Here is a 44124-nt window from a genome sequence, read left to right as displayed (position 1 = left end):
CAGACTCGCCCGCTACTGAAAGGGGGGTGGGGGAGAGGCTTGTCACTTCAGGACAAGGGGAGTTCCGGTCCGCGCCGGCTCCCGACGCGACCGTACCCACCGCTGCCGTACCCGCCGATGGCGTCCTCGGCGGCGCAGCGTCACCAGCGTGACGATCGCGCCCGCCAGCACAGAGCACGCCGCCAGCCGCAGCCCGATGTCGTACCCCTCCAGGAACGCGCTGCGCGGATCCGTGCCCGCCCGCAACTCGGAGCGCTCGCGCCGGGTGAGGACGACACCGACCAGTACCACCCCGAACACGCCCGAGACCTCGCGCGCCGCACTCACCAGACCGGTCGCCATGCCCGTACGGGCGTCCGGGACCCGGGCGAGGCAGCGCACCGTCAGCGGAGTGGTGAGCGCCGAACCCGCGCCGATCATCAGCAGCCCCGGCTGAAGATCCCAGTAGCCGGCGTTCGCGCCCGTCCCCGAGACGTACAGCAGACCGGCCGCCACCACGCCGAGCCCCGCCGCGATCGACACATGGGCGCCCAGCACGCGAGCGGCCCGCTCGGCCAGCGGTGTGCAGAGCAGCAGCGCGCCCGCCAGCGGCAGGAAGGCCAGCCCCGCCTTGGTCGGTGAGAAGCCGAGCACCCGCTGGAGATAGAGGGCGGTGAAGAAGAAGACGCCGTTCACGCCGATGCCCCACAGCACCTGCGCGATCACCCCGCCCGTGAGGAACCGGTCGCGCAGCAGCCCGAGTTCGAGGAGGGGGCGACTGGTCCGGGCCTCCGCGAGGAGGAACGCACAGGTGGCGACGGCTGACACACCCAGACACAGCGGTACGGGCGCGGCGCCGAACCCGTGCTCTGTGCCCCGCACCAGCCCGTACGTCAGCAGATAGAGCGCGAGGACGGAGAACAGCACCCCCGGCAGATCGAGCCCGCCGCGCCGGGACGCAGACCCGGCCCCAGACCCAGACTCTTTCGGTCTGGCGGGCACCGCGGGCATCAGCAGCAGAGCGACGATCCCGAAGGGCACGTTCAGCGCGAACACCCAGCCCCAGCTCCACTGTTGGGTGACGAAGCCGCCGACCACAGGCCCCATCGCCAGCGCGACCGCGAGCGCCGCCGTCCACAGGCCGATGGCCATCGACTGCCGTCGCGCGGGCAGATCGGCGGCGACCAGGGCCAGCGACGCCGGGATGATCAGCGCGGCCCCGACCCCCTGCACCGTACGGGCCGCGATCAGTGTGCCACCGCTGTCCGCGACGGCCGCAGCCGCAGACGCCGCCGTGAAGACCACGACCCCCACCGTCAGTACGGACCGGCGCCCGAAGAGATCGGTCAGCCGTCCGCCGGGCAGCAGCAGCGCGCCGAAACTGAGTACGTAACTGCTGGCCACCCACTCCAAGTCCGTGACGCTCAGCCCCAGTTCGCGCTGCACGGTCGGCAGGGCCACGTTGATGACCGTGTTGTCGAGGGTCGTGATGAACCCGGTCAGCGTGATCAGGGAAAGCAGCGCGAACAGCCGTGCACGTCCCACGAATCGGCTCCTTCCGCCGTCACCGGATTGTCGGCGGCGCGGCCTCGCACTGGCTCTGGCCCATGGCATGGAATCGGCGGCCGACTTTGTCAGCGAACTGACAGAACGCGGCAGACGAACTGTCAGTACGTCCCCTAACCCCTCAGCCCGCAGAGGCGGAACCTGGTGCACCGCCTCAACTCGCGCAGCATCAACTCGCGCCGTTCCCCTCACAGTTGGAGTCGCCATGCCGCCCGCCCAGCCAACTGTCGAAGCAACCGAAGCCACCCTTATGACGGACCATCTGCGGCACTGGGCAAGGCACCGGCCGCAGCAACGCGCCCTCAGCCACGTCGACTTCCCCGACACCGCTCCCACGGGACGCCACCGCTCCCTCGGCTGGCGCGCCCTCGACGCCCGGGCCAGAGCCGTCGCCGACCACCTCGTCACGATCGCCTCGCCCGGCGAACGCGCCGCCCTCGTCCTGCCCCAGGGGCTCGACTACGCGGCCGCCTTCCTCGGCTGCCTGTACGCCCGCGTGATCGCCGTACCCCTCTTCGGTCCCGGGATCCCGGGGCACGAAGGAAGACTGGCGGGAGTCCTCGCCGACTGCGAACCCGCCTGCCTGCTCACCGACTCCGCCACGGCATCCTCCGTACGCGCCTTCGTACGGGACCGCGAACTGCCGGACGTGCCGGTCGTCCCTGTCGATCAACTGCCCAGCCGGCGCACCGGATCCGGCCCTGAGGACGAGCCGGGAGCGAGGCCCGAGCCCGGCGACATCGCCTACCTCCAGTACACCTCCGGCTCCACCCGCAGCCCGTCCGGCGTGATGATCAGCCACGCCAATGTCGTCGCCAACGCCCGCCAGGCGATCGACGCGTTCATCGCCGATCCGCGGACCACCACGACGGTCGGCTGGCTGCCGCTCTTCCACGACATGGGCCTGGTCCTCAGCATCGCCGCCCCCGTGGTCGGCGGCTTCCCGTCCGTCCTCATGGACCCCGCCGACTTCCTCCGGGACCCCTCCCGCTGGCTGCGCCTCCTCGGCTCGTACGAGGGGACCGTCAGCGCCGCCCCGAACTTCGCCTACGACTACTGCGTGGCGCGTACGGATCCGGCGCTGGCCGACGAACTGGACCTGGACCGCGTACGCGTGCTCATCAACGGCAGTGAGCCGGTGCGCGCGGGGACGGTGGACCGCTTCCGCGCCAGGTTCGCGCCCGCCGGACTCCACCCGGCCGCGCACTGCCCGGCGTACGGACTGGCGGAGGCCACGGTGTTCGTGACCGCGGACGCTTCGGACGCCGCGCCCTCGACCGTGGCCTGTGATGCCGACGCGCTCGCGGAAGGGCGCGTGGAGGAGGCGCCGGACGCGGCGACGGCGGCTGTGCTCGTCTCGTGCGGGACGCCCGTCGGGCAGGAGGTGCGGATCGTCGGCGCGGACGGTGCGCTGCTCCCGGAAGGGCGGGTCGGCGAGATCCAGGTACGCGGGCCGAACGTCGGGCTCGGCTACTGGAAGCGCGCCGAACTCTCCGCCGAGACCTTCGGCTTCGGCGCGACGGGCGACTGGCTGCGCACCGGCGATCTCGGCTCCCTGCATGAGGGGCAACTCCTCGTCACGGGGCGGCACAAGGACGTGATCATCGTGGACGGGCGCAACCACTACCCCCAGGACATCGAGCAGACCGTACAGACGGCCGTCTCCCTGGTCCGCCGCGACCGGCTCGCCGCGTTCGGGGTCACCCGGCCGGACCGCACGGGCGAGGAACTCGTCGTGATCGCCGAACACCGCCGCGACACCGAACCGACGGCCGAGGACGCCTGGGCAGCTGAACGCACCGCACGCGCCACCGTCTCCACCCGCCACGGCCTGCGCCTGGGCACCCTCCTCCTCGTCCCGCCCGGCTCCGTGCCCCGCACCAGCAGCGGCAAGGTCTCACGCACGGCGACCCGAGCACGGTTCCTGGAGGGAGGGTTCGGCACCCGATGACCGCGTCACGTACGGCGATCCGCGCTCTGGTGACGGAACGGCTCCACACCTGGTACGGCCTCGCCCCCTCCGAACTCCCCGACGACCTGCCCCTCGCCGAAACCGGCCTCACCTCCCGGGACGCGGTAGCACTCACGGCCGCCCTGAGCGAACTGTCCGGCCGCCGCCTCCCGAACACGTTCCTGTGGGACGCGCCGACGATCGACGCGATGGTGATGCGCCTGGCCAAGGAAGCGGGACCGCCGGCCGGTGCCGCCGAGGCGCAAGCCGCGCCCCCGCCGGCGCAGGGCGGCCCGACGCCAGGCGACATGCGGCTCGCGCCGGCCGGCGGCTGGGCGGCGGACGCAGCGACAGCGGACGGTCGCGTGCCCGAGGGCCCAACCACCCGCCACACGCCCGGCGTTGGCGCTCATGCCCCGCACGCCGCGGACCGTGGCAGGGCCCCGACCCCCGTCGCCGTCATCGGCCTCGGCTGTCGCTTCCCCGGCGGGGTCCGCTCGCCCGAGGCGTACTGGCGGCTTCTCTCCGAGGGGCGGGACGCGGTCGGCACGGTTCCGGACGGGCGGTGGGAGCCCTTCGTGCGCGATCCGGCGCGGTTGCCGGACGACGTGAGCCCGCACGGCGCCTTCCTCGGTGGCCTCGACGAGATCGCCGGGTTCGACGCCGAGTTCTTCGGTATCGCCGGGCACGAGGCCGTCGCCATGGACCCCCAGCACCGCATGCTCCTCGAAGTCGCCCGTGAGGCTCTCGACCACGCGGCCCTGCCGGCGCCCGCGCTCGCCGGTACCCGTACCGGTGTCTTCGTCGGCATCAGCGGCAACGAGTACGCCCACCTCACCACCGCCGACCCCGGCGCCGTGGACGCCTGGACGGCCACCGGCGCCTCCCTGAGCATCGCCGCGGGCCGTCTGTCGTACGCCCTCGACCTGCGCGGGCCCAGCATGTCCGTCGACACCGCGTGCTCGTCGTCCCTGGTCGCGGTGCACCATGCGGTACGGAGCCTGGCCAGCGGCGAGAGCGACACGGCGCTCGCCGCCGGGGTGAACCTGCTGCTGAGCCCCGCCGTGACCCTCGGCCTCCAGCGCGCGGGCGCCCTCGCCCCGGACGGCCGGTGCAAGGCGTTCGACGCGGAGGCCGACGGGATCGTACGCGGCGAGGGCTGCGGCGTGGTCGTACTGAAACGCCTCGCCGACGCCGAACGCGACGGCGACCGCGTCCTGGCCGTCATCCACGCGACAGCCGTCAACTCCGACGGCCGCTCCAACGGGCTGACCGCCCCCAACGCCGAAGCCCAACGCGCCCTCCTCGCCGAGGCGCACCAAGCGCACCACGCCCCCACGACCGTCGACTACGTCGAGGCACACGGCACCGGCACCGCCCTCGGTGACCCCATCGAAGCGGGCGCCCTCGGCGCCGTACTCGGCAGGGGCCGCCCCGCCGACCAGCCCCTGCTGATCGGCTCCGCCAAGACGAACCTCGGACACCTGGAAGCCGCGGCGGGCATCGCGGGCCTGATCAAGACCGTCCTTGCGCTGCACCACGGCGAGATCCCCGGCCAGCTCCACTTCACCTGCCAGGGCCCGCACGCCGACCTCGACGCACTCGGCCTGCGCGTGGTCACCGCTCCGGAACCGTGGCCCCGCTACTCGGGCACGGCGACCGCGGGCGTCTCGGCCTTCGGCTTCGGCGGGACGAACGCCCATGTCGTCCTCGCCGAGCCCGAACACAGACCGGCCCGTCGGGCGAGCAGCGCGCCGGAGCGTCCCCGGCTGCTGCTGCTCGACGGGTCAACCAAAGAAAGGGTGCGCGCGTACGCGGCTGAGCTCGCCGCCTGGCTGAACACCCCCGGCAGCCGACGCGTACGCGACGCCGACCTCGCCCGCACCCTCGCCGGCCGCACCGGACGCGGCCGGCACCGCGCGGCCCTCGTCACCCGCGACCGCGCGGAGACCGTCACCGCGCTCACCCGCCTGGCCACCGGCGCCCCGTCCCCGCACCTGATCACGGGGGAGGGGACGCCGGGCGGCACCGGCCCGGTCTGGGTGTTCTCCGGCTACGGCTCCCAGTGGCCCGGCATGGGCAGCCAACTCCTCGCCACGGAAGGGAAGTTCGCCGCCGCCGTCGACCGCCTGGAACCACTGCTCCTTGAACACGCGGGCGTCTCCCTGCGCGCCGGACTCCACCCCGACGCCGTCCTGTCGAGCCCCGCCACCGTCATGCCCGTCCTGTACGGCATCCAGGTCGCCCTCGCCGAACTCTGGCGCTCGTACGGCCTCGAACCCGCCGCCGTCATCGGCCACTCCCTGGGCGAGATCGCCGCGGCGGTCGTCTCCGGAGCTCTCGACGAGGCCACCGGTGCCCGCGTCGTCGCCGTACGCTCCCGGCTGCTGGACCGGCTCACCGGCGGATCCATGGCCGTCGTGGACCTCCCGGCTGCCGAAATACCCGTACTGGCAAGGGAGTTGCGCACACTCGACGTCGCCGTGCACGCCTCGCCGGTGCAGTGCGTGGTCACCGGCTCGGCCGAGGACGTCGCCGCACTGGTCGCCCGGGTGAACGGCGACGGCGGCTTCGCCCGTGCGCTGGGCGTGTCCGCAGCTGGTCACTCGCGCGAAGTCGAGCCGCTGCTGGGTGAGTTCACCCGCGAGCTGGGCGAGATCCGGCCCTCCGCGCAGGCCCCCCGCTGCCGCCGCTACTCCACCGTGCTCGACGACCCCCGCGAGGCCGCGCCCGCCGACACGGCGTACTGGGCGGCCAATCTACGCAACCCCGTCCGCTTCACCCAGGCCGTGCGTGCAGCGGCCGAGGACGGACACCGCGTCTTCGTCGAAGTGTCCCCGCACGCAACGCAGTTGCACCCCCTGACGGAAACCCTGCGCGCGGCCGGCGCAGAGGACTCGCTGGTCACCCCCACCCTGCGCCGCGACACCGACGACGCACTCACCTTCCGCACCTCGCTCGCCACCCTTCTCGTGCACGGCGTACGGACGGCCCGGCCGCGAGAGGTCCTGCACCCCGAGGGCCGCATCGTGGACGTACCGCCGCCGCGCTGGCGGCACCGCCGGTTCTGGGTGGGGGAGGAGACGGCGGTGGATCCGGCCGAGCCCCAGGCCGGGTCCACCGACCGCGCCATGAGCCCCGTCGAACGGCTGCGGCTGTGCGTGGCCGGAGTGATGGGGTACAGCCCCGAACACATCGACCCCGACACGCCGTTGACGAACCTCGGCCTGGACTCGCTCACGGCCGTGCGCATCCGGGCCGTCGTACAGCGGGAGTTCGATGTCGAGGTCGAGCCCGGAGTGCTGCTGAAACAGGGGACTCTGCGGAGGGTCGCCCAACTGCTCGGGGGCGACGTGGACTTGAGGCACCCGGCCCTCCCCGTGCAGGCGCGACCCGTCGCCTCCGATCACCTCCGTGCCTTCCCCGCCACCGGCCCGCACACCCCCCTCTTCCTGGCCCACGCCGCCGGCGGATCCGCCGACGTCTACGCCCGGCTGGCCGCACGCCTCGACGGCGACCGCCCGGTCCACGGCTTCGACCGGCAGCCGGACCCCGACGATGTGCCGGGCCGGGCCGCCGAGTTCGCCCGGCGCATACGGGAGGTCATCCCCAACGGGCCCTGGGTGGTGGGAGGTTGGTCGTACGGCGGTCTCGTCGCCCAGGAAACGGCCCGGCTCCTGCCCCCACACGGCACCGTCTCCGCCCTGGTCCTGCTCGACTCGGTGCTGCCGCTGCCGACCGGGCTCACCGCCACCGAGCGGGCCCTGCGCCACTTCCAGGACTTCGCCGCGTATGTGGAACGCACCTACGGCACCCGCCTCGACCTGCCGTACGACGAACTCGCCGGACTCGACGACACGGGCCGCATCGACCTCGTCCTCAAGGTGCTGGGCGACACCGTCGAACTGCCGGACTCCGTACTGGAGCACCAGCGCACCTCGTATCTGGACCTCCGCAGCGGCGAACGCCACACGCCCGGGCCCCACACCGGCCGCACCCTCCTCTACCGGGCGAGCGAGCCCGCCCCGCACACGGTCCGCGACCCCCGCTACGAGCGCGACGACCAGGCGCTCGGCTGGGACGCCCACTGCACCGACCTCACCGTCGTCCCGCTGCCCGGCCACCACCTGTCACTGCTCGACCCACCGGTCGTCGACGTACTCGCCGGACTGCTGACACGCGATCTGCGGGACTCCTGAAGGAATCCTGAAGGGACTACACCTATGCCGCGTCCGATACCGCGCCTGCAGCGTCGCTGCGCTCTCGCCCTCGCGCTCACAACCTCCCTGCTCGGCACGGGAGTTGTGCTCGCCCCGCAGTCGTCCGCGGCACCCACGGCGGCGACCGCGGCAGACGCGGACGGCGCCGCCATCGTGGGGGAGAACTGGCTGGACGCCCGCACCGTGGACCTCATGGTCGACTCCCCGGCGGTCGGCGCCACCCTGCCCGTACGCGTGATCCTGCCGACGCGTTACGCCGCGCAGCCGAACCGCACCTGGCCCGTCCTCTACCTCCTCCAGGGCGCCCACGACGACTACACCTCCTGGACCCGCGAGACGGACGTCGCCGCCTTCACGGCGGACAAGGACGTCCTCACCGTGATGCCCTCCTCGGGCCCCACCGGCATCCCCACCGACTGGTGGAACAACGGCAGCGCCGACGCACCGGACTACGAGACGTTCCAAGTCGACGAGCTGATGGGGCTGTTGGCGCAGAGATTCAGGGCCGGCACGAAGCGTGCCGTCGCCGGAGTCTCCACCGGCGGCTACGGAGCCCTCGCCTTCGCCGCGCGGCACCCCGGCACCTTCGGGGCGGCGGCCTCGTACAGCGGGATCCTCGACACCACCGCCTTCGGCATGCCCACCGTCCTCAACGCGATCGTCGCCCGCGAACAGTTGCCGCCCCAGACGCTGTGGGGCAGCCCGCTGTTCCAGCGTGACAACTGGACCCGGCACAACCCCTACGCCCAGGCACGGCACCTCAAGGGCACCAAGCTGTATGTCTCCCAGGGCAGCGGACTGCCCAGTGACGATCTCGGCAACATCGAAGGTGCGGTGCTCGAAGGCGTGCTGTGGTCCCAAGCGCACCGATTCGCAAGGCAGTTGGAGGCTCTGAACATCCCGGCGCAGGTGCACTTCTACAACGGCGGAGTGCACAACTGGCCGAACTGGCGGCAGGAGTTCAAGGCCTCGTGGCCGACGCTCGCAGCGGGCCTAGGCCTGCGCTGAACCCTTCAAGGCCCCTCAACACCCGTTCAAGGCCCACAAGGAGGAACCCCCATGGACGCCCTGGCCCATGCCGTGGTGGCGGGAGCCACCCGTGCCGAACTGGAACAGCTTCCCCTGCCCGGTCACTACACCGCCGCCCATCTGAGGGCGGAGGACATCGACAGCTTCACCGGAGTCGCGGACAAGGACGTCCGCAAGTCCATCCACCTCGGCTCCGTACCGATGCCCGAACTCGCCCCGAACGAGGTGCTGGTGGCCGTCATGGCCAGCGGCATCAACTACAACACCGTCTGGTCGGCGATGTTCGAGCCCATCCCGACCTTCACCTTCCTGAAGCACTTCGGCCGCCAGGACCGCTGGGCGGCCCGGCACGACCAGCCGTTCCATGTGATCGGCTCGGACGCGTCCGGGGTCGTCGTGCGCACCGGCTCTGGCGTGCGCAGGTGGCGGGTCGGCGACCAGGTCGTGGTGAGCCCGGTGTACGTCGACGAGGAGGACCCGGCGACCCACGCCGACGGCATGCTCGGCTCGGGCATGCTGGCCTGGGGCTTCGAGACCAACTACGGCGCACTGGCCCACTACTGCGTCGCGCGCACCAGCCAACTCCTGCCCAAGCCAGCCCACTTGACGTGGGAGGAGGCGGCCTCGAACCCGCTGTGCGCGGGCACGGCGTACCGCATGCTCGTCAGCGACCGGGGCGCCCGGATGACGCAGGGCGATGTGGTGCTGATCTGGGGAGCGGCCGGCGGGCTCGGGGCGTACGCCGTCCAACTCGTCCGTAACGGCGGTGGGATCGCCGTCGGCGTCGTCAGCAATGAGCGGAAGGCGGAGTACGCCCGCAGTCTGGGCTGTCACGTGGTCATCAACCGGGAGGAGATCGGTCTCACCAGCAGTGAGGCGCCCGCCGATCCCACGGTGATCGGCAAGCGGCTCGGCAAGCTGATCCGGGCCGCGACGGGCGAGGATCCGCACATCGTCTTCGAGCACGTGGGCCGGGCCACCTTCGGGGTCTCCGTGTTCGTCGTACGGCGTGGTGGCGCGGTCGTGACCTGCGGCTCCAGCACCGGCTACCAGCACGAGTTCGACAACCGCTACCTGTGGATGCGGCTCAAGCGCGTCATCGGCAGCCACGGCTCCAACCTGCAGGAACAGGCCGCCGTCGGCCGCCTCCTGGACCTCGGCCACATCGCCCCCGCGCTCACCGAGACCTACCCTCTCACCGCCACGGCGGAGGCCGCCCGGCTGGTCCAGAACAACGAGCACCTCGGCAAGGTCGGCGTCCTCTCCCTGGCGCCCGCCCCCGGCCTCGGAGTCGGTGACCCCGAGCGCCGGGAACGCCTCATGACTCAGGCGTGAGCGCGTCATACACGCGATACCCGCGCCATCAGACGGGTTGCTCCGCCTTCTCCTCCGTCGTCTTTGGCACCCTCAGCTGCGGTGTCATCGAGAGCTTGTCCGGCTTGACCGTGACGATGGCCTGCGGGCGTGGGGGAGCCGAGGTCAGGGTCAGGCGCCAGCGCTGGACGACGGTGGCCAGGACGATGAGGAGCTCGGTCCAGGCGAACTCCTCGCCGATGCACTTGCGGCGGCCGTCGCCGAAGGCGAGGAACGAGGTGCGGTCGATGCTCTTGGCGCGCTCCGGCTCCCAGCGGTCCGGGTCGAAGGTTTTGGGGTCGGCGTAGACGTCGGGGTCGTGCTGGTGGACGTACGGGCTGTAGACGACGTCCGCGCCCTCGGGGATCGGGTGTCCGTCGAGGACGACCGGGCGCGTGGTGGTGCGCGTGACGAGCCAGGCGGGGCCGTACATGCGCATCGCTTCCTTGAGGACGCTGCGCATGTACGGCAGCGAGCCCACGTCCTCCTGGCGCAGTGGCCGGTCGCCGCACACGGCGTCGAGCTCGTCGTGCAGCCGCCGCTCGATCTCCGCGTTCCGGCTGATCTCGTACAGGGTCCAGGCGAGTGTCGTCCCCGTGGTCTCGATGGCGCCGGTGAGAAGCGTGATCGCCTCGTCCTGGAGCTGCTGGCGTGAGAAAGGGCCCGTCTCGGGGTCGTCGGCGGTGAGGAGGGTGGAGAAGAGGCCGCCCTCGGACGAATTGCCCGTCGAGCCGCCTGTCGAGTCGCCCGTCGAGCTGTCTGTCGGTCCGTCCGTCGAGCTGCCCGCGTGCGCGGGGCAGCCGGCGGGTGGCCCGGCCGACGTGTCCGGCGCCGCGGCCAGTTGGGCGCGGTGATGGTCGATGGCCTGGTCGATGAGCGCCCGCAGGCGCGCGACCCGCTGCTCGTGCGCACGGTTCGCGGGCAGCGGCAGCTTCGTCACCCAGCCAGGCAGGATGGTCTGCCGGATCGTGCCGCGCATGATCGCCGGCATGAGGCTCTGGAACTCCCCCTCGACGTGATCCGGCAGTCCCGAACCGAAGAGCGCCACGAGGAAGGTCGACAGCGTCAGATCGTTCATGTCCTCGTACGTGTCCCGCGCGACCCCCTCCGCCCACGCCTCGGTCGCGGTCCGTACGTGGCTGATCATGACGTCGCCCCGGGTGGCGATGTGTGCCTTGTTGAACATGGGCTGCATCAGCCGCCGGTGCTTCAGGTGCAGGTCCCCGTCGGCGATCGTGGCGAGCCCGTCGCCGAAGAACACCCGCAGCGCATCGATGATCTTGCCGCCCTTGGCGAACGCGTCGACCTCAGTCACCAGCACCCGGCGGGTGACGGCCGGATCGGTGACCACATAGGCGGCGGTAGGTCCTATCAGGATCTTGACGACGCTGCCCTGACTGCGCAGCGAGTCCATGAACTCCAGGGGACGTCTGGCCAGTTGGTGCCCGTGCCCGATCAGGGGCAGGCGACCGGGCGCGGTGGGAGCCGCCGCGGAAGTGCCTGATATGCCGCTCATTGGTACATCTCCTCAAGGTCAACCCGGGGCAGGAGGGGCGATCTTGGAATGCATGCCCGTGTGTCCCATGGCGTATCCGCGCGCTTGTGTCACACCGTCATGAAGGGTCGGGGAGACGGGTAAAGGGATTTGTCGACTCGAACGTCCCAGGTAGGAGCGTGGTGAAAGCCGTATGGATGTGGGCCGGGAGGTTGATAGTCAGGAGATCAGACCCGATAAGGTTCCTTGTGGCGCGGCGAGTTGGCGCGGTAGCACTCCGTTGTCGGCTCGCTGTCCACGCTGCCCGCCGCGCGGTTGACCGCCGCGTGTCGAGTGCGTCCCCGAGCTTCTCCACCCCCCCTGTTCAACCGTGTTGCTTCGAAGGATGCAGATGGAACTTGCCACTCCGCCACCGGCGGCGCGGGCTCCGGTCTCCTGGTACGGCTGGTGGCTGCTGCCCCTGAGCCTGGGCGCCGGGACCGTGGTCGCCGCTTTCGCGGAATCCGATCAGACCCGAATAGCCGCGATCGTCGCCGGGGCTCTGACGACGACGGCAAGTGCCTTCTGCGTACGTTTACTCGTTCGCTCCCAGCACCAACTGCGCCGAAGCGCGGGCGAGTTCAGGACCGCGCAGGCCGAGCACGCCCAGCAGTGGCAGCAGCATGTGGCCGGTCTTGAGCGGAAGTACGCCGCCGACCGCGCGGCCCGCGACGCCCAACTGGGCGAGCAGGCCCAGGCGTACGAGGCGCGGATCGCCGAACAGGCCCAGGCCTGGCAGGTGCAGCTGGACCGCCAGCAGGCCGCCGTGGCGCTGCTCGCCGACACCCAGCTGCCGGACGCGCTGAAGCGGCTGCGCAGCGGTGAGGCCATCGACGACGTGCTGCCCACCGTCAACCAGTACGCGGAGGTCAGCGCCGACCTGCGGGCCGAGTTGCGCAAGGTGCTCAGGACCGCGCTGATCGGCGTGGAGGAGGAGTTCAACCGCTCCACCTCGGCCGAACAGGCCGTCATCAGCATGGGCAGCCGTATCCACGTGCTGACCAGCAAGCTGCGCGGCCGCCTGCACGAGATGCAGGGCGAGCACGGCAGGCTGCCCGCCGTGGCCCAGGGCCTGATGGAACTCGACCAGGAGATCGGCCCCGCCGACTGTCTGGCCGCGAGCATCGGCGTGCTCGGCGGCTCGGACCGGCCCGGCCGGCAGTGGCAGGAGCCGCAGCGGCTGCTCAGCGTGGTCCGCGGCGGCATCGGCCGGATCAAGGACTTCGACCGGGTCCAGGTCCGCCATCTGCCCGAACTCGGCGTCGACGGCGGTCTGGTGGACCACCTCACGCTGATCTTCGCCCACCTTCTCGACAACGGCGCGCGCTACTCGCCGCCCACCGAGCCCGTGGTCGTCTCCGGCAAGGAGGTGCCGAACGGCGTCGGCATCGAGATCCAGGACTCCGGCAAGGGCCTGAACGAGGAGAAGAAGCAGGAGGCGCTCGCGGCGCTCGCGGGCGAAGCGACGGGACCCGGTCTCGGCGGTGTGTCCGAGGACGCCCACCTCGGCCTGCGCGTGGTGGGCGCACTGGCCCGCCGCTACGGCATCAGGGTCACGTTCGCGGACTCGCCCTGGCTCGGCACCTCGGTCGTCGTGGTCGTACCGCACAAGTACTTCAGCCCGCTGCCCACCGCCGTCACGACCCCGGCTCCGGCCGCACAGGTCTCCGCCATGTCCGCGGCGCCGAGCACTGAGGCCGCCGAGGCCGAGCCCGCTCACGCCTCGGCCGAGGAGACCGGGGACGGCTGGGCTGCCGGGGACACCACACCCGGCGGTCTGCCCAGGCGCCGCAGGCGCACGGAGCCGGGAACGGAACCGGGACGGCCGAAGCCGGTCGTACGCGACGAGGCGGCCGCGACATCTGTGAACACGGCCTCGCACGCCGTGCCACCGGACGCGTCCTTCGCCGGCCTGGCCGCCTTCGCCACGGCCGGACGCGAGCCGACCGACGGACCCGGGTCCACCGCGGGACATGAGTCCGACGCGGGACGCGAGTCCACCGAGCACCGCACTGAAGAGAGCGACTAGTCCACATGACGCAACAGGGAACCGATGTGAGCTGGGCGCTCCGCGACCTGGTCGAGAGCATCAAGGAGATCCGCTTCGCCCTGGTGGCCTCCAGCGACGGAAAGGCCATCACCTCCTACGGCGCCGACGACCCCGACGACGTGGACCGGTTCGCCGCCGTGGTGGCGGGACTGCAGGCGCTGGCACAGCCGGTCGCCGGGCAGTTCCCCGCCTACGCCGGGCAGCTGCGCCTCGCGATGATCGAGGTCGACGGCGGCCACCTCTTCGTGGTGCGGGCCGGCGTGGAGACGTACCTCGGAGTCCTCGCCAGGGAGGGCCTCGACCAGGGCCTGCTCGGCCATCAGATGAGGGACCTGGCCCGCAGAATGGGTGAGCTCCTCGGGACCACTCCGCGCCTGGAGGAGCACTCTGGATGAGTGGTCCCAGTCGACCCCTGAACCCGTCCGGTCTGGAGCGCTACTACGTCCTCACAGGCGGCCGCAGCGGACCGGGCGGTTCGGCGTCGAGCCTCGATGTGGCGACCCTCATCATCTCCCGTGCCGCCGCCGTCCCCGGCATGCAGCACGAGCACGAGGAGATCCTCCGGCGCTGCCGCGATCCGCTGTCGGTCGCCGAACTCGGCGCCCACCTCGGATTGCCGTTCAACATTCTCGCGGTGCTCCTGACCGATCTGCTGGCCGCAGGCCGTATCGAAGCCCGTGATCCCATCCCGGCGTCCGGCGCCGGTCGCGGGCCCGACCTCGCGCTCCTTGAGGAGGTACTCAGTGGACTTGAAAGGCTTTGACCATCCCGACCGGCACGCGGCCGACGGCACCCTGCCGGCCGGTGCCCGCTCGGTGAAGGTGATGATCGCCGGCGGATTCGGCACCGGAAAGACCACCATGGTCCGCTCGGTCAGCGACATCAAGCCGCTCACCACGGAGGAGACGCTGACCCAGGCAAGCGCCGGCGTCGACAACCTGATAGGGGTGGCCGACAAGCAGGAGACCACCGTCAGCCTCGACTTCGGCAAGATCGGCATCAACGAGCAGCTGGTGCTGTACCTGTTCGGGACGCCGGGGCAGGAGCGGTTCTGGTTCCTGTGGAACGGCCTGTTCAAGGGCGCGCTCGGCGCCGTCGTCCTGGTCGACACCCGTCGGCTGGCCTCCAGCTTCCGGGCCATCGAGGAGATGGAGCGGCAGAACGTCCCCTTCGTCATCGCCCTCAACGTCTTCCCCGACTCCAAGGACCACCCGGTCGAGGAGATCCGGGACGCCCTGGACATCTCCCCGCACACCCCGATCGTGGCCTGCGACGCCCGCGACCGGGAATCAAGTCGCGACGTACTCATCGCCCTGATACGTCATCTCAAGGAACGCTCTGCCGTCGCTCTGGAGACCCGATGACCGATCAGCCCTCGAACGGTTCGGACGCCCCGCGCGGCTGCCCCGTCGCGCACGGTGGGGGAGACGACTTCACCCGCCTCTACGGGCCCGAGGCGGCGAGCGACCCGCACGGCATCTACGCCAGGCTGCGCAAGGAACACGGGCCGGTCGCACCCGTACTCCTTGAGGGCGACATCCCCGCCTGGCTGGTGCTCGGCTACCGGGAGAACCGACGGGTCCTCGACAACCCCCGTCAGTTCAGCCGCGACGCGCGGATCTGGCGGGACTGGAAGGAGGGCCGCGTCGAGAGCACCTCACCGCTGATCCCGATGCTGGGCTGGCGACCGGACTGCGTGTCCCAGGACGGCGAACCGCACCGCAGGCTGCGCGGCGCCGTCACCGACAACCTGCAGGCCGTGACGGGCCGCGGTATACGTCGCCATGTCACGCACTTCGCGAACAAGCAGATCGACGCCTTCGCGGGCACGGGCAGCGCCGACCTCGTGGCCGAGTACGCCGAGTACCTGCCGATGCTCGTACTCACCAGGATCTACGGACTCCCGGAGGGGGAGGGGCGGCGGCTGGCCGAATCCTCCGCGCAGGTACTCAAGGGCGGCGAGGACGCCGTCCTGCACAACGACCGCATCATGCAGATCCTCGGCGAACTCACCGAGCGCAAGCGCCTGGAACCCGGCTCCGACTTCACCACCGGGCTGCTCGAGCACCACGCCGGCCTCGACGACGACGAGGTCCTCAGCCACCTGCGACTGGTGCTGATCACCGCGCACATCACCACCAGCAACCTCCTCGCCAGGGTGCTGCAACTGGTGCTCACCGACACCACCCGGCTCGCCGGTCTTGTCAGCGGGCAGCTGAACATCTCCGCGGTCGTCGAGGAGGTGATGTGGAACACCCCGCCGCTGGCCGTCCTGCCGGGCCGGTTCGCCGCCGCCGACCTCGAACTCGGCGGACACCAGCTCCAGGAGGGCGACCTGCTGGTGCTCGGCCTGACCGCGGGCAACGTCGACCCGGAGGTCCGGCCCGACGTCGGTATCTCCGTGCACGGCAACCAGTCGCATCTCGCCTTCAGCGGCGGCCCGCACGAGTGCCCGGGGCAGAACATCGGCCAGGCCATCATCGAGACGGCCGTCGACGTCCTGCTGCATCGCCTGCCGGGTCTGCGCCTCGCGGTGGCGCCCGAGGAACTCACGTCGACGGCTTCCACGTGGGAGGCGCGACTGGATCGGCTGCCGGTGGAGTTCACCGCGTAGAAGTCCGTACGGCGGCTTGAGAGTCCGTTCGGCCGGTCACCAACGAGGGTGGCCGGCCGAACCGTTCCCACGTGCCTGTAAGCGCCGTACGTCTCAGACCGCGAGCAAGTCGTCCAGCGACCCCCGGCCCGCCAACTCGGCGGCAGCCGCCGGGCTTTCCTTGTCCGCGGCGTACCGGCCCGAGGTCAGGGCCCACTCGTAGTTGCCGTTGATCCAGTGCTGGATGGCCTCGACGCCCATCCGCACTTCGACCCGCTGATCCTCGTCCAGGCCGAGCTCGTCGCACATCTTCGGTACCTGGGCCTCCAGTTCGAGGTACCCCTCGAGGCAGTCCGTGGTCATCCGGAACGCCTCGTCGGCCGCCTCCTGCCAGCTGCACCGGCGCTCCCGGTGCAGCACGGCTATCAGGTTGTGTCCGTCTCCTCGGCGCTTCTCGCGCTCGAAGGAGTGGATGTCGTTCATGAAGCCGATGGTGTCCGCGGCCAGGTCCCGCATCCCGATCATCAGCGGATGGGCCTGCACCTGCGCCGGAACCTCGAAGCCGCGGCTGCGTTCACCGGCATCGATGCTGTGGTGAATGCCGACCGTACGGCGGCGGAACTCGGCGTACTCCTCAAGACCGAGCGTGCCCTCCAGGCCGCGGGCCGCCAGGTCGACCTCCTCGGTGTGAGCCACGAGGAACCGGCCCCAGGAGGCCGCGAATCGCGTACGCCACGTCAGCGACATGCCCTCCGAAAGGTGCGCCCAGACCTCCGCCCAGGCCACCGTGATCGGGCAGTCCACCCGGGGCGTGCTCCCCGCGGGACGCAGTGGCGTGACGATGAGCTCGCGCGCCACGTCCGCTATCCGGTCGGCGCGGTCCGGCCTGCCGGCGTCGAACTGGTCGTCGAAAAGGAAGGCCAGCGAGAACCAGTTCATGAGGACGACCATGTCCTCGGCCGAGGCGTGCGGATACGTTCGGGCAGCGGCCTGGGGCAGATCCCAGGACCGGTACTCCTCGAAACCCTCTTTGCTGCGGACCAGACGACGGTCCCAGACCCAGCGCAGATGACGCGCCCGGGCGTACTCGAGATGCTCGCTGATGGGGGTGGTGAAGGGGAGGTCGAATTTGACGTCCTGCGGCATTCGCATCCTCTCTTGAAGACGAATCACAGGGCCCCCCACCCTGCGAGCGAGAGATCGGAACCGATCCCCGCTGACTCGAACTGCGCTTCTCGAGACGAAAGTTGACTCGATTACGTTACGAGGCTGCCCTGATCGGAAATGATCTATGCCGTGACCTTCGTGACTTCACCGTGACCTTGGTTACTCTTCAGACGATCTTGGCCAAAAGCCTGCGCCGGCCGGGCAGCGGGTCGTGGACGACTGATTTCGCGGCGCGGGGTACCCGTGGACGACGGGGCGACGGGTGGGAACGCCGCCGCGTTCGGTCCCCGTACGGAGGAGACATGGCACTCGTAGTGGCAGGCGTCGTGGTGCTGGACTGTGCCGAGCCCGAAAAACTCGCCCTGTTCTACAAGGAATTGCTGGAGGCCGAGCAGACGGACGCGTCCGCGAACCGTGTGGAGATCAAGGGTGCCGACGGGATCCGGATGGCGTTCCGCCGGGACATGGCGGCCACTCCGCCGAGCTGGCCGCGCCCCGAGAACTCCCTCCAGGCCCACCTGGACTTCCATGTGGAGGACCTCGACGAGGCGGAGCGCAGGGTCGTGTCACTCGGCGGACGGCCGCTGGAGACCAAGGAAGCGTCCGGCCCTTTCGAGGAGCGGGGATACGCCGATCCGGCCGGCCACTCCTTCACCTTGCGCCGCACACGCGCCACGGCGCCCAAGTCGGGCTGAGCGCCGCCAAGTCGGGCTGAGCGCAGCCGAGTCGGGCCGAACGCAGAGTGGCAGTCAGGCTGAGCGCAGGGCCGCCAGGGCGCGGTCCGCGTGCGCGCTCATCCTGAACTCGCTGCGCACCACCTCGAGTACCTTCCGGTCCTGGGAGATGACGAAGGTGACCCGCTTCGTGGGCGCCATCGTGAAACCGCGCTTCACACCGAACCGCTCCCGGATCGCGCCGTCCGGGTCGGACAGCAGCGGAAACCCGAGCGTGTGCTTCCCGGCGAACTCCTGCTGCCGGTCGACCGGATCGCCGCTGATCCCCACCGGCCGAGCCCCGGCGGCGGCGAACTCGGCGGCCAGATCGCGGAAGTGGCACGCCTCGGCGGTGCAGCCCGGTGTGAGAGCGGCCGGATAGAAGAAGAGGACGACAGGACCCTCGGCCAGGAGCTCGGAGAGCTTCCGGGAGGCGCCGGTCTCGTCGGGCAGCGCGAAGTCCTCGACGGTGTCGCCCACCTCTGGCTGGTTGCTCACAGCTCGTTCTCCTGCCTACCCGGCTTCCGACCGTCGATCCGGAAGCCAACCTTACGCGACGGTAAGGGAGTTCAGTCCCGGCCTCCTTGTTCGCCGGACGGCCACACTCCGGTCCTGCGCTCGATGAACGCGGCACCCGTACGGTCCACGGCGCTGCGAACGACGGCGAAGATGGCCCCCTGGACGGCCGCGGCCAGCAGGATCTCGCCCCAACTCCGCTCCTTGTCCAGCGCGTCGGGAGCGTCGTCCTCGTGCCGGATCGCCTTCCACGTCTTCTGGAAGGCCGTGGTGGCGAGGGTTCCGCTCGTCCAGCCGAGGAGGAAACCGAGGGGCTTGTAGGCGAGGGGCAGCTTCATCTTCTTCTGCTTCTTCGGCATCGCTGACTCCTTGTGTCCTTATGCCTTTGTCAATATGTCGTTGACCGTGTTCTTGTCCGCGCGGGTCAGGGCCGCCCGGCTGCCGGGACCCGCTCGCCCTCGGGCACGGGCCCCGGCGGGGTTCCGTCGCCGAACGGGCGGCCACCGAGTTCCTCGCGGCCATGTGGCGTCAGCCAGCCGGACAGATCGGGGCCGAGCGGCACGATGCGGGTCGGGTTGATGCCCGTGTGGACCTGGTAGTAGTGCCGCTTGATGTGGTCGAAGTCGACGGTGTCGCCGAAGCCGGGCGTCTGGTAGAGATCGCGGACATACGCCCACAGCACCTCATCCTCCGTCAACTTCCAGCGGTTGCACTTGAAGTGGCCGTGATAGACGGCGTCGAAGCGGACCAGCGTGGTGAACAGCCGGATGTCCGCCTCCGTGATCGTGCCGCCGACCAGGTAGCGCCGGCGGGCGAGCCGCGCCGACAGCAGCTCCAGCCGCCGGAAGAGCCGCTCACAGGCCGCCGCGTACTCCTCCTGCTCGGTGGCGAAGCCGGCCCGGTACACCCCGTTGTTGACGTCCTCGTACACCTCCTCCATGATCTCGTCGATCTCGTCGCGCAGCCGGGCCGGATACAGGTCCGGCGCCCCCTCCCGGTGCAGGGCCGTCCACTCGGTGGCCAGGTCCAGGGTGATCTGCTGGAAGTCGTTGGTGACCAGGCGGCCGCTGGGCACGTCCACGATCGCGGGGACGCTGACGCCGCCCGGATAGTCCGTCTCGCGTGCGTCGTACGCCTCGCTGAGGAAGCGGATGCCGAGCACGGGGTCGCGGCCGTCCGGATCCAGCGTGAAACGCCAGCTGCGGTCGTCCTGGATGGGGTCGGCGATGGCCAGCGACAGGGCGTCCTCAAGGCCCAGCAGTCGCCGGGAGATCACCGCGCGGCTCGCCCAGGGGCAGGCCCGGCTGACGACCAGCCGGTAGCGTCCGGCCTCGAGTGGCCAGCCCTCCCGGGCGTCCGCCGTGATGCGGTCCGTGAAGTGGCTCTTGGACCGCTTGAACGATTTCCTGCCGTACGCCTCGTTACCGTCGGTGTCGCTCATGGCTGCTGTCCCTTCTGTCCTTCCTGAGGTGTGCGCCGACCTGCCCTGATGACAGGAGTTCCCCGAATTCGGCGCTCACCTCCGTGTGAGGGCGCCCGACTGGGGCAATCGGCCGAAGTGAGCCGTAAGCCGTTGACCACCTCGGACCGCAGGACCCGTGTCACCGTGCTGGTGGCGCTGGCCGCGAACGTCGTGATCGCCGTGGCCAAGACGGTGGGCGGCCTGGTCGCGGGCTCGCCCGCACTGCTGTCGGAGGCGGCGCACTCCGTGGCCGACAGCATGAACGAGGTGTTCCTCCTCGCCGCCCTGCGCCGCAGCCGGCGTCCCGCCGACAGCCGCCATCCCTTCGGCTACGGCAAGGAACGCTTCTTCTGGTCGCTCCTGGCAGCCGTCGGCATCTTCGTGATGGGCGGCTGCTTCTCCTTCTTCCAGGCCTTCGAAGCCCTGCGCAGGGGCGCGGCGGAGTCGTACGACGGCTACGTGGCGGGGCTCGTCGTCCTCGGGGTCGCCCTCGTCTCCGAGGGGATCTCCCTGCTGCGGGCCCTGCACCAGGTGCGGATCCAGGGCGGCGCCTCCGGGGCACGTGACCCGGCGCTGCGGACGGTCGTGGCCGAGGACGGCACCGCCGTGCTCGGCGTGACCCTCGCGATCGCCGGGATGGCGCTCCACATGGCCACCGGCCAGGTCGTCTGGGAGGCACTGGCCTCGTGCGCCATCGGAACGCTGCTCGTGTACGTGGCGTACCGCCTGGGCCGCGACGCCCGCGACCAGCTGATCGGCCGGGCTGCGGACCCCGAGCAGAGCCGCCGTATCCGTGCCCTGCTTCAGGCGCAGCCGGAGATCGACTCCGTGGAGTCCCTGCTGACGATGGAGCTGGGCCTGGACTCGACCCTGGTGGCCGCCCGGATCGACCTGACCCCCGGCCTGGACAGCGAAGAGGTCGAACTGGTCGCCGAACGCATCAAGCGGACCGTGTCCTACGCGATCCCGGAGGCCGACCAGATCTTCCTCGACATCACGGACGCACTGACCGCGAAGCGAACCGCCCGCCGTCAGCCACGAGGCAGTTGACCTGCGGGTTCGCCCCCGTCCCGGACAGCGGGCGACCCCGCCGCGACGGGGGAGCGCGGCGGGGCCTGAGGGTCGTGTGCCCGGCGCACGGCGCTTCATGCCTACTGGATCGAAGGAACCGGTAGGGCCTGCCGAGCACCGTGGCTACAGGATCAGTTGTCGACCGGTTCCAGTACGAAGACCGGGATCTCGCGGTCCGTCTTCTTCTGGTAGTCGGCGTAGGGCGGGTATGCCGCGACGGCGCGCTCCCACCACACCGCCTTTTCCTCGCCGGCCACTTCGCGTGCCGTCATGTCCTTGACGACTGTGCCGTCCCGGAGCTCCAGGTGGGGGTCGGCCTTGACGTTGTAGTACCAGACCGGGTGTTTGGGGGCGCCGCCGAGGGAGGCGACGGCGGCGTACGTGCCCTCGTGTTCCACGCGCATGACGGGTGTCTTGCGCAGCTTGCCGCTCTTGGCGCCTCGGGTGGTCATCAGGACCACGGGCATTCCCGTGTCCATCAACGTCGTCCCCTGCGTCCCGCCGGAGCTCTCGATCAACTCCACCTGCTCACGTACCCACCCCGAAGGGCTGGGCTCGTACTCACCTTCAAGAGGCATGCCATCGTTCCCATCGTCGTATGCGTGGTGAACCACCACGGAGGCGCACTCACCACTTACTACCCCACAGCACCCGGTGAAACGAACGGCTCAGAACGGATAGTGCGCGTGCTGCGTAGCCAGCGTCACCCACCGGGTGTTGCTGAACGCCTCGATGCCCCAGCGCCCGCCGAACCGGCCGTATCCGCTGGCCTTGAAGCCGCCGAAGGGAGCGTTCGGCTCATCGGCCACGGACTGGTCGTTGACGTGCACGATGCCGGTACGGATCCGGCGGGCGACCTTCAGCCCGTGGGTGCCGTTCTCGGTGATGATGCCGCACGTCAGCCCGTGCTCGGTGGCGTTGGCGAAGTCGATCGCCTCGTCGTCCGTGGCGAACGTGCTGATCACGGCGACCGGGCCGAAGGCCTCGCCGTGGTACAGCTCGGCGTTCTCCGGCAGATCGGTGAGTACGGTCGCCGGGTGTACGGCACCCTCGGGAGCCGTACCGCCGGTCAGTACGGTGGCGCCCTTGGCGACGGCGTCCTCGACCAGCGCGGCGACCCGGCGGGCGGCGTCCGGGGTGACGAGCGGGCCGACCACCGTGTACGGGTTGGCAGGGTCGCCGGACGCGAGCGACTCGGTCTTCGCGACGAACTTGGCCGTGAACTCCTCGGCGAGGCTCTCGTGGACGAGGAGCCGGTCGGCCGACATGCAGATCTGGCCGGCGTTCATGAACACGGAGAAGACGGCGGCGTCGACCGCGTAGTCGACATCGGCGTCCGCGAGCACGATCACGGAGTTCTTGCCGCCGAGTTCGAGGACCGCGGGCTTGAGGTGCCGGGCCGCGTGGACGCCGATGATGCGGCCGACGCCGGTGGAACCGGTGAAGTTGACCGACCGTACACGCGGGTCGGCGATCAGCGCCTCGGCGACCGTGGCCGCGTCCTCGGGGGCGTTGGTGATCACGTTCAGTACGCCGTCGGGCAGGCCCGCGTCCCGCAGGACGTCCGCGACGAAGAGACCGCAGGCCAGCGGCGCGTCCTCGCTCGGCTTCATCACCACGGTGTTGCCCGCGGCGAGCGGGGCGGCCACGGCGCGGACGCCGAGGATGACGGGCGCATTCCACGGCGAGAACGCCGCCACGACGCCGACGGGCTCCCGGACCGCGAGGCCGAGCGCGCCCTCCGTCTGGGCGTTCAGCACCTCGCCGCGCGGGGCGGTCACCGCGCCGGCGACCTCACGGAGCATGTTCGCGGCGAGGCCGACGTTGAACATGGCCCAGGGCCGGGTCCCGCCGACCTCGCCCGCCATCGTCCGTACGGCGTCCTCGACGCGGGACTCCAGCAGGTCGGCCGCGTCGAGGAAGATCTTGCGCCGGACCACCGGGCTGGTCGCGGCCCAGCCGGCGAACGCGGCATCCGCGGCGTCCACGGCGCGCGTGACATCCTCGACGCCGGCCGCGGCGACCGTGGCGTACACCTGGGAGCTGTACGGATTCACGTCCTCAGCGGTACGGCCGGAGGCGGCGGGCAGGTCCTTGCCGCCGATCAGCAGATCACGATGGAGGGTCATGGGGGCTCTTCCCGTCGTGCGGGGCAAGACGACCAGGCCCCCGAGGCTCAGCCGTTTGTCCGCCTGGTGAACATTTCTTCGTTGAATGTTGGATTGATTCTGCAGCGTGCCATGGTCGCAGTCAATCGGCGACGTTGATCAACCGTGCGCCGGACCCCCGGTCTGTCGAGCACGGTTTCCAGGGTGCCTGATCCAGCCCGGAAACCCTTCCTCCACGTCGGCGTCCGCGCTGCCGGAGTCGCCGGGCTGCTGACTCACTCGCGGACGTAGCCGTCGTCGCCCGGCGTCGACACCTGCACATCCCGGCGCACGATGCTCAACCGGTCACCGAAGCCCGAACGGGCCTTCTCCAGACCGCGGTCGGTGTACTCGATCACCACGACCCGGTCGTCGAAGGCCTCCGCGTACGCGCCGCACTCGTCGTACGCACCGCACTCCTCCGCCACCGCGAAGTCCAGCCCCGTACGGGACCTGAGGCCGACCAGCTCCACGGTGTTCTTCTGCGCGACGGCCAGGCCGCGGGCGTGCGCGTGTGACGAGAGCAGCTTGATGAACGACATGGCGTCGTCCGCGGTGAGCAGGCCTCGGGAACGGGTGTAGCTGTCGTAGTTGTCCGGCTCGACGGCGTCGTACCCCTTGGCCGCACAGTTGTCGACCCACTGGTTGATCCGGACGGCGATACGCTTCCGTTTCGCCGGCGTGCCGATGTCGAGCAGCGCCTCGTCCCAGTCGCCGTCCATCACGACCGCACCCTTCTTGTCGCGCAGCAGCAGGTCGGCGGGCCAGTCGTCCCGTGCGTCCGGCTGGGCCTGGAAGGCGTTGACGTAACAGATGTTGTAGAGGCCCGGAGCGGGGTCCGCCGCACGGTCGCGGGCGATGACACGGACGCCGGACGGCGGGGGATAGGCGCCGCCGATCTGGTAGTCGAAGCCGGCGTTCCGGGGCGGCAGCCGAACCTTCCCGGGCTTCGGCGGTGCGGCGCTGTCGCCCGTGTCCTCGCCGGACCCGGACGTACAGGCGGCCAGCGTCACAAGGGCGACCAGGACAGCGGCAACGCGCTTGACGGGCATGCCTGTTCGGTCCATCGGAAGTCCTGCGCGCCTCGACACGCGAGGATCAAAGCCAGCGGGCAACGCACACGTCAAGTTGGCACAGCAGCGGCCCGTCTCAGACCCGGTTACCGTTTCGGGAGGTCGCCGCCCGTTGTTCCCGTACGGATGCAAGGAGAGCCGTGAGCAGCACCCCGGACAAGCCGCTCGTGATCCTGCGCGCCGCCCCCCACCCCACCGACCGCATCTTCACGCCGGACGCGCTCACCCGGCTGCACGACCGCTTCACCGTCATCGAACCGGACTCCGAAGCGGCCCTCGACGACGCCCTGCCCGATGCTTTCGCCGTGGTCGGGCAGCCCGAGCTGCCGGCCGAACGGCTCGCCCGGGCAGGGAAGTTGAGGGCCGTACTCAACGTCGAGGGCAACTTCTACCCGCACGTCGACTACGACTCCTGCTTCGAGCGCGGCATCCACCTCCTCAACTGCGGCCCCGCGTACGCCCAGGCCGTCGCCGAGTACGCACTCGGGCTCGCCCTCGACCTGGCGCGCGGCATCAGCCGCGAGGACCGCGCCTTCCGCGCCGGACGGGAGCGGTACGTGTACGAGGGCAACGCCGACGCCGTACTCCTACAGGGCTCGGACATCGGCCTGATCGGCTTCGGCCAACTCGGCCGTGCCCTCCACCCGCTGCTGGCGGCCTTCCGCCCGACCCTTCGGGTGTACGACCCCTGGCTGCCGCCCGCCGTCCTGCGCGAGCAGGGCCTTGTGCCCGCCACGCTGGACGAGACCCTGACCCGCAGCTGGTTCGTGTTCGTGCTGGCCACCGTCACCGACGAGAGCCGCCATCTGCTCGGCGAGCGTGAACTGGACCTGCTGCCGGACGGTGCCCGGCTCATGCTCATCAGCCGGGCACCTGTCGTCGACTTCCCGGCTCTGCTCGCGCGGGTCGCCGAGGGCCGGCTGCTGGCGGGTATCGACGTCTGGCCCGAGGAACCCGTCGCCGCCGACGACCCCGCTCGCGGCCTGGAAGGGCTGGTGCTCTCCGCCCACCGCGCGGGCGGCATCCCGGAGGCGTTCTGGACCATCGGCGACATGGTGGTCGACGACCTGACCCTGATCGCCCGGGGCCTGCCGCCCGCCCGAATGCAGGTCGCCGCGCGCGAACTCGTCGGCCGCTACCGCAACCGTCCCGTCAGCTGAAGGACCCCGCATGAAGATTCCCTGCCAAGGCCTCCTCTTCGACAACGACGGCGTCCTGGTCGACTCCGACGCGGGCGTCGACCAGGCATGGAGCCGGTGGGCCCGGGAACGCGGCCTGCCCGCCGAGGAGGTCACCGCGATGGTGCACGGGCGGCGCTCCGCCGACACCGTCGCGCTGCTCGTCGACGATCCGGCCGAGCGGCCCGCGGCGCTCGCCGAGATCGACCGCCTGGAAATCGAGGCCGCCGCCCTCACGACCGCACTGCCCGGCGCCCTCGACCTCCTCACGGCCCTGCCGCAAGGGAGTTGGGCCATCGTGACCTCCGGCGTCACCGCACTCGCCCGGGCCCGCCTCACCGCCGCCGGCCTGCCGCTGCCACTCGTACTCATCACCGCGGACGACGTCACCCACGGCAAACCGGCCCCGGACGGCTACCGGGCGGCGGCCGAGAAGCTCGGGATCGACCCGGCGACAGCCGTCGTGTTCGAGGACAGCGTCGCGGGCGCGACCGCGGGGGCCACGGCGGGGGCGTACGTCATTGGCGTCGGCCCGCGCGGCCTGGACACGGACGTCTCCGTCGTCGTGCCCGACCTGCGAGGGCTGACCTGGCAGGACGGCGTCCTGGACCTAACCGCTGCGCGACTGTTGCGGTCCTGACGCCTACCGGGGTGGGGGAGGGTTCCTTTCCCCAGCCCCGCCCCTTCCCGAAACTGGGGGCTGCGCCCCCAGGCCCCCCGCCAGGGGGTGGGGGGCGACACTGCGTGTCGCGGCTGCGGGTGCGTGGTGGCTGGTCGCGCAGTTCCCCGCGCCCCTGAAAAGCAAAAGCCTGCGGCTCCCCGCGCCCCGAGGAGCCAGCGCCCCGGGGAAGCCCGTACCCCCAACGACCCGCGGTTTCCCTCCGGCGGGAGGGGTCGTGGGCCGGTGCGTCGTATGCCCGTCGCTTAGCTTCGGTCTCGGAGGACCAGGGCCTTGTACCAGGCCAGGGTCGTATGCCCGCCCTGCGACGGGCTGACGCACCGGCCCACGACCCCGACCCACCCAGGGGCGCGGGGAACGGCGCGACCAGCCACCCACACACCCGCAGCCAAAAGCGCTCAGTGCGGGTCCGCTGGAGCGAACTCCGTGCCGCAAGGCCCCGCCCCCTCGCTCTCCCGCAGCGGAACCGGATCACCGCTCATCGTCAGCGTGCGGTAGTGGCTCCCGATGCACTCGGCCGACCGCCCCACGTAGTGGGCGATGAACGACCGGCGGAACCGGTCAGCGGAGCGATTCGGCTGCGAGCCGTGCACCAGCGTGCCGTTGAAGAACAGGACGTCACCCGGCGACATGTCGACCGGCACGGCGGCGAGGCCGGCCGGCGGCGGTACGTACTCCCGCGCGAACGACAGTCCTTCGTCGGCCTCCTCCGGGCAGAACAGGTCCATCTTGTGCGTGCCGGGAACGACCTCAAGGCCGCCGTTCTCGCGGTCGATCACATCGCAGGCGATCCACGCGGCCACGCAGGTGCCCGGATCGACACGGAGATAGAAGTTGTCCTGGTGCAGGGCCTGGCCCCGGGCGCCCGGCGGTTTGAAGTAGAACATGCTCTGGGCGGCGAGAACCTCCTCGCCGAAGAGGGGCTCCAAGACGCCGCGCAGCCGCGGTTCGAGGAGGAAACGCAGCGCCAGGTCGTTGATGCGGTGCGGGTGCATCACGCGGGGGTAGCGGTGCAGCGGATCGGCGGGCCCCAGGGTCTCCGAGACGCGCGGCTCGAAGTGGCCGGGCACCGGACCGGCGGCGTGCAGGGCCATGAACTCCGCGTTCAGCTCGGCGATCTCGTCCCGGCCGAACAGTCCGCGCAGCACCGTGAAGCCGTCCTCCTCGAACTGCCGGTGGCCGGCCTCGGGCAGGATGGGCTCATGGAAGGCGCCGATGTCCGTGACTGTCATGCGTTCACCCTTTCCGGCTCAGGCTCCGTCCATCCCACGCTAGGCCGCCGCGTCTTTCGGGAGGATGCCCGTGAACGCTGAGGGATTGCCCGAGCCTGCTGCCCCGGCCCCGCCGCCGGGTCTTGTCACCGTCGGCCGCTTCGACGAGCGGCCCGGCTACAACGTCAACCGGCCGCGTGGCGCGGACAGTTGGCTGTTCACCTGGACCACGGGCGGGCACGGACGGCTGAGCCAGGGCGCCGTCGAAACGCGGGCGGGCGCGGGTGACCTGGTGGTCCTCGGACCGGACGTTCCCCATCGGTACGCGGTCGCGCCGGGCGCGCGGCACTGGGCGTTCTGGTGGGTGCACTGCCAGGCCAGGCCGTCGTGGGCGGGCTGGCTGCGGCCGTACGCACGCGGGGACCGGCTGTACGTGGTGCCGCCGGCTCCGGGCGGCGTGCACGAACGCGTGGAGTCGGCGTTCCGGCGGATGCTGGCCGACGCGCGGTGGACGGGTCAGGGCGCACCGCCCGGCCGGACGGCCGCGCCGGGCGCCGCAGCGGCCGGTCAGATCGCCGTCGCCCATGGAGCCGCGGCCCGCGAACTGGCCCTGTGCTCCCTGGAGTCGATCGTGCTGCTCACGGCCGCCACCGCGCGCCCGGAGCCGCAGCGGTCCGGCATCGACGTACGGATCCGCCGGGCCGAGGCGCTGATCGCGGCGGACCCGGGCGCGCCACACACCGTGGAGTCGCTGGCCGCGGGCGTGTCGCTGTCGCCCTCCCGGTTCGCGCACCTGTTCAGTCAGCAGCTCGGCCAGTCCCCGATGCGGGCCCTGCTCGCCGCACGACTGCTGCACGCCGCCCGGCTGTTGGAGGCCACCGACCTGCCGGTGGAACGGGTGGCGGCGGCCTCCGGCTTCACCAGCCCGTTCCACTTCAACCGCGTCTTCAGACAGCGTTATGGGACGCCTCCCGGTGCGTATCGGGCCGGACTCCGCGCCCCGTAGAACATCCGACGTCTGCCCTTCCTGGACGGCAAATCGGCACATACTTCAGGTAACTTCGAGAAATGAAATTCGAATCACCTTGCGACGAACTCTCGTTGACGTTTTGACCGCTCCAACTACTCGGGTAGAAGCGGGCCTTGAGTGGTTTCGCTTGTACCGGGACGGCGTGCTGTGCAAGGGTGCGTTTGGTGGTGTGTGGTAATTCCATACCGGGCGGTATGTACTGATTTCGGCAGGGTCTTCGGAGGAAAGTGCACGTGAGCGACGCGACGGACGAGCAACTGCTGGCGCGACACTGGGCAGCGGTCCACTCGTACGCGCGACTGTGCACCAGTAGTACGCAGTACGCCGGAATGCTCACCACCGCCGCATTCACACGGGCGTTCGGTGAATACGAACGGCGGACGGGATCGACTGTGGCGTGGCTGCCGCGGCTGCTGGTCACCGTGCGCGGTATCGCGGCCGAATGGGACGCGGACCACCGGCGATCCCAGCTCCATCCCGATCTCCACTCCGGCCCCGAGGACGGAGACCGCGCCACGGCACGGCTTCTTCCGCCGGAGAACCGGCGCCTGGTGTCCCGCGCGTTTCAGGAGCTGCCGGAGCCCGCCCGCTGCATTCTGTGGCACGCGGAAGTCGAGGCGGAGGACCTCGCGATACCGGCCGAACTGCTCGGCCTGACCGCCGCCGAGGCTCCCGCACAGCTGGAGCGGGCGCGTGACCTCTTGCGTGCGGGCACTCTCGAGGCGCACAGCGAACTCGCCCCCCGGGAGGAGTGCCGTCGCTACAACCGACTGCTGGACGCCTCGCTCCGGCGCGGCAGCGATACCTGCCGCGACCTGCTGCGGCACATGAACAAATGCGGGTACTGCCGGTACGCGGCCGACCAGCTGGACCAGTCCGGCGGTCGGCTGCCGGTGCTGCTGGCCGAGGCGGTGCTCGGCTGGGGAGCGCGGCCCTATCTCGACTCCCGGCCCGGCCGCCGTGCCCGTTTCGAGGAAGCGCAGGCGGGCCCCGTCGTGGCCCGGGCACCCACGGGCCCACTCCTGGAGGAGCCGCCGCCGGGCCCGGTCGTGGCCGTGACCTCGGGCGAATCCTGGACCGCCGAGCCCGCGGGCGCCTACCACCACGAGGCACAAGCCTCCCCGTACCCCGACGACCCCACCGAGCAGCACTTCGGCCTTCCTCCCACGGAGCCCCACCCCGCGGAGCCTCACTCCCTCGAGCCCAGAAGACGCTCGCGCGGCCGGAGAACCCTCGCCCTGGCCGCGCTCGCCGTGAGCGCGGGCGTCGCCGTATCGCTCGCCCTGTGGGCCGGCGACAGGGACGACACTCGGCCTCCCTCCGACGCGGGAACGGGGACGGTGTCCAGGACACCCGGTTCCCAGGCGCCCGGTGCCGATCCGTCCAGAGCCGGCTCGGACGACTCGCCGTCCGGCACCGTGAGCGGCAGACTGCGCAATGCCGGGAACGATCTGTGCGTCGGCATCGCCGGCAGCAAGGCGGTCAAGGACGCGGAGGCCGTGCTCACCACCTGCACCTCCTCGGCCCGGCAGCAGTGGTCGTACGAGAGCAATGGCCTCCTCCGCAGCCTCGACGTCCCCGAGCTGTGCCTCGACTCCCGCCTCGCCTCCTCGGTCCGGCTGGGCAAGTGCGAGGGCCGGACCAAGAAAGACACCAAGAACGTGCGGTACGACCTCACCCTCGACGACAGCCTGGTGCCGCTCGCACGCACGGAACTGGCCCTGACACCCGCCGCACCGGAAGGCAAGACGGACCTCGTCCTCAAAACCCGGGACGACAGCGAAATCCAGCACTGGCAGTTCGACACCTCGGTGGACTCGCTCCAGATGGAGTGGATCAACGCGTACACGGACGGCGACTCGCCGGAGCCGACGCGCAGCGCGCGGCCCACCCCCGGCCGCACACCGTCTCCGACGCCAACGCCCACGCCCACGCCGTCCGAGTCGACCCCCACGCCCGACCCTGACCAGCCCTGCTACGGCTACTTCTGCCCGAACGACGGTTCCGACGACAGGTACGACGGCGGAGGCGACGGCGGGTACGGCTTCGGAGGCGGCGGATACGGCTTCGGAGGCTACGGAGGCGCGGACGGCCGACGATGACCCGAAAGGCACCGCCGGAGGACGTCAGTCCTCGTCCAGCGTCAGCTCCGCCCAGATCGTCTTCCCCTCGGGCGTGTACCGGCTGCCCCACCGCTGGGTGAGCTGGGCGACCAGGAGCAGTCCGCGACCGCCCTCGTCGAAGGTCTTGGCGCGACGCAGATGCGGAGCCGTGTGGTTGGCGTCCGACACCTCGCAGATCAGCGTGTCGGCATCGTGGATGAGGCGCAGCCGGATGGGGCGCTCGCCGTACCGGATGGCGTTGGTGACGAGTTCGCTCACCACGAGTTCCGTCGTGAACGCCGCCTCGTCCAGGTCCCAGGTGCCCAGCTGATGGACGACCTGCTTGCGGACAGGAGCCACGAGGGCGGGGTCGGCCGGGATGTCCCAGGTCGCCACCTGAGAGGCCGGAAGTCCGCGAGTACGGGCGAGGAGCAGGGCCACGTCGTCGGCAACGCCGGTCGGCGGGAGCAGCGACTGGAGGACGTGGTGGCAGGTGTCGTCCAGGGAGCTCGAAGGGCGGGCCAGCGCCTGGCACAGCATCCGGTGGCTGATGTCGATGTCCCGGTCGCGGCTCTCGACCAGGCCGTCGGTGTAGAGGGCGAGCACGGTCCCTTCGGTGAGCGTGAGCTCGATGGACTCGAACGGCAGCCCGCCCAGGCCCAGAGGCGGCCCGGGCGGTACGTGGATCTCCTGGGGCGGGCCCTCCGGCGGCAGCATCACCGGGGGCGGATGCCCGGCCCGCGCGAGGGTGCAACGGCGACTGATCGGGTCGTACACCGCGTACAGGCAGGTGGCGCCGACCTCGCCCGTCGTGTCGTCGCCGCCCGCCTCGGTGGACAGCTTGAGGACCAGGTCGTCGAGGTGGGTCAGCAGCTCGTCCGGAGCCAGGTCGATGTCGGCGAGCGTGCGGACGGCGGTCCGCAGGCGCCCCATCGTGGCCGACGCCTGGACGCCGTGGCCGACGACGTCCCCGACGACCAGGGCGGCCCGCATGCCCGACAGCGGGATCACGTCGAACCAGTCGCCGCCGACCCCGGCCTGGGCCGCGGGCAGATAGCGGGAGGCCGCTTCGAGGGCGGCCGTGCGCGGCAGCGTCCGGGGCAGCAGGCTGCGCTGCAGGGCGAGCGCGGTCGCGCGTTCGCGGGTGTAGCGGCGGGCGTTGTCGATGCAGACGGCCGCCCTGGCCGCGATCTCCTCGGCCAGCAGGACGTCGTCGGGGGTGAAGGGCTCGGCCCGCCGGAACCGGGTCAGGACGACGACGCCCAGGGGCGCGCCGCGGGCCTGCATCGGGACCGACATCGTCGAGTGGATGCCGTACTCCTTGACACGCTCGAAGCGCGGCCGGTCCCAGGCGAGCCACTCCGACAGCGTGGACGCGAGGTCCGAGGCCACGATGGGCCGGCCCGCCAGCAGGGAGTCGGCCTGCGGCGAGGATGCCGGGTAGACGTCGACCTGGCCCGGCTTGACCACCGCCTCCGGGTTGCCCGGATTCACTGACCGGTGGGCGGCACGGCGCAGGCTGACGGGGGCGGACAGCCGCCCGGAGGACAGTTCGCCGTTCCGGCCCTCCACATCGATCAGGTCGACGCTGACGAAGTCGGCGAGCGCGGGCACGCACACGTCGGCCAGTTCCTGCGCTGTGCGTCTGACGTCGAGGGTGGAGCCGATACGGATGCTCGCCTCGTTGACGAGCTGCAGGCGCTCCCGGGCCAGGTGCTGCTCGGTGAAGTCGTGGGCGGTCAGACAGACGCCGCGCACCCTGCCCTCGGGGTCCGTGAGCGGCGCGATACGGGCCAGCCAGGCGTGCGGCTCCCGCTCACCGCCCATCCTCATGTACGTCTGCACATCCTCGGGCTGCCCGGACAGCAGCACCCGGATCAGATGCCGTTCGAGGTCCTCGTTCTGCGGCCTACCGCCGATCTCGGGGAGCCGCAGTCCACGGATCCGTTCCTCCGGGAGGCCGATCGCGATGGCCATCGCCTCATTGATCCGGCGCAGCCGCAGCCGCTCGTCGTAGATCGCCGTGGCGCAGGGGGACTGCTCCAGGAGCGCGGTCGTCAGGGGATCGCCGTCGGGCAGCGGGTCCCTGCCGTCGAGGGGTGCGACGAGGAGCCAGTCGCTGCGGTCGCCGCGCTCGGGCCGTCGCCGGTGCGCGAGCAGCCATACGTTCCGGGGGCGGCCGTCCTGATGGCGCAGCGCGAGCTCTCCGCTCCAGCGAGTGCTCGTCGACTCGGGCCCCGCGGCCTCGCCGCCCGGGGCCAGCAGATCCGCGGCGGGCCGACCGAGGACATCGGCCGGGGCATGGCCGAGCAGGCGCCGGGCGCCCTCGCTCCACTCGACGATGATGCCGTCCGCGTCGAGGACAGCCCGTGCCGTGGCGGTCTCGTCGAAGGGGTAGTCCGGACCGTCGGGCGGCGGTGTGTCGTCGTGGCTCCTCATCGTCGCCACACTCCATTGCGTCCCTTGCGGACACTGACAGTGATCAGCTGCGTCACTTGAGTCCCAGGGTAGTCCGTGGAGGGGGTCTGCACACCGCCTGGAGCACACCGGCACCGCCCGTCGTTCGCGGGCCCGTCCGTCACCGGGGGTTTCCGGCCGATGTGACGCGACGGACAGAGCAAGCCTGTCGGAGTCTTGACGGTCCGGAGTGTCGGACCGTCAGAATCTGTTTGGTCGCGAGCAGTTGTGAGGTTTTCTGAGCTGTCGACGATGAGAAAACCCGTCATGACGGTGACGCCCAGCGGATCAGCCGTCTGGAGGCCCCGCCTCGCTGATCGCGCGGGCTTCCTGACGTTCCTCGACCTCCTCATCGGGATGGGCCTCGCGGTACTCCTCGGCCGTCGGCTTCGCCACCTGCGCTCCGGTGCCGTACAGACCGCGGGAGAGGAGGGCCCGCAGCCGCCGCTTCGAGCCGTTCGGGCTCGGCACGCCGTTCGCGTCGCGTGCCGGGCCCGCATCGAGCGGCCTGGGCTGCTCGTGCTGGGTCAGCGTGTGCAACTCGGCGGGGGAGAGCGGCTGGTGCACCTCGACGAACTCGCCGTGCGGCAGGCGCTTGATCACGCCGGTCTCGCGACCGTGCAACACCAGCTCGCGGTCCCGGCGTTGCAGCCCCAGACAGATGCGCCGGGTGACGACGAAGACCAGGACGGGGACGACGAGCACCGCGATCCGGGCCGCCCAGGTGACTGTGTTGATCGACAGGTGGAAGAGGGTGGCCACGATGTCGTTGCCGCCGGCCGCGAACAGGATCAGATAGAGGCTGATCCAGGCCGTGCCGATGGAAGTACGGATCGGTCGGTTGCGCGGACGGTCCAGTAGATGGTGCTCGCGCTTGTCGCCGGTGACCCAGGACTCCAGGAACGGGTACACGCCGATGAAGATCAGAAGCAGGGGGAAGGTGACGATCGGGATCAGCACGCCCATGACCAGCGTATGACCCGCCACGTTGATCTCCCAGCCCGGCATGATGCGCACCAGCCCCTCCGCGAAGCCCAGGTACCAGTCCGGCTGGGCTCCCGTGGACACCTGGTCGGCGCGGTAAGGGCCGTACGACCAGACCGGGTTGATCGTCGCGATCGCCGCGATCAGCGTGATCACCCCGAACACCAGGAAGAAGAAGCCGCCCGCCTTCGCCATGTACACCGGCATGAACGGCGCGCCCACGACGTTCCGTTCGGTCTTCCCTGGCCCCGGGAACTGGGTGTGCTTGTGGTAGAAGACCAGGATCAGATGGGCCACCACCAGGGCCGCCATGATGCCGGGGATCACCAGGACGTGCAGCGAGTAGAAGCGGGCGACGACGTCGTCACCGGGGAACTCGCCGCCGAACGTGAAGAACGACAGATACGTCCCGACGATCGGCACCGACAACAGCGCGCCGTCCACGAACCGCATCCCGGTGCCCGACAGCAGATCGTCCGGCAGGGAGTAGCCGAAGAGCCCCTCGAAGATGCCGAGGAACAGCAGCGTCCAGCCGAACAGCCAGTTGATCTCACGGGGTTTGCGGAACGAGCCGGTGAAGAAGTGCCGCATCATGTGCATGAGCATCCCGGCGATGAAGATCAGCGCGGCCCAGTGATGGATCTGCCGGATCAGCAGACCGCCCCGTACGTCGAAGCTGATGTCCAGCGTCGAGGCGTACGCCTCCGACATCCGCACGCCCTTCAGCGGGACGTAACTGCCGTGGTACGTCACCTCGTTCATCGACGGATGGAAGAACAGCGTCAGATAGACGCCCGTGAGGATCAGTACGACGAAGCTCCACAGGCAGATCTCCCCGAGCAGGAACGACCAGTGGTCCGGGAAGACCTTGCGCAGATACTTCCTGCCGAGGCTGTGGATGCCAAGGCGGCCGTCGAACCAGTCGGCCACGCGCTGACCCGAGGACGCTTCGTCAGCCGCGGGACGGCGCGAGGGCGCCTTCTCGTACGTGGTCATTTCAGGACCTCGTCGGTCGCCGTCCCCGGTACCGGACTTCTGGACATGCCTGCCTCCCGTAGTGCGCCTCACTACTGCGAGGGCTGCGGGGGCCCGGAATGTGACATCCGGCGGGGGAGAGTGACGTACGTCTCAGCACGTACGGGTCCGGGGTGCCGTTGCACCACTCGCCGGTACCGCCACGCACATCACTTGACCTGCGAATATTTACGAGTAAGTACCCGCGCGGTACCGTGGAGGGCATGCCAGCTCTCAACGTGGAATTCAGCGAGCGCGAGCTCGAGGATCTGCGACAGATCGCCAAGGAGCGCGGTACGTCGATGAAGGCCCTGGTACGCGAGGCGGCGGCGGCCGACATCGTGCGGCACCGCGCGTTGCAGGAAGGCGCGGACGTTTTCCGCCGGTTCTTCGCGGCGCACGCCGATGAGTTCGCCGCCGCCTTCCCCGAGGACGAACCAGCCGCCAAGGGCGAAGGGCGGGCTGCCTGACCCATGGCCGCCCCCGTCATCCATATCGACGTTCCGTGGCTGCTCCAGCGCCACGAAGAGGTCCTGCCCGACCAGCCCACGGTGAACGACTTCTCCGTGCTCGTGGCCGCAGTGGCCCGGCACCGCGTGGATCCGCCGCGGCTCGGCGTGGACTCGGACCCGGCCTGGCGCGCCGCCGCGCTGCTGCACACCCTGGCCCTGCTCAAGCCTCTGCCGTCCGCCAACGCCCGCTTCGCCTGTGCGACGGCGGTCTCGTACATGTTCGTCAGCGGCGTCGGCATCGACCCGCCCTACGGGGCCCTCGTCGACCTCGCGCGCGACCTGATGTCCGGCAAGGCGGACGTCTTCGGTGCGGCCGACCGCCTGCGCTCCTGGCAGATCTGAAGGCGTACGCCTGCCGGCAGTTCGATTTTGAAAACCGTTGCACAGCAGGGCAGGGCGGCTTGACGGACCGACCTTGACTTTCCTTCAGAGGTCGGATGTTGCGCAAGTCGCGTGAGTGGCTTGTTGGCTGTGTGGGATTTGTGCAAGGGTGAACTTCCCCGTACATGGTTAAGGGCCGGGTCTGATTCGATGCTCGAGTTTTAGTTCTGCCGGTTTTGCTCAAAAGGCGGGCGGCCGACGGCTCGACCGGACCACCCCTCCGGCCGCTTTCCATGCGCCAAGCCAGAAAGGTATGCACCAACCAGGAGCACCTTTCGGCGGTCAGAACTTCTGTGTGCCACCTTGTGCCTTGGAAGGACCCCGCTCAGTGCACACCCCCCACCCGCCCCGTCCTACATATCCCCCGCGCCCCGGCCTCGCCGTCGTTCCCACTCCCGGGGGTGCCACCGCTCCCGGGGAGTCGGACGAGAGCCTCGCCGCTCTCCTGCGGGCGCAGCCGGAGGGCGAACTCGCCCAGTCCGTCGCGCTGTTGATGGCACGGCACTGGCAGCCCGCGTACGACTACGCGGTCATCTGCCTGGCCACCTCGGCGAGCGTCGCCTCGATGGTCACCGCGGCCGCCTTCCAGCAGGTCCTCGACCGCCTCAAACGCGCCGAGTCCGCCGCCGCACTGCGCCCCCACCTCCTGGTGACCGTGCGGGACACGGTCCGGGCCTGGTCCGCCGCGGATCGCATATCCGGCGTTCTGCCGGAACTCCGGAAACCTGCCGGAGGCCGTGGCATGCGCGCCACGAAGTCGATGACGCCGGAAAATCGCAAGCTCGCCGAACGTTCTTTCCAGGCCCTCCCGGGACTCGCCCAGTGCGTGCTGTGGCACACAGAGGTGGAGGCAGAACACATATCCGTACCAGCTGGTCTGTTGGGTATGGATCCCGACACCGCGTCGGCCGCTCTGGACCAGGCACGGGAGCAATTCCGCCAGGGCTGCGTACGGGCCCACCGCGAACTCGCGCCGAACAAGGACTGCCGCTACTACAACCGTCTCCTGGACGTCCCGATTCGGCGCGGCGGCACCTTGCTCCCCGATGTCCAGCAGCATCTGCTGGAGTGCCGCTTCTGCCGTTACGCGGCCGAACAGCTCAGCCATTTCGAGGGCGGCCGGGGCGGTCTCGGCGTGCTGCTCGCCGAATCGGTGCTCGGCTGGGGAGCCCGCCGCTATCTCGACTCACGTCCGGGGCGGGGCCAGTCCGCAGGGCGGCCCAGCCGTTCCGGCGGTAGACGGCAGGGCGGCGGCGGCCGTCATCGCGGGCGCGTGCTGCCCCAGTTCTCCTCCGGGGGCGGGGGCCGAAGGGCCGCGCCGGGCCCGGGAAACTCGAAGGCCATGCTCACCGGCATAGGCGTGGTCTCCGGGGCGCTGCTGGCGACCGTACTGATCACCACCCTGTGGCCGCAGGACGACGGCGGTGACCCCTCCGCCTCCGGCACCCCTGGCCCCGGCCAGAGCGCGACTCCGGGCCCCCAGGCGCCGCCCGCCGGGTCGACGTCCCCGCCGCCCGCACTTCCCACGCCCCCCGTGCAGACCCGGCTGCGCAATCTCGCCGCGGATCTCTGCCTGGACATCAAGGGGGGCAAGGCGCAGTCCGGTGCCTCGCTCAAGCTGGAGGCGTGCTCCTCCGCCGAGACCCAGGAGTGGTCCTACGAGGAGGACGGACTGCTGCGCAGTGTCGCGAACTCCGACCTGTGCGTGGACTCCCACGTGGACGCCGGCGTGGTGGTCCTGGGCAGCTGCGCCTCCGCGGGCTCCAAGCGGGGCGACGACGTCCGCTACGACCTCACCGTCCAGGGCGAGTTGCTGCCGCGCTGGCAGGAGGACCTCGCGGTCGCCCCCGCCGCCAAGGACGAGGACTCGGACGTGGTCGTCAAGATCCGCGACAGGTCGGACGAGCAGCGCTGGCGCACGGACGGCAGCACGTCCTCGGCGAGCCCGGAGTCCTTGTCGGTGGCGAAACCGGTGAGCGACTCGGACTGAGGGTTGCGCCCGGCCGGGTGCCTCAGGCCGTCCGGCCGCCGGCCAACGCCGGTCAGTTCTCGGTCTGTTCGTCGCGAGGCGTGTCCTCCGGCTCGGCTTCGTGGGTCGCGGCGTCCTCGGCGTCCGGCCCCTGGGCCCTCACTCGCTGGACGTGTTCCAGGGAGTCCCTCAGTTCCGTGAGCCAGTCGTCCGCGTGGCGTTCGACGAGGCGTACGCACCAGGCGAGTGCGTCGCTGCGGCTGCGGGCGACACCGGCGGCGATCAGGGTGTCCAGAACCTGCCGCTGGGGCTGCCGGAGCCGGGTCATGACGGGGGCGGCGACATGGGTGAACAGTGCGCGCTCGCCCCCGCACTCCACGCCCCACGAGACCTTCTTGCGGAAGCGGTGCTCGGCCTCGCGGGCCACCGCGACCCGGTCGTCGCGGGTGCGCTCCCGGAACTCCTGGATACGGGACTCGACGGCCGCCTCCTTCTCGGCGTCCGAGACGCCTTCGGCGAGCCGGGGCTCGGCTATGCGACCGATGACGGTGATCTCCTCGCGGTCGACCGTCACCTCACTGAGGCTCTCGAAGAGATCGTCGGGCAACCGGCCGGCGAACCAGCCGCGCAATTTCTCGTGCTGCTCGGTTGTAATCATGTAATGAGCCTTACTCCGCTGCACAGTGAAGGCAAGGGTTCCGCTTCCGCTGGAAGCGGAATGTTTCCGGCCTATTGCTGAGCGGTGCGAATCCGGCCAGGACGCCTCTTCCGCACCACGACACCCGCTCAGTTGCGGTCTCGGCGCGCTCAAATTCCGTAACTTCACGCCACTGATTCAACACGCAACGTTACTGAAACGCGTGGGGTGGATGTGTGTTTCCGGCACGGACTCGGCAGACTCGCGCTCGCCGGTCCGACACTCGGAACCGGCACCCGAACGTTCCGGAACGCAAACGATCTGGAATGCCACCCAAGCGGAAGGATGCACACAATGCCGAACACCGCGCGCTGGGCAGCGACCCTCACCCTGACGGCCACCGCCGTCTGCGGCCCCCTCGCCGGAGCCGCCCACGCCGCCCCCGAGCCTGCCCCGTCCACCCTCTACGCCCCCTCGGCCCTCGTGCTCACCGTGGGTCGAGGTGAGAACGCGACCACTGCCGCCCCGGACCGCGCGGTCACCCTGACCTGTGCGCCCGCCGCCTCGGGCACGCACCCGGGTGCTGCCCGCGCCTGCGCCGAACTGCGCGCGTCCGGCGGGGACTTCGACGCCCTGGCCGGCAGAGGCGATGGTATGTGCACTCGCGAGTACCGACCCGTGGTCGTCACGGTCGACGGCGTCTGGCAGGGCCGCCGCGTCTCCTACGAGCGCACCTTCCCGAACGAGTGCGTGAAGAACAACTCCCACGGGAGAGCCGTCTTCACGTTCTGAGAGACCGGGATCGCCGCGGCGCCCGCGAACCTCGACCCGGGGCCCGTAGCTGGGGAGTGCGGCCCTGTCGCGGACGCCGCGCGATCTCACCCGGGGGCCGGCAGGGACGGAGTGGGGCCGTCCTGCCGGCCCCCGGCATTCACGGCCTAAAACGTTTTCAGAGATCAACGCAGGTCGGGGCGCAAGCCGCCTCAAGTCCCAACGGCCAGCTGTGTCAGAAGTGTTGACCCCGTCTTGGAAACGTTTTAATTTCTCCGCACCCCGACAGCCAGAGGTGAGGAGGCTCCGTGGCCGCGGTGTTGCGGGAGCGCACGGGCAAGGAGGCGGTGAGCCCTTCTCGCCGTCGTCCGCCTGAAGCGCGTACGAAGCGAAAAGGCTTACACGCCCGCAGAAGCCGGACCTTGTTCCTGCTGATGCTGCCCGGGCTCGTGTACTTCCTTGTGTTCCACTACGGCGCGCTGGTGGGCAACGTCATCGCGTTCAAGGACTACGTGCCCTTCGACGGCATCTGGGGCAGCCCGTGGGTCGGCCCGGAGAACTTCCAGCGGATGTTCCAGGACACCGCGTTCTGGGACGCGGTCCTCAACACCCTCTGGATCGCGGTCCTGCAGATCGTCTTCTACTTCCCCGTCCCGCTCGCGCTCGCCCTGCTCCTGCACACCCTCACCTGGAGCACCGTCCGGCGTTTCGTGCAGTCCGTGGCGTATCTGCCGCACTTCATCTCATGGGTGATCGTCGTCGCCCTGTTCCAGCAGGTCCTCGGCGACACCGGCCTGGTGAACAGCTACCTCGGCGACGCCGGACTGAGCACCGTCGACATCATCGGCAACCCGGACGCCTTCAAACCGCTCACCGTCGCCCAGGTCATCTGGAAGGACGCCGGCTGGGGCACGATCATCTTCCTCGCCGCGCTCTCCCAGGTCGACGAGCAGCAGTACGAGGCCGCCGCCATCGACGGCGCCGGACCCTGGCGGCGCTTCTGGCACGTCACGTTGCCCGCGATCCGCCCGGTGATCGTCCTGCTGCTCATCATGCGGCTCGGCGACATCCTCTCCGTCGGCTTCGAGCAGATGCTGCTGCAGCGCGACGCGGTCGGCCCCGAAGCGGCCGAGATCATCGACACGTTCGTCTACTACCAGGGCATCGTCGGCGGCGACTACGGATTCGCCGCGGCGGCGGGCCTGTTCAAGGGCGTCATCGGCGCCCTGCTCGTCTACGCGGCCAACAAGGTCGCCCACCGCCTCGGCGAACAGGGGGTCTACAAGTGAGCGCCCATGTCCGGCCCGGCTGGATGGAGAAGCCGAAGCCGCTCACCCAGGCCGCCAAGGCGGTGGCCCTCGCAGCCGTCGTCCTGCTGGTGTGCGTCCCCTTCCTGGTCATCGTGTCGACCTCGCTGGCCTCGCAGCGCGAGGTGGTCGAGGGCGGCGGATGGGTGCTGTGGCCGCAGGAGCCGACTCTCAAGGCGTACCAGGACATCCTCGACGGCGGCATCGTCACCCACGCCCTCGGCGTGAGCGCGGGAGTGACCGTCGTCGGCACCCTGCTCAGCCTCGCCTGCACGGTGACCCTCGCCTACGCCCTGTCCCGCCCCGGCGTCTTCGGCGGCAAACCCGTACTGCTGCTGGTGCTGTTCACCTTCCTCTTCCCGCCGGGCATGATCCCCAGCTTCCTGGTGGTCAAGGAGCTCGGCCTGCTCGACTCGTACTCCTCGCTGGTCCTGCCGGTGCTGGTGAACGTCTTCAACCTGGTCGTCCTGCGCGGCTTCTTCCAGGGCATCCCCGAGGAGTTGTACGAGGCCGCACGCCTCGACGGGGCGGGGGACTGGCGCGTGCTGTGGTCGGTCGTGCTTCCGCTGTCGAAGGCGGCACTCGCGGTCGTCGGCCTGTTCTACGCGGTGGCGTACTGGAACTCCTGGTTCTACGCCTCCCTCTACCTGGAGAGCGACCACTGGCCGCTCCAGCAGGTGCTGCGTACCTATGTGGTGGCCGGTACGGACCTCACCGACACCGCCACGAGCGAGGGCACGGTCAATGCTCCGCAGACCGTGCAGATGGCGGTGTTGGTGATCGCCACCGTGCCGATTCTGCTCGTCTACCCCTTCCTGCAGAAGTACTTCACGAAGGGTGTGCTCACCGGCGCGATCAAGAGTTGAGCGCTTCGCTGGTGCGGCGCTCGCCTGCCGTATTTCGGCTGCGGGTCCGCCGTGGCTGGTCGCGCCCGCGCGGCGGAGCCGCAAATCGATACAGCCCCGCGCCCCTACGGGGCGCCCCCCACTGCACCTGACTCCACCGGTTCACCTAGCTGGGAGAGAACACCTATGTCCGGAACCCCTCTGTCCCGCCGTGCCCTGATGCGCACCGCTGCCGTGGGCAGTCTCGCGCTCGCCGCTCCGGCCGCCCTGACCGCCTGCTCCACGGAGTCCGGCGATGACGGGGTCTCCAACGCGGGCAAGAAGCTGGCGCCCTGGCCCACGTTCAAGGCCTTCGCAGGGCCCAAGCCAGACCTCGCGCCGACCGCGGAAGGAGTCCAGCCCGGCTACATCTCCTACCCCGCCGACCTGGCGACATCGGTCTCCCGCACCCCCGGGGACGGCTCCACAATCAAGGTGATGACCATCAGCTTCGGCGTGCCCCCGAAGGGGCGGGGGGAGAACCGGTTCTGGCAGGCCGTGGAGAAGGCCCTCGGCGTGAAGATCGAGTACACGATCATCTCGCAGCCCGACTACCAGAAGAAGATGGCCACGGTGATGGCCGGCGACCCGGGTGAACTCCCGGACATCATCAACGTCTTCTCCGGATTCGTGCTGCCGCGCGAGGCCCAGTTCGTGCAGCGTCGCGCCGAGGACCTCACACCTTTCCTCTCCGGGGACGCGGTCGCGGACTACCCGAACCTGGCGAACATCCCCACCCACGCCTGGCGCGACATGGGCCGCATCGGCGGCCGCATCTACGGCATCCCCCTGGAACGCCCGCTGCCCGGCTCCACGCTCTGGCTCAACCAGGAGTCCTTCGGGGCCGCCGGGATGAGCGAAGGCTGGACGGACCAGGACTTCGCGGCGGTCGCCAAGAAGGGCACGGGCGGGAAGAAGTACGCCCTCGGGGCGGCGGAAGGGTCCGTGTTCGGTGACGGTTTCCACTCCGCGGCGCACGGCGTCCACGCACGGGGCTGGTCGGTGGGCAAGGACGGTACGTTCGTGCCGTCCGCGGCCGACGAGCGCTACAAGCAGATGCTCGACTTCCAGCTCCGGCTGCGCAAGGCGGGCTCCTACCACCCCGACGCGACCTCGAGCGCACAGCCCGAGATGATCGACCTCTACTACAACGGGACGGTCGGCTCCATACAGGACGGTTTCGGCGGCTACCTCCCCAAGTTCCTTGAGAAAGGCCGGGAGTTCACACCCGCGCCGGCCCTTCCGTACAGCGCGGGCGGGGAGCCCGGGGGCATCGTCGGGGCACGTCGCTCGTTCGGCTACACCATCGTCAAGAAGGCGAAGAAGGAGCGTATCCAGCTGCTGCTGCGCGTACTCGACTATCTCGCGGCGCCGTTCGGCAGCAAGGAGTGGGAACTCGTCCACTACGGCCTGGAAGGCACCCACTTCACCCGGGCCAAGGACGGCTCGCCCGAGCCCAACGACCTCGGCCAGGTCGAGAACAACACCAACCTGCCGCTGAAGTACCTCGCCGAAGGACCCCAGGTGCTGTTCGTGCCCGGCATGCCCGACGCGGTGAAGGCCCTGCACGCCTGGCAGGTGAAGACCGTCCCGCACGCCATCCGCAATGCCTCGTACGGACTCCAGTCCCGGACGTTCACCTCCCAGGGCACCACCCTCGAAACGCTCCTCAAGGACACCGCCACCGGGATCATCGCCGGACGCACGCCGCTGTCCGAGTGGGACGCGGCGGTCAAGACCTGGCGTCAGCGAGGTGGCGACAGAATGGCCGAGGAATTCGCCGAGGACTACGCCGCCAACACATGAGGCGGCAGGTGGAATGGACCGGCAGGTGGAATGGACCGGCAGGTCACGGGCGAAGTGAACCAGAGGAACGGGGAACGACATGGCGGCAAAGGGGCGGGTCACGATCCGCGAGGTGGCCGAACGGGCGGGCGTGTCCGTGGCCACGGTCTCGCGGGTGCTCAGCGGCAACTACCCGGTCCCGTCGGCCACCCGCACCCGGGTGATGCGCGCGGCCCGCGAGCTCGACTACGTCGCCAACGCGCACGCCCGCGCCCTGGTCGGCGGCGGCCGCAAGATGGTCGCCGTCGTACTGCGCCAGGTCACCAGCCCCTTCTACGCGCAGGTCGCCGAGGGTGTCGAGGCGGAGGCGGCCGAGCGCGGCTGGGTCTGCGTGTTCGGTGCCACCGCGGGGGATCCGCAGCGGGAGATGGACTTCGTGCAGCTCATGCGCGAAGAGGGGGCCCGGCTGGTGATCCTGGTCGGCGGGGTCGTCGAGGACGACGCCTACCGGGAGCGCGTCGCGCACTACGCGCACGCCCTCGACTCCTCCGGAGCGAGGCTCGTGCTGTGCGGGCGGCCCGCGCCCGACCCCGACATCCCCGCGCTGGTCGTCGAGTTCGACAACGAGGCCGGGGCCCGTGCCATCACCGGCCATCTGCTCTCCGCGGGCCACCGCCGCATCGCCTTCCTCGGCGGACTGCCCGGCAACACGGCCCTCGACGCGCGCGTCGCCGGATACCGCGCCGCGCTCGCCGAGCACGGCGCGACCCGCGTACTGACCGCCGACGCTCCTGAGTTC

Annotated in this window: 36 protein-coding genes; 23 read left to right on the top strand and 13 right to left on the bottom strand. The window is 70.3% G+C overall.

What is annotated here, in order from left to right:
* Window positions 1-42 precede the first annotated feature (42 nt).
* Window positions 43-1524: an MFS transporter gene (locus tag IEZ21_RS41755; protein ID WP_051744451.1), complete on the bottom strand. Its 1482-nt coding sequence runs from the start codon at window positions 1522-1524 to the stop codon at window positions 43-45.
* Between the two features lie 271 nt (window positions 1525-1795).
* Between IEZ21_RS41755 and IEZ21_RS41750 the strand changes: the two genes are divergently transcribed.
* The 4 genes from IEZ21_RS41750 to ccrA are packed head-to-tail and all read left to right on the top strand — an operon-like array spanning window position 1796 to window position 10080.
* A complete protein-coding gene (locus IEZ21_RS41750) occupies window positions 1796-3496 on the top strand; it encodes a fatty acyl-AMP ligase (protein WP_246568743.1) in 1701 nt (566 codons plus the stop codon).
* Entirely contained in the window at window positions 3493-7695 is a 4203-nt protein-coding gene (locus IEZ21_RS41745; RefSeq protein WP_189327039.1) for a type I polyketide synthase, read from the top strand. The genes IEZ21_RS41750 and IEZ21_RS41745 overlap by 4 nt, the downstream gene beginning before the upstream one ends.
* 24 nt (window positions 7696-7719) lie before the next feature.
* Window positions 7720-8724, top strand: a complete 1005-nt coding sequence (locus IEZ21_RS41740) for an alpha/beta hydrolase (RefSeq protein ID WP_189327038.1) — start codon at window positions 7720-7722, stop codon at window positions 8722-8724.
* Window positions 8725-8775: 51 nt separating this feature from the next.
* Window positions 8776-10080: a crotonyl-CoA carboxylase/reductase gene (gene ccrA, locus IEZ21_RS41735; RefSeq protein WP_189327037.1), complete on the top strand. Its 1305-nt coding sequence runs from the start codon at window positions 8776-8778 to the stop codon at window positions 10078-10080.
* A gap of 28 nt (window positions 10081-10108) precedes the next feature.
* On the opposite strand, the gene IEZ21_RS41730 is transcribed toward ccrA, so the two are convergent.
* On the bottom strand, window positions 10109-11614 hold the full coding sequence (locus IEZ21_RS41730; protein WP_189327036.1) for a cytochrome P450: 1506 nt from the start codon (window positions 11612-11614) through the stop codon (window positions 10109-10111).
* Between the two features lie 370 nt (window positions 11615-11984).
* Here IEZ21_RS41730 and IEZ21_RS41725 point away from each other — a divergent pair, with 370 nt between their 5' ends.
* The 5 genes from IEZ21_RS41725 to IEZ21_RS41705 are packed head-to-tail and all read left to right on the top strand — an operon-like array spanning window position 11985 to window position 16296.
* Complete coding sequence (locus tag IEZ21_RS41725; protein WP_189327035.1) at window positions 11985-13661, top strand: ATP-binding protein; 1677 nt, start codon at window positions 11985-11987, stop codon at window positions 13659-13661.
* A gap of 5 nt (window positions 13662-13666) precedes the next feature.
* Window positions 13667-14077: a roadblock/LC7 domain-containing protein gene (locus IEZ21_RS41720; protein ID WP_033319016.1), complete on the top strand. Its 411-nt coding sequence runs from the start codon at window positions 13667-13669 to the stop codon at window positions 14075-14077.
* A complete protein-coding gene (locus IEZ21_RS41715; protein WP_033319015.1) occupies window positions 14074-14445 on the top strand; it encodes a DUF742 domain-containing protein in 372 nt (123 codons plus the stop codon). The genes IEZ21_RS41720 and IEZ21_RS41715 overlap by 4 nt, the downstream gene beginning before the upstream one ends.
* A complete protein-coding gene (locus tag IEZ21_RS41710; protein WP_189327034.1) occupies window positions 14426-15046 on the top strand; it encodes a GTP-binding protein in 621 nt (206 codons plus the stop codon). Before IEZ21_RS41715 ends, IEZ21_RS41710 begins: the two co-directional genes overlap by 20 nt.
* Window positions 15043-16296, top strand: a complete 1254-nt coding sequence (locus tag IEZ21_RS41705; RefSeq protein ID WP_189327033.1) for a cytochrome P450 — start codon at window positions 15043-15045, stop codon at window positions 16294-16296. Before IEZ21_RS41710 ends, IEZ21_RS41705 begins: the two co-directional genes overlap by 4 nt.
* 93 nt (window positions 16297-16389) lie before the next feature.
* Here IEZ21_RS41705 and IEZ21_RS41700 read toward each other — a convergent pair whose 3' ends face one another.
* Window positions 16390-17421: a 7-epi-alpha-eudesmol synthase gene (locus IEZ21_RS41700; protein ID WP_189327032.1), complete on the bottom strand. Its 1032-nt coding sequence runs from the start codon at window positions 17419-17421 to the stop codon at window positions 16390-16392.
* Between the two features lie 323 nt (window positions 17422-17744).
* Between IEZ21_RS41700 and IEZ21_RS41695 the strand changes: the two genes are divergently transcribed.
* Complete coding sequence (locus tag IEZ21_RS41695; RefSeq protein WP_189327031.1) at window positions 17745-18137, top strand: VOC family protein; 393 nt, start codon at window positions 17745-17747, stop codon at window positions 18135-18137.
* Window positions 18138-18191: 54 nt separating this feature from the next.
* Here IEZ21_RS41695 and IEZ21_RS41690 read toward each other — a convergent pair whose 3' ends face one another.
* The 3 genes from IEZ21_RS41690 to IEZ21_RS41680 all read right to left on the bottom strand — a co-directional run bounded on the left by IEZ21_RS41690 (window position 18192) and on the right by IEZ21_RS41680 (window position 20112).
* The gene (locus tag IEZ21_RS41690; protein ID WP_033319010.1) at window positions 18192-18653 is read right to left on the bottom strand and encodes a peroxiredoxin; all 462 of its coding nucleotides are present in this window, start codon (window positions 18651-18653) and stop codon (window positions 18192-18194) included.
* Window positions 18654-18724: 71 nt separating this feature from the next.
* Window positions 18725-19030: a DUF4235 domain-containing protein gene (locus IEZ21_RS41685; RefSeq protein ID WP_033319009.1), complete on the bottom strand. Its 306-nt coding sequence runs from the start codon at window positions 19028-19030 to the stop codon at window positions 18725-18727.
* A gap of 65 nt (window positions 19031-19095) precedes the next feature.
* Window positions 19096-20112: a glutathione S-transferase family protein gene (locus tag IEZ21_RS41680; protein WP_189327030.1), complete on the bottom strand. Its 1017-nt coding sequence runs from the start codon at window positions 20110-20112 to the stop codon at window positions 19096-19098.
* A gap of 132 nt (window positions 20113-20244) precedes the next feature.
* Between IEZ21_RS41680 and IEZ21_RS41675 the strand changes: the two genes are divergently transcribed.
* Window positions 20245-21183 carry a cation diffusion facilitator family transporter gene (locus IEZ21_RS41675; protein WP_246568741.1) on the top strand — a complete coding sequence of 313 codons (939 nt, stop codon included), beginning with the start codon at window positions 20245-20247 and terminating at the stop codon, window positions 21181-21183.
* 152 nt (window positions 21184-21335) lie between these two features.
* Here IEZ21_RS41675 and IEZ21_RS41670 read toward each other — a convergent pair whose 3' ends face one another.
* From IEZ21_RS41670 to IEZ21_RS41660, 3 genes are all read right to left on the bottom strand, one after another.
* On the bottom strand, window positions 21336-21782 hold the full coding sequence (locus tag IEZ21_RS41670; RefSeq protein WP_189327028.1) for a nitroreductase family deazaflavin-dependent oxidoreductase: 447 nt from the start codon (window positions 21780-21782) through the stop codon (window positions 21336-21338).
* 90 nt (window positions 21783-21872) lie between these two features.
* Complete coding sequence (locus tag IEZ21_RS41665; RefSeq protein WP_189327027.1) at window positions 21873-23333, bottom strand: aldehyde dehydrogenase family protein; 1461 nt, start codon at window positions 23331-23333, stop codon at window positions 21873-21875.
* A gap of 254 nt (window positions 23334-23587) precedes the next feature.
* The gene (locus IEZ21_RS41660) at window positions 23588-24418 is read right to left on the bottom strand and encodes an endo alpha-1,4 polygalactosaminidase (protein ID WP_189327026.1); all 831 of its coding nucleotides are present in this window, start codon (window positions 24416-24418) and stop codon (window positions 23588-23590) included.
* A gap of 146 nt (window positions 24419-24564) precedes the next feature.
* Between IEZ21_RS41660 and IEZ21_RS41655 the strand changes: the two genes are divergently transcribed.
* Window positions 24565-25584 (top strand): NAD(P)-dependent oxidoreductase, encoded by a 1020-nt coding sequence (locus IEZ21_RS41655; RefSeq protein ID WP_189327025.1) that lies wholly within the window; start codon window positions 24565-24567, stop codon window positions 25582-25584.
* Window positions 25585-25594: 10 nt separating this feature from the next.
* The gene (locus tag IEZ21_RS41650; RefSeq protein WP_189327024.1) at window positions 25595-26242 is read left to right on the top strand and encodes an HAD-IA family hydrolase; all 648 of its coding nucleotides are present in this window, start codon (window positions 25595-25597) and stop codon (window positions 26240-26242) included.
* Between the two features lie 437 nt (window positions 26243-26679).
* On the opposite strand, the gene IEZ21_RS41645 is transcribed toward IEZ21_RS41650, so the two are convergent.
* Window positions 26680-27513 carry a phytanoyl-CoA dioxygenase family protein gene (locus tag IEZ21_RS41645; protein ID WP_189327023.1) on the bottom strand — a complete coding sequence of 278 codons (834 nt, stop codon included), beginning with the start codon at window positions 27511-27513 and terminating at the stop codon, window positions 26680-26682.
* Between the two features lie 64 nt (window positions 27514-27577).
* Between IEZ21_RS41645 and IEZ21_RS41640 the strand changes: the two genes are divergently transcribed.
* Together IEZ21_RS41640 and IEZ21_RS41635 are read left to right on the top strand one after the other, a co-directional pair.
* Window positions 27578-28498 (top strand): helix-turn-helix domain-containing protein, encoded by a 921-nt coding sequence (locus tag IEZ21_RS41640; RefSeq protein WP_189327022.1) that lies wholly within the window; start codon window positions 27578-27580, stop codon window positions 28496-28498.
* Between the two features lie 257 nt (window positions 28499-28755).
* Window positions 28756-30624, top strand: a complete 1869-nt coding sequence (locus IEZ21_RS41635; protein WP_189327021.1) for a ricin-type beta-trefoil lectin domain protein — start codon at window positions 28756-28758, stop codon at window positions 30622-30624.
* A 24-nt stretch (window positions 30625-30648) separates the two neighbouring features.
* Here the strand turns inward: IEZ21_RS41635 and IEZ21_RS41630 are convergent, their stop codons facing one another.
* Window positions 30649-33063 carry a SpoIIE family protein phosphatase gene (locus tag IEZ21_RS41630; protein WP_189327020.1) on the bottom strand — a complete coding sequence of 805 codons (2415 nt, stop codon included), beginning with the start codon at window positions 33061-33063 and terminating at the stop codon, window positions 30649-30651.
* 306 nt (window positions 33064-33369) lie between these two features.
* Complete coding sequence (gene qcrB / locus IEZ21_RS41625) at window positions 33370-35061, bottom strand: cytochrome bc1 complex cytochrome b subunit (RefSeq protein WP_189327019.1); 1692 nt, start codon at window positions 35059-35061, stop codon at window positions 33370-33372.
* A 242-nt stretch (window positions 35062-35303) separates the two neighbouring features.
* Between qcrB and IEZ21_RS41620 the strand changes: the two genes are divergently transcribed.
* The 3 genes from IEZ21_RS41620 to IEZ21_RS41610 all read left to right on the top strand — a co-directional run bounded on the left by IEZ21_RS41620 (window position 35304) and on the right by IEZ21_RS41610 (window position 37962).
* The gene (locus IEZ21_RS41620; protein ID WP_189327018.1) at window positions 35304-35549 is read left to right on the top strand and encodes a hypothetical protein; all 246 of its coding nucleotides are present in this window, start codon (window positions 35304-35306) and stop codon (window positions 35547-35549) included.
* A gap of 3 nt (window positions 35550-35552) precedes the next feature.
* Window positions 35553-35933, top strand: a complete 381-nt coding sequence (locus tag IEZ21_RS41615) for a hypothetical protein (protein WP_033318999.1) — start codon at window positions 35553-35555, stop codon at window positions 35931-35933.
* Between the two features lie 367 nt (window positions 35934-36300).
* On the top strand, window positions 36301-37962 hold the full coding sequence (locus IEZ21_RS41610; protein ID WP_246568739.1) for an RICIN domain-containing protein: 1662 nt from the start codon (window positions 36301-36303) through the stop codon (window positions 37960-37962).
* Window positions 37963-38014: 52 nt separating this feature from the next.
* Here IEZ21_RS41610 and abmR read toward each other — a convergent pair whose 3' ends face one another.
* Window positions 38015-38599 carry an ATP-binding transcription factor AbmR gene (gene abmR, locus IEZ21_RS41605; RefSeq protein ID WP_189327016.1) on the bottom strand — a complete coding sequence of 195 codons (585 nt, stop codon included), beginning with the start codon at window positions 38597-38599 and terminating at the stop codon, window positions 38015-38017.
* A gap of 333 nt (window positions 38600-38932) precedes the next feature.
* Between abmR and IEZ21_RS41600 the strand changes: the two genes are divergently transcribed.
* From IEZ21_RS41600 to IEZ21_RS48165, 5 genes are all read left to right on the top strand, one after another.
* Window positions 38933-39370: a protease inhibitor gene (locus IEZ21_RS41600; RefSeq protein ID WP_189327015.1), complete on the top strand. Its 438-nt coding sequence runs from the start codon at window positions 38933-38935 to the stop codon at window positions 39368-39370.
* A 413-nt stretch (window positions 39371-39783) separates the two neighbouring features.
* The gene (locus tag IEZ21_RS41595; protein WP_189327054.1) at window positions 39784-40638 is read left to right on the top strand and encodes an ABC transporter permease; all 855 of its coding nucleotides are present in this window, start codon (window positions 39784-39786) and stop codon (window positions 40636-40638) included.
* The gene (locus IEZ21_RS41590) at window positions 40635-41522 is read left to right on the top strand and encodes a carbohydrate ABC transporter permease (protein WP_189327014.1); all 888 of its coding nucleotides are present in this window, start codon (window positions 40635-40637) and stop codon (window positions 41520-41522) included. Before IEZ21_RS41595 ends, IEZ21_RS41590 begins: the two co-directional genes overlap by 4 nt.
* Before the next feature lie 165 nt (window positions 41523-41687).
* Window positions 41688-43346 (top strand): type 2 periplasmic-binding domain-containing protein, encoded by a 1659-nt coding sequence (locus tag IEZ21_RS41585; RefSeq protein ID WP_189327013.1) that lies wholly within the window; start codon window positions 41688-41690, stop codon window positions 43344-43346.
* A gap of 79 nt (window positions 43347-43425) precedes the next feature.
* A partial coding sequence (locus tag IEZ21_RS48165; RefSeq protein WP_246568737.1) for a LacI family DNA-binding transcriptional regulator occupies window positions 43426-44124 on the top strand: 699 nt, incomplete at its 3' end.

This window comes from Streptomyces flaveus (assembly GCF_014647675.1).
In the GTDB taxonomy this organism is placed as follows: Bacteria; Actinomycetota; Actinomycetes; order Streptomycetales; family Streptomycetaceae; genus Streptomyces; species Streptomyces flaveus.
This window is presented reverse-complemented; position numbering and strand designations above follow the sequence as displayed.

Bases quoted from the DNA above. Each gene is read 5' to 3' on its own strand.
- IEZ21_RS41595 (WP_189327054.1), top strand. From the start codon at position 39,784: ATGCTGCCCGGGCTCGTGTACTTCCTTGTGTTCCACTACGGCGCGCTG.
- IEZ21_RS41725 (WP_189327035.1), top strand. From the start codon at position 11,985: ATGGAACTTGCCACTCCGCCACCGGCGGCGCGGGCTCCGGTCTCCTGG.
- IEZ21_RS41620 (WP_189327018.1), top strand. From the start codon at position 35,304: ATGCCAGCTCTCAACGTGGAATTCAGCGAGCGCGAGCTCGAGGATCTG.
- IEZ21_RS41665 (WP_189327027.1), bottom strand. From the start codon at position 23,333: ATGACCCTCCATCGTGATCTGCTGATCGGCGGCAAGGACCTGCCCGCC.
- IEZ21_RS41650 (WP_189327024.1), top strand. From the start codon at position 25,595: ATGAAGATTCCCTGCCAAGGCCTCCTCTTCGACAACGACGGCGTCCTG.
- IEZ21_RS41685 (WP_033319009.1), bottom strand. From the start codon at position 19,030: ATGCCGAAGAAGCAGAAGAAGATGAAGCTGCCCCTCGCCTACAAGCCC.
- IEZ21_RS41645 (WP_189327023.1), bottom strand. From the start codon at position 27,513: ATGACAGTCACGGACATCGGCGCCTTCCATGAGCCCATCCTGCCCGAG.
- IEZ21_RS41750 (WP_246568743.1), top strand. From the start codon at position 1,796: ATGACGGACCATCTGCGGCACTGGGCAAGGCACCGGCCGCAGCAACGC.
- IEZ21_RS41705 (WP_189327033.1), top strand. From the start codon at position 15,043: ATGACCGATCAGCCCTCGAACGGTTCGGACGCCCCGCGCGGCTGCCCC.
- IEZ21_RS41600 (WP_189327015.1), top strand. From the start codon at position 38,933: ATGCCGAACACCGCGCGCTGGGCAGCGACCCTCACCCTGACGGCCACC.
- qcrB (WP_189327019.1), bottom strand. From the start codon at position 35,061: ATGACCACGTACGAGAAGGCGCCCTCGCGCCGTCCCGCGGCTGACGAA.
- IEZ21_RS41680 (WP_189327030.1), bottom strand. From the start codon at position 20,112: ATGAGCGACACCGACGGTAACGAGGCGTACGGCAGGAAATCGTTCAAG.
- abmR (WP_189327016.1), bottom strand. From the start codon at position 38,599: ATGATTACAACCGAGCAGCACGAGAAATTGCGCGGCTGGTTCGCCGGC.
- IEZ21_RS41615 (WP_033318999.1), top strand. From the start codon at position 35,553: ATGGCCGCCCCCGTCATCCATATCGACGTTCCGTGGCTGCTCCAGCGC.
- IEZ21_RS41730 (WP_189327036.1), bottom strand. From the start codon at position 11,614: ATGAGCGGCATATCAGGCACTTCCGCGGCGGCTCCCACCGCGCCCGGT.
- IEZ21_RS41660 (WP_189327026.1), bottom strand. From the start codon at position 24,418: ATGGACCGAACAGGCATGCCCGTCAAGCGCGTTGCCGCTGTCCTGGTC.
- IEZ21_RS41700 (WP_189327032.1), bottom strand. From the start codon at position 17,421: ATGCCGCAGGACGTCAAATTCGACCTCCCCTTCACCACCCCCATCAGC.
- IEZ21_RS41745 (WP_189327039.1), top strand. From the start codon at position 3,493: ATGACCGCGTCACGTACGGCGATCCGCGCTCTGGTGACGGAACGGCTC.
- IEZ21_RS41585 (WP_189327013.1), top strand. From the start codon at position 41,688: ATGTCCGGAACCCCTCTGTCCCGCCGTGCCCTGATGCGCACCGCTGCC.
- IEZ21_RS41715 (WP_033319015.1), top strand. From the start codon at position 14,074: ATGAGTGGTCCCAGTCGACCCCTGAACCCGTCCGGTCTGGAGCGCTAC.
- IEZ21_RS41670 (WP_189327028.1), bottom strand. From the start codon at position 21,782: ATGCCTCTTGAAGGTGAGTACGAGCCCAGCCCTTCGGGGTGGGTACGT.
- IEZ21_RS41720 (WP_033319016.1), top strand. From the start codon at position 13,667: ATGACGCAACAGGGAACCGATGTGAGCTGGGCGCTCCGCGACCTGGTC.
- IEZ21_RS41695 (WP_189327031.1), top strand. From the start codon at position 17,745: ATGGCACTCGTAGTGGCAGGCGTCGTGGTGCTGGACTGTGCCGAGCCC.
- ccrA (WP_189327037.1), top strand. From the start codon at position 8,776: ATGGACGCCCTGGCCCATGCCGTGGTGGCGGGAGCCACCCGTGCCGAA.
- IEZ21_RS41640 (WP_189327022.1), top strand. From the start codon at position 27,578: ATGCCCGTGAACGCTGAGGGATTGCCCGAGCCTGCTGCCCCGGCCCCG.
- IEZ21_RS41630 (WP_189327020.1), bottom strand. From the start codon at position 33,063: ATGAGGAGCCACGACGACACACCGCCGCCCGACGGTCCGGACTACCCC.
- IEZ21_RS41740 (WP_189327038.1), top strand. From the start codon at position 7,720: ATGCCGCGTCCGATACCGCGCCTGCAGCGTCGCTGCGCTCTCGCCCTC.